A 57,671-nucleotide genomic window follows, 5' to 3' on the forward strand; every position below is an offset into this window, starting at 1 on the left:
TTCACCGGGCTGTTCGGTTATCTGGGCGGCGCCGTGGCAGCCAACGCCATGCTGGGCTACACGGTTGACCACTTCGGTTGGGATGGTGGCTTCATGGTGCTGACCGCGTCTTGCGTGCTCTCCATCATCTTGCTGGCCATGACCCTCAAGCACGAGAACATTGCCGTCGCGGCCAAGAAAGCGGCTGCCGATAGGGCATAAAACGTGATCCTGCCCTTATCGATCCGAAAAGGGATCAGGTAAACTGCAAAAGGCCCCGCATCTGCCGGGGCCTTTTTTCGTCCCATCATCGGAGTGCAAGCGTGAAGCAAACCCAACGACATCTGGAGATCCTGGACGTCCTGACGCGGCAGGGCTTTGTCTCGACCGAGGATCTGGTGACCCACTTTGACGTCAGCCCCCAGACCATTCGCCGGGATCTGAATGATCTTGCCGAACAGAACAAGATCCGGCGCCATCATGGCGGTGCCTCCCTGCATTCGAGTACCGTCAATACCGCCTACAGTGCCCGTAAAGTGATGCAGCTCAAGGAGAAAGAGCGTATCGCCCGCGAAGTGGCCGCCAACATTCCCGACGGTTCATCGCTCTTTATCGACATTGGTACTACCACAGAAGCCATCGCCCGTGCCCTGCTGGATCACCGTGAGCTGCGGGTTGTCACCAACAACCTCAACGTGGCCAGCATTCTGACGGCCAAGGATGACTTCACCGTCATCATCGCCGGTGGCGAGATCCGCAACCGGGATGGCGGCATAGTGGGGGAGGCGACCCGCGATTTCATCGGCCAGTTCCGCATGGACTACGGTGTCATCGGTATCTCGGGCATCGACAATGACGGCTCCCTGCTCGATTTCGACTATCACGAGGTGAAGATTGCCCAAGCCATCATCGCCCACTCCCGTCAGGTGTTTCTGGCCGCCGACCACACCAAGTTTGGTCGCAATGCCATGGTCAATCTGGGCAACCTCAACCAGATCCACGCCCTGTTCACTGATCAGGAGCCGCCCGAGAAGCTCATGCGGTTGATGTCCCAGCATCAGATCGCGTGTCACATCTGCTGAGTCGCCCCCGCACTGGTATCAGGCCGCCGCACCGGCGGCCGCTTCTTTTCCGCTTCCTCCTCCTCTCTGTTTGCACACCCTGCGCTTGCATTCTGGATGCCCCGCGTCTTGGATGCCCACGGGCATGAGCGCGATCTCGCGCCCCCTTTTTTGCCAGCCAGCCCCTTGCTGACACCCTGATCACCGACGGCCCGCATTTTTAGCATTGCCATAACCATCGCGATCACATTTTCTCCATAAAATGTTCGTTTATCATTTTTTCATGCTCTAATATGAGCGAAATCAAACATTGCTGTCATGGCAACACAAAATAAGAAAGAGTAGGTGAACATGAGCGAACATTATGATCTGGTCGTCGTTGGCGGCGGCATCAATGGGGTGGGCATTGCGGCTGATGCAGCGGGTCGGGGTCTGAAGGTTGCCCTGTTCGAGGCGCAAGATCTCGCCTCTGCCACCTCTTCCAATTCCAGCAAGCTGATCCACGGTGGCTTGCGTTACCTCGAACATTACGAATTCCGGCTGGTAAAAGAGGCGTTGGCGGAGCGGGAAGTGCTGCTCGGCATGGCTCCTCACATCGCCCGTCCCATGCGCTTTCGGCTGCCCCATCGCCCGCACCTGCGTCCGGCCTGGATGATCCGCGCCGGTCTGTTCCTGTATGACAACCTGGCCAAGCGCGACAAGCTCAAGGGCAGCTGTGGCCTGCGCTTCCTGCCGCAAGACGGCCTGAAGAGCGGTATCAACAAGGGCTTCGAATATTCGGATGCCTGGGTCGATGATGCTCGCCTGGTGGTGCTCAATGCCATGATGGCCCGGGACAAGGGGGCCGACGTGCAGACCCGTACCCGCTGCATCAAGGCGGTGCGTGGCTCCAAGCACTGGACCCTGACCCTGGAGCGGGAAGGGGGCGAACAGTTCACCGTCACCTGCCGTGGTCTGGTCAATGCGGCCGGTCCCTGGGTCAAGACCTTCTATGACGAGAGCCTGCACGAGAAATCTCCCCGTGGCATTCGCCTCATCAAGGGCAGCCACATCATAGTGCCGCGCATCCATGAGCGCGAAGAGGCCTATATCCTGCAAAACGAGGACAACCGTATCGTCTTCGTCATCCCCTATCAGCAGGACTACTCGCTGATTGGCACCACGGACGTGGAGCATCACGGCAGTCCGCGCGAAGCGAAGATCAGCGACGCCGAGATAAGCTACCTCTGCAAGGTGGTCAACGCCCACTTCACTCGCCAGATCGCCCCGAAAGATGTGATCTGGACCTATGCCGGGGTGCGCCCGCTGTGCGATGACGAGTCAGATTCACCGCAGGCGGTGACCCGCGACTACACCCTCGAGCTCTCCGGCGAATCCGACGGCGCGCCGCTGCTCTCGGTGTTTGGCGGCAAGCTCACCACTTATCGCAAGCTGGCCCAGGCCGCCTGTAACAAGCTCAAACCCTGGTTCAGCCAGATGGGCGAAGATTGGACCGCCAGCAGCCGTCTGCCCGGTGGTGAGTTCGACTGCTCCACCACCGAGTTGGCCCGCGCTTACATGCTCGAATTTGACTGGCTGGATGAGCGCAATGCCCGCCGTATCGCGGAAGCCTATGGCAGCCATGCTCGCCTCTGGTTGCACGAGGAGCGCGGTCAGCACTTTGGCGCCGGTTTGTACGAGTCGGAAGTGCGTTATCTGATGAGCCGCGAGTGGGCCCATTCGATGGAAGACATACTGTGGCGCCGCAGCAAGCTGGGGCTGCGCCTGTCCGATACCGAGCAGCTGCAACTGCACGTCTGGCTGGAGCAACACCAGCACGCCCTGCTCAAGGCCAGCTGATGAAGAGACGGGCGGCCCCTTGGCCGCCCGCCGTTAAACTGTAATAAACCTCTGTTATAACAATAACCTACACCCAATACACAATAACAAAGAGCACCGCGCATGAAAAAACTCTCTCTCTCCCTGATCGCCCTTGGCCTGGGGGGCGCTCTCGCATTGCCTGCCCTGGCTGCCGATGAAGGTAAAATCGTGATTGCCCACCGTGGCGCGTCCGGCTATCTGCCCGAGCATACCCTGGAGTCCAAGGCGCTGGCCTATGGCATGGGGGCCGACTATCTGGAGCAGGATCTGGTGATGACCAAGGATGACCAGCTGGTGGTGATGCACGATCACTTCCTCGATGGCATCACGGACGTGGCCGAGCGTTTCCCCGGTCGGGTCCGTCCGGACGGACGCTACTATGTGGTGGACTTCACCCTGGACGAGGTGCGCTCCTTGCGCATGACGGAGCCGTTCCAGCTGGTGGATGGCAAGCAGGTGCCCGTTTATCCGGCCCGCTTCCCGCTGTGGAAGTCCAGCTTCAAGATCCACACCTTCCAGGAAGAGATAGAGATGATCCAGGGGCTCAACAAGAGCACTGGCAAGCACATTGGCATCTACCCGGAGATCAAGGCCCCCTGGCTGTTTCGCCACGAAGGCAAAGATATCTCCAAGGCGGTGCTGAACGTACTCAAGGAGTACGGCTACACAGGGAAGGATGACAAGGTCTACCTGCAGAGCTTCGATGCCGACGAGCTCAAGCGCATCAACAGCGAGCTGATGCCGGCCATGGGCATGGACTTGAAACTGGTGCAGCTGATGGCCGAGACCGACTGGAACGAGACCATGGTCTATGACGCCAAAGGCAAGGCAACCCCTTATGACTATGACTGGATGTTCAAGCCGGGCGCCATGAAGACCATCGCCAGCTATGCCGAAGGGATAGGCCCCTGGAAGCCGATGATAGTCACAGAGCCGGGCATCCTGGGCAAACCTGTGTTTACCCATATGGTGAAAGAGGCCCATGCCGCCGGTCTCAAGGTACATCCTTATACCTTCCGTCAGGATGAAGGCCAGATCCCGGCCTATGCCAAGGACTTCAGTGATCTGCTCAACATCTTCCTCTATCAGGCCGATGTTGACGGGGTGTTCAGCGACTTCCCGGACAAGGCGGTCGAAGCCATCAAGGCACACGGCAAACCATAACTGCAGAGCAAGACGCGAACGCGAGCGGGGCCAGGTGCCCCGCTTTTTTTATAACATGGAGGCAAGCGCTGGGGTGGGATGGTGGTTGAGCAGCGCTGACAGTCGCATCGGGGTGTAACTATAAGTTTACTATTCTTGGCGGTTCAGGGACTTTTATCCGCGACTTTCTGGCTGTTTAGGTCACCGAGCTGGTTGTTTATCCACCATCCAGGCAGTTTAACCGCTAGTTTCACTTGATTGTTTGTTTTTCCTTGGTAAGGTGAGGGCGGTTGCGTAACAATGTGCTGACTTGTGTAAACAAAAATATACGATCAGTGCGATTGGCTTAAAAACGGTAGAGAGAATGAGATCATGCAAAGAGACCCCCTGAACAACATCCATATCCAGTCCGAACAAGTGATGATCACGCCTGCCCAGCTCAAGGAGAAGCTACCCATCTCCGACCAGGCGCTGGCATTCGTGCAAGGGGCCCGTACCACCATCGCCGACATCATCCACCGCCGCGATCACCGCCTGCTGGTGATCTGTGGTCCCTGCTCCATTCACGACATGGACGCCGCCAAAGAGTACGCAACCAGACTCAAAGCGCTGCATGACGCTTATCAGGACTCTCTCTACATTGTCATGCGGGTCTACTTTGAGAAGCCACGCACCACGGTCGGCTGGAAAGGCTTTATCAACGATCCGAATCTGGATGGCACCTTCGATGTGGAGCTGGGGCTACACCGGGCCCGCGAGCTGCTCTGCTGGCTGGCGGAGCTGGAATTGCCGCTGGCGACCGAGGCACTCGACCCCATCAGCCCGCAATACCTGGCGGAGCTCTTCTCCTGGTCAGCTATTGGCGCCCGTACCACCGAATCCCAGACTCACAGGGAGATGGCATCCGGCCTCTCCATGCCTGTGGGCTTCAAGAACGGCACCGACGGTAACCTGGGCACCGCCATCAATGCGCTGCAGGCGGCCTCCAGCCCCCACGCCTTCATGGGGATCAACCAGCAGGGTCAGGTCGCCTTGCTGCAGACCCAGGGCAACCCGGATGGTCACGTGATCCTGCGTGGCGGCAAGCATCCCAACTATGACTCGGTCAATGTGTCGCTGGCAGAAGAGGCGCTGGAGAACGCGGGCCTGCTGCCCGGTCTGGTGGTGGATTGCAGCCACGGCAACTCCAGCAAGGATCACCGTTTGCAGCCCAAGGTGGCCGACAACGTGATCCACCAGATCCAGGAGGGCAACCGCTCCATCATCGGGGTGATGCTCGAATCCCACCTGTTCGAGGGCAACCAGTCCAGCGAGCAGCCCAAGCAGCAGATGCGCTATGGGGTCTCTATCACCGATGCCTGCATCGACTGGGACACCACCGCGACCCTGCTGGCCCGCTGCCACAACCAGCTGGTTGAACCTCTCAAGGGCAGAACTGCACGGTAAGCCGTGGTATCTTGTCGTAACCTATTGAACAATCTGGGTATCACCGCACGTGGCATCACGCCGTGATACTTTGTTGCCTCTTGAATTTCAGGGCGCCGCAGCCCGCGGCGCCGGCAGGGACTGGATATGGCTGAAGAGTTGAATGCCCTCAGGGACAAAATCGATGTGGTGGACCGGCAGCTGATCGATCTGCTGGCCGCCCGTCTAGCCCTGGTGGGAGAAGTGGGTGAGGTAAAGAGCCGCCACGGCCTGCCCATCTATGCACCGGACAGGGAGGCAAGCATGCTGGCCCGCCGCCGCGCCGAGGCCGAACTGCTGGGAGTGCCCGGCGATCTCATCGAAGATGTGCTGCGCCGGGTGATGCGTGAATCCTACATTCTCGAGTCGGCCAGCGAAAAAGATAACCACTTCAAATGCATGAAGCCGGACCTTGGCAAGGTGGTCATCATCGGCGGCCAGGGCCAGCTGGGCCGGCTGTTCGGTCACATGTTCGGCCTCTCCGGCTACCGGGTCGAGACCCTCGAACAAGCAGATTGGCCAAGGGCTGACGCCATCCTGGCCGATGCGGGTCTGGTGATGGTGGCGGTGCCCATCGACATCACCTGTCAGATCATCGACCGACTCGGCAACTTGCCCGTCGATTGCTTGCTGGTGGATGTCACCAGCGTCAAGAGTGAGCCGCTTGCCCATATGTTGGCGGTACACCAAGGGCCCGTGCTGGGGCTGCACCCCATGTTCGGACCGGATGTGGCGAGCCTCGCCAAGCAGGTGATCGTGTGCTGTCAGGGCCGTGACGCGGCCGCCAGTCAGTGGTTGCTGGATCAGATGACCATCTGGGGCGCCCGCTTGCAGCAGGTGGAAGCCAAGGCGCACGATGAGGCCATGACTCTCATTCAGGCGCTGCGCCACTTCGCCACCTTTGCCTACGGTTGGCACCTCTCGCAAGAGAGTGCCAATCTGGATCGCCTGCTGAGCCTGAGCTCCCCCATCTACCGGCTGGAGCTGGCCATGGTGGGGCGGCTGTTCGCTCAGGACCCGGAACTCTATGCCGACATCATTTTGTCGTCACCGCAGAATCTGGCGATGATCCGCCGCTACTACCAGAACTTTGGCGAGGTGCTGGGGCTGCTGGAGCAGGGGGATAGGGCTGGCTTTATCGCTGCCTTCTCGCAGGTCTCCGGTTTCTTCGGCGAACACGCCGACCAGTTCCTGCGCGAGAGCCGCATGTTGCTGGCTCAGGCCAACGACCGCCGCCAGCACGGCTGATGCGATTGCACATAAGCATCATAGAGAAGGGGCCTATTCGGCCCCTTTTCTGTCTGTGTTATCCGCCCTGAGGTTATTCAGGCTGCGGCAGGCGCAGATCGGCGCCATCCCAACCGAGTGGCAGGGTCAGCAGCTGATCGATCAGCTCCCGGCGATCGGATTTCTCCAGATAGGCGAGGTAGAGCGGACGGCTCAGTGGCTGGCCTCCCTCCACCAGATGCAGCAGTCCCTGCTCCAGGAAGGGGCTCACCATCCGCCGTGGCAGATAGGCGGCACCGCCATTGGCCAGTACGAACTGCAGCGCCATGCTGGCGGAGCTCGAGTGCAGCACGGGTGTCTTTTGCAGGCTCTGCAAGCGGCTGGGTTGCGGCTCGAAGCTAGTGCCCCAGTCGAGGTGAATGTGGGGCATTTGCATCAGGCTGTCGGCGCTGGCGGCACCATCCCGGCTCACCAGCTCGAACACCAGCTCACCGATGGGGTGCAGGGCAATCTCGTCAATCTTGGTTGGCTCGGAGAGCAGGGCCAAGTCGAGGGAGCGCTCCAGCAACTGGCGGCACAGGTGCTCGCGCGAGGCGGTTTCGAGCCGCACGGCGAGGCCGGGAGCCAGCGCATAGACGTGATTGAGCCAGTCGTTGAAATCGAGCTCCCAGAACACGGCGGGCGCGCCTATGGCGAGTTGTTGACTGAAACCGGGGGAGAGCGCTACGTCCTGCTTGGCCCGACCCAGGGTATGCAAGATAGCATCTGCATAGGGCAGCAGACGTTCACCGGACGCGGTCAGGCGGATGTTGTTGCGATGACGGGCAAACAGACTGACCCCGAGTTGCTGCTCGAGCTGGCGGATCCGAAAGCTCACCGCCGACTGGGTCAGGTAGAGATTCTCAGCAGCCCGGCCAAAGTGCCGGGTCTTGCTGACCTCGATAAAGGTCCGAAGCAGTTCGGTATCCATTAATCGATGGACTCGTCGCTGCCGCCGCCACTGCCATTGCCACCTTCAAATCCACCGCCACCGGTTTCCTCGTTGGCGCCACCCGCGACTGTGCACAGACGATGCACGCGCTTGGGACCTATCACCTTCAGATACTTGAACCACACCTTGGCATGGGGGTTGCTGCCGGCAGAGCCAGATTTGATTTGTTCGAGAAAGGCGCTTTCTATGTCATCGCGCGGCGTCAGGCTGCCCTGATAGAGCGCCAGCATGGCGGTGCCGTATTTTTCCAGACTGTCCGCTTCGGCCACAGTGAATTCGCCACTGCGACGCAGGCCACGGGGAAAATGTTTGAAGTCGTTGAAACGCTTGTCGGATTCGAAGCTCATAGTGCTCTTTTTCTGGTTAGTTTGACCTTTGCGGGCAAGTATCATCAGGCTGTCGCAGAGTGCAAAATCAATTTTTTCACTATATGGATAAATTTCTTTAATCGAAAGTGATTTATCCATGATCCAACGGGCATGCAGGGGAAGCAGAAGCAAAAAAGTGAGAAAAAAAGCGGAGTTATGTCAGGTTCTATAAAGGTTTGGCGGGTAGGTAGACGATTTTTTGGTTAAAAATAAAGCGCCATTTGGCGCTCTATTTTGCATCATTCATGAACCAACGTAGGAAATTTGGTCTCGATAGATGCTTACTCTATCATGGCTGGCTGGGCCAGGTTGTCGGCACGCCACAGACGGTAGCGCACTTCATACTCCTGCGGGACGTAGAGCACGAACGGCAGCTTGGAGTTGTAGTTCACGAAGAAGCCCTGACCATAGATCTGGACGAAGGTCTCTTTCTTCTGGGCATCCGGGCAGGCCATCAGGGTGCTGATGGGATCGGAAACCTTATCGAGCATCAGGTAGTTGTAGCCCCAGCCCTTGACGCTGTGCTGTTCCAGATTGCCGGCGAAGCGCGGCACATTGCAATCGACCATCATTTTCTTGCCGACCTGCAACTCGACCATCATGTCGGCTTCATTCTCGACTTCTGGCAGGCGGATGACGACACGTTCCTGGTTTACTTCGGCGGCCGGGAACATGCTGATATCAAATTTTTTCGGTTCGGCGGCGAAGGCATGGCCGCCCAGCAACAAGGCGCCCAGCAGGCTAAAACGCAATACGGTTTTCATCTGTACCTCATGGGGTTGGTTCAACGCCGCTAGACTAACCGCTCTGCCCGTTTCATGCCAGCGATCTGCGGTGCAAATCATGCTGGATCCGGCACAGGATGACGTGTTTTGGTTGTTTTCTGACAGGGTGCACACTCCTTGTGCGCCTCACCGGCTAGGGGCTGGGGTAGCCGGCACCGGGCCCTGTTTTTCAGCTGCATTCCCTGCCCACCCCTGTGCAATCAGCGTATCAAGAGGATCTGTTTGGCCGAGACGCCGGGTGCCCGCTTGCCTTGGGTATTCATAGTACTCGCGGTACTCGCGCCCGGCCTGACAGGCCTTGAGCAGAGGGGGAGTCCCCTGGTCCAACAGATACTGCCCCGAGCTGCCGTGGTGGTTGCTTTGCAGCAGGTGGGGCCGATTAGCGATGAGTGCGGAGTTGTTCTCTCTTCGGCTGTGCTGGCGCAGACGCAATAAAAAGCCCGCTGAGAGAGCGGGCTGTTCATGGCGGGTTGGCTTGGCCTCAGGGGGCGCGATAGAAGCGGTTTAGCTCATTCATCACCTGGATCATGACGCCCATGTCGGGGGTGTCGTGCTTGATGGGACGGTAGCTGTCGCGCTCCAGCAACTCGAAGTCACCCTGCTTGTTGAAGTGGGTGATGGTGTTGTCCTGATAGATGGCAAAGTCGCGCTGATCTCCCGCCAGCACCCAGTTGCGCGGGCTGGTGTCGAACAGGTTGCGGCCTATGCTGTAGTCCCGCGCCGGATTGCGTACCCCCAGCATGTTTTGCATCAGGGTCGGCACCAGATCCACATGACTGCTAGCCTGGCTCAGCGGCAGGGTGTCATTGCCCGGCCAAGCCAGCACGAAGGGCACCTGCACCTGGTAAGGTGAGTAGTTGGTGCCATAGCCCCAGCTGTTGCTCTGGGTTTCGTTGAATTCCTGACCGTGGTTGGCGGTGATGACGACTATGGTCTGCTCATTGAGCCCCTGTTGTTGCAACTGGGTCAGCATCTGCTCCAGCAACTGATCGGTATAGAAGACGGTGTTCTTGTAGCGATTTTCCAGCTTTTGCAGGTTCTCGGTCTGATAGGCGGTGGCCGGATTGAACTTGGTCAGCTCGGGCTGGAAGGGTCCCTTGATGTTGGCTGGCAGTTGGTAATCACCCGGGCTTGACAGATAGACCAGCGAGAACCAGGGCCTGTCCGGTGAACGCTTGGCAAGCCACTGCTGCCAGTCGTCGATCAGCTGTCTGTCATCGGTCTGCTCTGAGACAAATACCTGCTTGCGCAGGCCCGAGAGTATGCTCTGGCGATACTTCTGGGCATCGTCCAGCGCGCCGAACAGACCAAATTGGTAGTCCTGGCGCAACATCTCGTCGAACAGTACCGGTGGCGTCTTGTCGTTGCGAATGTCGTCGTAATAGTGGCCGGGCAGGCCATAGAAGAGGCTGAACATCCCCATCACATCATTGTTGCCGCCACTCATGTGGTTGGCAAAGTGGAGGTGCTGATCCGCATAGCGCTGCAGATTGGGCATGTTGATGTTGTTGAGCATGTCGGCCCGCAGCGAGTCTACCACCACGATCAACAGATTCTTGTGCTCGACGGGAGCATTGACGCTGAGCGGACGCAGCGGGTAGCGCAAGCGGCTCGCGCGGTCGCCATCCTGGGATTCGGCTTGCTTCTCGTACTGATCCAGATCCAGCCAGCCGTGTTTGGCCAGGAAACTCTTGGCGGTCATGGGGTAGGAGAGGGGGAAGTTGGCACGTTGCATCGTGATGGGCTGATACAGGGTGGCATCAGCCCAGCTGTTGACCACGTGGGTCAGAATGAAGCAGACCAGCAGGGCCAGCCCCACCTGATTGCCATACTGGCGGCGTTTGCGTTTGTTGATCTTGCGCCACACATAGGCCGACAGCAGCAGTTGCAGCAGAAAGATGGTCGGCACTGCCACGAAGATGATGCTCCAGATCGAGCCCTCCTCGGTTTGGGCCTGATCCAGCAGCAGCTGCCATACCTGACCGTTCAAGTGGAACTTGAACAGCTGGAACACCTGGGTGTCGATGAGCAGCAGCACCTGCGCCAGGGTGGCAATGATGGCCGAAATGAAGCGCAGCGCCTTCTCGTTGGGCAGCACGAAGGTCAGCGGGAACACTGTCAACAGGTAGGTGACAAAGCTCAGAAACGAGAAGTGGCCTATCCAGCTGATGATGAGATAGGTCACGCCGAGCGTGCTCGACGGCCAGCTGATAGCCCCCAGATAGCGGGTGGCAATCAGCATGGCCAGTATGATGTTGAAGAAGGAGAACCAATGCCCCCAGGTGATCAGGCGAGAGACATTATCACGATAGGGGTTGCCGGTTTCGACCATAGTGATCCATCTGCGTTGAGAAACGTCAAAAAAAAGCGGCGATTCAGTGTGCGTCGTGGCGATTGTCGACCGAGGAAGTCAGTGCCTGGACAAATTTTTCAGTGATCGCCTGGCGTTGTGCCGGGGCCATGCCGTTGATGATATTGGTGGTCACGTTACCCAGCACCATCAGGCTGAGGTCGACTGGCGCTTTGTGCTTTTCCAGTACTGTGATCAGGTCATTCATCAGGTCATCAAATTGCTGGTTTGTGTACTTTGATACGATGGACATAATCTTGAGTTCATCTCGGTTCAAAGCGCCTTATAATACTTCACCCTTTCGGCTAACACTATGGCTTTGTGACATGAGTCTCGATATCGACAAGATCATTCTTCACTCCCTGCGCCAGGGCGGCGATGGTCAACCTCACGCCGACACCCGCAGCCAGACCCTGCCTGCCGATGAGGCGGTACAGGGGCTGATGGCGGAGCTGCATCGCATTTACAACGGCAAGGGTGGCAAGGGTTTTGGCTTCTTTGCCGACCCAGAAACTGCCGTGGCTGAGCTGGCGGAGGGCGAAACGGCCCCCAAGCAGCCTTCTCCCGCCTTTCGCATCGCCCTCGAGCAACTGCTCGGCGAGCAGAGCGAATTCGTTCCCTTTTCGGTCAACATGACCCATCTGTTGGTGAAAAACCTGGTGGAGCACGCCCTCGACGAGCAGGGGGTGCTGCTGTTTGCCAAATACAACTATGTCGGGGTCGATTATCTGATGCTTGCCCTGCTGGAAGGCAAGGAGAGCGTCACTGTCAGCGAGGCGCTGGACTTGCGCCATATTCATTATCTGGATATCGGCAAACTCAATCTGGTGGCTCGCATCGATCTGACCGAATGGAAAACCCAGCCAGACTCTCGCCGTTATATCACCTTCAGCAAGGGGCGGGTCGGCCGCAAACTGGGCGACTTCTTCATGGATCTGCTGGGTGCCCGCGAGGGGATGGATGCCAAGGTGCAAAATAAGGGGTTACTGCAGGCGGTGGACGATTATTGCGACAGCCGCCAGCTGGAGCCGGCCGAGCGCAATGACTACAAGAAGCAGGTCTTCAAATATTGCACCGAGCAGGCCAGCGCCGGAGAGGAGATCGAAATCAAGGATCTCTCTGCAGAATTGCCGGGCGATGGCGACCTCGATTTTTACAGCTTCATCGGTCAGGAGTATGAGCTGGAAGATCGCTTCCCCGCTGATCGTTCCACTCTGCGCGGCCTGACCAAGTTCGTTGGGTCCGGTGGTGGTCTGACCCTGAGCTTCGAGCAGAAGTTGCTGAACAGCCGGGTGTTTTACGATGCCCAGACAGATACCCTGACCATTCGTGGTGTGCCGCCAAACCTCAAGGATCAGCTGCTGCGCCAGTCGTAATGTGATCCGCTTACCATTTTTGGCAAAAAGACACCGCACTTTGCTGCGGTGTCTTTTTATTTAAAGGGGTAAGGCTTGCCGAAACCAACTCGGTGCTTTGTTAACAAATTAAACAGAATAATCACCATGAAAGGGTTTTCAATGAGGTGAAAACCCTTTCAATTGTGTTTTTTTATTTCTGTTTGGTAATTTAATTTCCATTTTTGGCGAGGAATATGCCAATAAATGGCGATAACCCCCTGAAATAAGAAAATGTTTTCAGAACTTGTTGGAGGAAAACACGTAATTGCATTTCAAAAATGCGAGTTGCGTCATGTGAGGGGGTGACGGCTTGGGATAATATTCATCCCGCACACAATGCTCTTACAGCGCGGAACTAATACAAGGAAAGGCTCATGAAAAAGAAATTGCTGTCATCCCTGATCGGTCTGGCTACTCTGGGCGTAGCCTGCTCTGCCACCGCCGCCATTGACGAGGGTCAACTGACCATCTGGATTAACGGTGACAAGGGATACAATGGTCTGGCCGAAGTTGGCAAGAGGTTTGAAGCCGAAACCGGCATCAAGGTGAGGGTTGCTCACCCTGATCAGGTGGAAGTGAAATTCCAGCAAGCTGCTGCCACCGGCAACGGCCCGGACATCTTCTTCTGGGCTCACGACCGTTACGGTGAGTGGGTCAAAGCCGGTCTGCTGGTTCCGGTGACGCCGAGCGCTGAGACCAAAGGCAAATTTGAACAGCTGGCATGGGATGCCATGACGGTGGATGGCAAAACCTATGGCTATCCGGTTGCCATGGAAGCGGTCAGCCTGATCTATAACAAGGATCTGCTGCCTGAGCCGCCGAAAACCTTCGAAGAGATCGCCAAGATTGACGAGACCCTGAAGAAGAGCGGCAAGCGCGCCATCATGTGGGCCTATGACACCCCCTATTTCAGCTACCCGCTGCTGGCTGCCAACGGTGGTTACGCCTTCAAGAAAACCGCTACCGGTTATGACGTGAAAGATACCGGCGTGAACAACGCGGGCGCCAAGCTGGGCGTGGGCTACATCTCCGAGATGATCAAGTCCGGTCATCTGGAAAAAGGCATCGACTACGGTGTGATGGACGCCAAGTTCAACAAGGGCGAAGTGGCCATGATGATCAACGGTCCCTGGGCCTGGAGCAACCTGGACAAGAGCGGCATCAATTACGGCGTCGCGCCGCTGCCGACCCTGAACGGCAAGCCGGCTAAAGCCTTCGTTGGCGTACTGGGTGCCACCATCAACGCCGCCAGCCCGAACAAGGATCTGGCCATCGAGTTCCTGGAAAACTACCTGCTGACCGATGCCGGTCTGGCACCGGTTAACGCCGACAAGCCGCTGGGCGCCGTGGCACTGAAATCCTTCCAGAAAACCCTGGAATCCGATGCGAACATCAAGGCCACCATGCAAAACGCCCAGGCCGGCGAGCCGATGCCATCTGTTCCCGAGATGAGCCGTTTCTGGTCTTCCCTGGAAACCGCCCTCAAGAACGTGACCTCCGGTCGTCAGGGTGTTGACGAGGCACTGGATACCGCTGCCAAGCGTATCGTTCAGTAAGCACGCACGACCCGGGAGGCCGCAATGGCCTCCCACTCTCTCAAATATCTCTTGGCGTTATAAAGGTTAATTGGCATGGAAGTAGTACCTTCTGTTGAGTCCTATGCCGGTCCGAAGGATAAGCACACTTGGCTTAAGTGGACCATCGCTGCTCTGGTTGCCATCCTCAACGGCTACGCAGCCGTATTGATGTACGCCAGTGGCGAGTGGGTATTCGCGCTGCTGTCTCTGGTGGTGGTTTCCGTCGGTTTGTATGTCTTCATGAACAAGAAGACCTATGCCCACCGCTATATCTTCCCCGGTGTGGCTGGCATGGTTGTGTTTATCATCTTCCCTCTTGTCTACACGATCGGCATTGCCTTCACCAACTATTCTGGAACCAACTTGCTCTCCCTCGAGCAGGCGCGGGATTACCATCTGAAAAAAAGCTACAAGGTGGCGGGCGGTGAGTTCGATTTCACCCTGCTGGGTGGCGACAATGGCCAGTTCCAGCTGCTGCTGACACAGGATGATCACTCCTTTATCAGCCAACCTGTTTCCCTGATGACCAACAAGGCCCGTGCGCTGGCGTCCCGTGAGGGCAGAGTGCAGAGCTCCCAACAAGTGGTTGAGTTGCAGCCCTTCACTGGCGAAGCCGCCAGCCAGGCCGCGCCGATCCGCACCATCGTTGAGCATCGTTCTCACCTGAGTGACCTGGATCTGGTTCTGCCGGACGGTGGTACCCACCTGACCCTGAGCAGCCTGCGCAAGTTTGCCGCCCAGAAGCAGCAGTACACGCGTCTGATGGATGGCGCCGTACTCAGTTCCGGTGTGGTCATCAATGATCGCAACCTGTTGCGTAACACCCAGACCGGCGAGCTGATGCTGCCCAACGGTGACACCGGCTTCTATCAATACATCGACGAGCGGGGAGAGTTTGTCGGCAAGGGCATGGCGCCGGGGTTTGTGGTGAGTGTGGGGTGGAAAAACTTCGTGCGCATCATGACAGACCCGGGTATCCAGGGTCCCTTCATGCAGATCTTCATCTGGACCGTGATCTTCTCCACCTGCTCGGTTGTTTTCACCCTGGCCATCGGCATGGTGCTGGCCTGTCTGGTGCAGTGGGAGTCCCTCAAGGGGCGCGGTTTCTATCGGGTCATGCTGATCCTGCCCTACGCGATTCCGGCGTTTATCTCCATCCTGGTGTTCAAGGGGTTGTTCAACCAGAACTTCGGTGAGATCAACATGTTCCTGGAAGCGGTGTTTGGCATCAAGCCGGACTGGTTTACCAACCCCTTCCTGGCCAAGGTGATGATCCTTATCGTCAATACCTGGCTCGGTTACCCCTACATGATGATCCTCTGCATGGGCCTGCTCAAAGCCATTCCGGAAGATCTCTATGAAGCGTCCGCCATGGACGGGGCGGGTCCGGTGCAGAACTTCTTCAAGATCACGGTTCCGCTGTTGATGAAGCCGCTTACACCGCTGCTGATTGCATCCTTTGCCTTCAACTTCAACAACTTCGTACTTATCCAGTTGTTGACCAACGGAGCTCCGGACATCATAGGCGCCAGTACCCCTGCCGGGACCACGGATCTGTTGGTGAACTACACCTACCGGATCGCGTTCCAGGGCTCGGGTGGTCAGGACTACGGTCTGGCCAGTGCCATTGCCACCGCCATCTTCCTCATTGTCGGCGCGCTTGCACTGCTCAACCTGAAATTGTCCAAAGCCGACAAGCAACACTAAGGAGGCTTCTCAATGGCTATCGTACAACCCAAATCAGTCAAATACCGGGTGTGGGCAACCCACCTGGTCATGTGGGGCTTTCTGGCGCTGATCATCTTCCCGGTGATCATGGTCATCGCCATCTCGTTTCGTACCGGTAACTTCTCGGTCGGGGAGATCATCCCCTCCAATCCGACCCTGGATCACTGGAGGCTGGCGCTGGGTATGTCCATCACCAACGCCGATGGCAGCATCACGCCGCCGCCGTTCCCCGTGCTGACCTGGCTGTGGAACTCCATCAAGATCGCCGGTATCACGGCCCTGATGATAGTGACGCTGTCGACCACCTGTGCCTATGCGTTTGCCCGCCTGCGTTTTCGTGGCAAGTCCACCATCCTGCAGGGCATGCTGATTTTCCAGATGTTCCCGGCCGTGCTGGCGCTGGTGGCTATATATGCGCTGTTCAACAAGATTGGTGACTATGTGCCCTGGCTGGGTCTCAACACCCACGGTGGCCTGATCCTGGCCTACATGGGCGGCATAGCGCTTCACGTGTGGACCATCAAGGGCTACTTCGAGACCATCGACTCCTCGCTGGAGGAGGCGGCGGCCATCGATGGGGCGACCCCCTGGCAGGCATTTCGCCTGATCCTGTTGCCCCTGTCGGTGCCTATCCTGGCGGTGGTGTTCATTCTGGCTTTCATCGGCACCATCACAGAGGTGCCTGTGGCCTCCATCCTGCTGCAGGATGTGAACAACCTGACCCTGTCGGTCGGTGCCCAGCAATACCTCTATCCGCAGAACTATCTGTGGGGTGACTTTGCCGCCGCCGCTGTGCTGTCGGGCCTGCCCATTACTGTGGTGTTCCTGATGGCTCAGCGTTGGCTGGTCGGCGGCCTCACCGCCGGTGGCGTGAAAGGTTAAGTGGCGCCACACAGCCAGCACCCAGGTGTTCCTGCTGGTCTATCGCAGGGTTGGCTGGTCGGCGGCCTCACCGCCGGTGGCGTGAAAGGTTAAGTGGCGCCACGCAGCCAGCACCCAGGTGTTCCTGCTGGTCTATCGCAGGGTTTGCTGGTCGGTGGCCTCACCGCCGGCGGCGTGAAAGGTTAAAGGTTTATGGCCGGGGGAGCTGACTCCCCCCGCTATCACGATTTGCACAGATTTCAGAGCGGAGCTCGTCATGGCTGAAGTAGTACTCAACAACGTTCGCAAGAACTACGATCCGGCGGTCCACAAGGACACGCTGCGCAACATCAACCTGGCCATCAAGGAAGGGGAGTTCATCGTCTTCGTCGGCCCGTCCGGCTGCGGCAAGTCCACCTTGCTGCGAATGATCGCGGGCCTGGAGGACATCACCAGCGGTGAGCTGACCATCGACGGTCGCTACATGAACGACGTGCCGCCGGTGGAGCGCAACGTGGGCATGGTGTTCCAGTCCTACGCCCTCTACCCGCACATGAACATCTACGAGAACATGGCCTTTGGCCTCAAGCTCAAGAAGATGAGCAAGGAGAACATCCACAAGCGGGTGATGCGCGCCGCCGAGATCCTGGGGCTTGAGCCGCTGCTTGACCGCAAGCCCAAGGCTCTTTCCGGCGGTCAGCGCCAGCGGGTGGCCATCGGTCGCTCCATCGTACAGCAGCCCCAGGTGTTCCTGTTCGATGAACCTCTGTCGAACCTGGATGCGGCCCTGCGGGTCAAGATGCGCATCGAGATCGCCAAGCTGCACAAGGAGCTCAACTCCACCATCATCTACGTGACCCACGATCAGGTGGAAGCCATGACACTGGCCAACCGCATCGTGGTGCTGAGCCCGCTCAAGGGCGATGCCGAGACCAACCTGGAACAGTTCGGCACCCCGCTCGATCTCTACCACAACCCGGATAACAAGTTTGTGGCGGGTTTCATCGGCTCACCCAAGATGAACTTCCTGACGGGTGAGTTGCAGGAAATTGGCGAGCAGGAGTGCCTGGTCAAGCTCACCTCCGGCGATACGGTGCGGGCGCGGGTGGATGCCCGTCGTGGCGCTGTCGGTGACAAGGTGGAGCTGGGCATTCGTCCCGAGCATCTGTTCCCGCTCACGCACCCCCATGCACACAGCAAGGTGAGCGGTGTGGTGCAGGTGGCCGAACATCTGGGCGCCGAGTCGTTCGTCTATATGGATGTGGATGGTCATGACTTCACCGTCAAGACCACCTCGGATGTGGATGTGGCGACCGGTCAGACCTACAGCGTGGGTATCCCGGCTGAAGCCTGTTATCTGTTTGACGCTAAAGAGCAGGCATTCCCTCGCACCGCCAAGTACATTCGCACCTGATTTTTTTGCGCTGGTATTCCTTAGTATGCAATGCCTTTTTGCCGGTCGTCAGACCGGCTTTTTATTGCCTGCGGTTCGGGTTCCCGCCTGCTTGACAGACTCCTGTCGCTTGATCGGCTCCGCCTGCAAGTTGGGGGGGGGGACTCAGAGAGGCGCGGGCGTTGCTTGTCCTTTTCCTTGGGTATGGAACTCTCCTTTTGAGCCCTTTCTGTGCGTCACCCCAGCTTGCACCAGGGGGGCGCGACTACCGAGGGCTGCGTGTTACACTGCCGCCCCGTCAGTTGGCAACAGGAGAAAACATGAAGCCATTTATGGAGATAGCGGGCCGCCAAATGGCCTATCTGGACGAGGGGCAGGGACAGGTTCTGTTGTTTGGTCACAGTTACCTGTGGGACAGCGCCATGTGGGCGCCGCAAGTCGCCGCGCTCAAGGGCCAGTATCGCTGCATCGTGCCCGAGCTGTGGGGGCACGGTGATTCTGACCGGTTGCCGGACGGTCCTTGCACCCTGACGACCCTGGCACGGGATCACCTGGCCCTGCTCGATGCTCTCGGGATCGACGAGTGCGTGCTGGTGGGCCTCTCCATCGGCGGCATGTGGGGGGTAGAGTTGGCCAACATGGCGCCGGCCCGTATCAAGGGTCTGGTGCTGATGGACAGCTTCGTTGGCCTCGAGCCCCAGATCACCTGCGAACGTTACCTCGGCATGCTCGCGATGATCGAGCAGCTTGGCACTATTCCGGCGCCCATCGTCGAACAGGTTGCCCCTCTCTTCTTTGCCAATCAGCCCGATGCGGCTTTGTTGGCCCATTTCACGGCGCGGTTGGCGGCCTGGCCTGCCGACAAGATTGCTGCCATGGTGGCGGTCGGTCGCAGCTTCGTGACCCGGGAGGATCGCATTGACTGGCTGGAAGAGATCACGGTGCCGGCGCTGGTGATGACCGGCTGCCAGGATAAGGCGCGCCCAGTGCTGGAGGGCTATCTGATGGCCGAGGTGCTGGGTTGCCCCTTCAAGGAGATCCCGGCTGCGGGTCATATCTCGTCGTTGGAAAATCCCGCCTTTGTCAATCAGGCCCTGGCCGCATTTCTGGCCGACCGCTGAGACCGATACGCCAGCTTTGCCTGACCAAGAAGGGAGCCATTGGCTCCCTTCTTGCTTGTGAGGACGTGGCGACTGACCAGATATACCCGATCCCGCATCTGGCGTAGTGCCCCCCTGCTGCGTTGGCACTGTGAGGCTGGATACTCGCGCACTTTATCAGGGGGCCGACAGCGCCAGATAGGCCATGGTCAAGATGACACAGGGCCTCTTCGAAAAGATGCCCTGTGGGGATGAACCGGGAGTGCGAGAAGCGGCCTCGTCAGGCGTCAGGCTGGAGGGCGTCATCGCGCTTGGGCCAGGCATTGATCACTGCCTTGACCAGGGTGGCGAGAGGGATGGCGAAGAAGACCCCCCAGAACCCCCACAGGCCGCCAAACACCAGCACGGCAATGATGATGGCTATCGGATGCAGATTGACCGCCTCGGAGAAGAGCAGGGGCGCCAAGAGATTACCATCCAGGGCCTGGATCACCAGATAGGCCACCATCACCCAGACGAACTCAGAAGAGAATCCCCATTGAAACAGCGCCACCATGGCCACGGGGACAGTCATTACCGCTGCGCCTATATAGGGAATGAGCACAGAGAAACCCACGGCTACCGCCAGCAGAGCGGAGTAGCGCAGGCCCATCATGGCAAACGTAATGTAGGAGGTCACCCCGACGATCAGGATCTCGATCACCTTGCCCCGCACATAGTTGATGATCTGGCCGTTCATCTCGGTCCCGACCTGCTTGACCAGGGCCCGATTGCGCGGCATGAAACGGGCGAGCCCCGAGAGCAGCAGCTGCTTGTCCTTGAGCATGAAGAACACCATCAGCGGCACCAGAATGAGGTAAATGAGCAGGACCACCACGTTGACCAGCGAACTCAGTGATGCTGTCACCAGATGCTCGCCGCCACTGAGGATGCGCTGACGGATGCTGTCAATCAGAGTCTCGACCAGGGTGACGTCGATAAACTCGGGATAGAGCTCTGGCAGGGTGCGGACATACTCTTGGGCATGGGCCAGCATGGAGGGCGCCTCCTTGATCAGATTGATGCCCTGGCTCACCAGGGTCGGGATCAGACCCAGCAGTGACATCACAGTCACCGCGATAAAGAGCAGCAGCACCAGCGTGGTGGCGAGCGTGCGGGAGAGGCCGCTCCGTTGCAGCCTGAGTACCGGCCACTCCAGCAGATAGGCCATGACGATGGCCACGAGTATGGGGGTCAGCAGGCTGCCAAACAGCCAAAGCATGGCAAAGCTGAACACCAGCAACAGGAAGAGAGCGACCGCATCCGGGTCGGAAAAACGGGTCTGATACCAGCGCTTTAGTACTTCTAACATGACAGCATCCTTTCGTGACGGGGGCTCATGATGGCTGCTTGGCCCCGACAACCAACTGTAAAAAGATCGTATTGTCCGGCGCCTGTCGCAGCCTGACGACGTGTCCCAGGCGTTGCAAGTAGGCCGGAATATCCTGCCGGGAGCCAGCATCGGCCAGCTGAATGGTCACTGTTTGGCCACTTTTGGCTTCCCTTAGCCAGAGCTTGAGCCGGATCAGTGGCTCGGGGCAGCGCCAGGGGGTCAGATCGAGGTGTTCCATGAGGGCTCCAGCAGGCGTTAGGCGACTATTATGGCCGTGATGAGAGCACGAAACAACGCTTGTAGCCCTAGAGGGGCAAGGGTATTCTGCCGAGGTCCCTACTGATGGAGATAGAGATAACGTGGCACGCTTTTCCCCTTTGATGGCATCGCTTCCCCTGCTGGCTTCCCTGATGGGTGCCACTTTCCATGCCCAGGCGAGCAACCAGCTTCCTGATATCGGCACCGCCGGGGTGGCGGCCCTGCCCATCGAGCAGGAGATGCGCTATGGCAACGCCTTCATGCGTTTCGCCCGGGCTGGCCTGCCGATCATCGATGATCCTGTGCTGAACCAGTACATCGATGATCTTGGCCAGCGGCTGCTCTCCAACGCCGATGGGGTACGCTTCCCGTTTACCTTTTTCCTCATCAATGATCCCAGCATCAACGCGGCGGCCTTCCTCGGCGGACGGGTCAAGGTGCACACAGGCCTGTTCCTCTACGCCGACAGCGAGAGCGAGCTGGCCTCGGTACTGGCGCACGAAATCACCCACGTGACCCAGCGCCACATAGCCCGCTATATGGAGGCGCAGGCGAGCACCTCCGCCATGACCCTGGCCGGGCTGGTGGGCTCCATCGCGCTGGCGGTGATCAACCCCACCGCCGGTATCGCCGCCCTGCAGACCACGCTGGGCCTCTCCATGCAGTCGGCCATCAACTACACCCGCGAGAACGAGTACGAAGCGGACCGGATCGGCATGAAGACCCTGTATGACGCGGGCTTTGATCCCATGGGCATGGCCAACTTCTTCCAGAAACTGGCGGCCGAGTATCGCTACGCCAGCAAGCCACCCGAGATGCTGCTGACTCACCCGCTGCCCGAGACCCGGATCTCCGAGGCCCGTGGCCGCGCCTCCAGCTATGCTCGCCGCGACTTGCCCCCCAGCCTCGACTTCTGGCTGGCCAAGGTGCGCATCCAGGTGCGCTATGGCACCGAGAGCCCGCAGGCGCTGCTCAGCTATTTCGACCACCGCCTGCAGAAGGGGGATTACCCGCTCAAGGATGCGGCCATCTACGGCAAGGCGCTGGCGCTGTTGCAACTCAAACGCACCGACGAGGCCGATGCCCTGATGCAGGAGCTGGCGAGCCGTCACCCGGAAGATCTGTTCGTGGTGGATGCCCTCACCGACATCGATCTTGCCAAGGGGCGCAGCGCCCAGGCTATCGCCCGGCTGGAGAAGTTCCGCACCCGCATGCCGGACAACGAAGTGGTGGTGGTCAACCTCGGTAACGCCTACCTCGAGAGCGGCAACTACAAGAAATCCATCGCCATTCTTGACCCCTATGCCCGCGAGCACCCGGAGAACAATCTGGCCTGGAACCTGCTGACCGATGCCTATCGCAAGGCGGGGCGGATGACGGATCTGCACATGGCGCGGGCCGAGATACTCTCCCTGCGCGGGGATTATCAGGCGGCCATCGACGAGCTGATCGTGGCCCGTGGCACCACCAGCGACAAGCTGACGCTGGCCCGGCTGGAGGCGCGCATCACCGAGCTGGAGCGGGCGAAGAAAGATCTCGACAGCCTGAAAGGGTGATGAGTCAGAGGTGCGGTGAAGCGGGGTGTGCCAGCAATGGGACACCCCGTTTCTTTACCCATCGGTGCCAGGGCATCGTTCAGACCAATCCTGTCGTTATGTGTGGGCAAAGGGCAGGATGGGGCCGGGCTAGCGAGATGCCGCAGCCTGCTCCTTGAGGGTGGCAATCTGCCGCGCATCGAGCTCGCCGACGATTGTCTGTTGCAGCTTGCCCTTTGCATCGAGCAGATAGCTGGTGGGCAGTCCGGTTGGGCGGGGGAAGGGCAGGCTTGCCGTGTCATTGGCGATCAGCAGTGGCAAGGTGACCCGGTAGCGGCTCGCCAGTGATGCCAGCTCGGCCGGGATGGCCGGATCATAGTGAATGGCCACTACGGTGAGGGAGCCCTCCTGCGCCAGCGCCTCCAGCAGTGGCAACTCGCGCAGGCAGGGGGCGCACCAGGGGGCGAAGTAGTTGATCAGCAGCGGCTTGCCAGTAAACTGGGCCAGTGTCACCGGCTGGCCCTGGCCGTTCGTGAACTCGGGCGCCGGGGAGCAGGCGTTCAGCAGACCGGCCACAATCAGCCAACAAATTCGTTTCAATTCCTTTCCACTGCCGCTTACCCTGACCATCAGTTTCCCCTACAATAGCGCCGTTTCTTGTCCCATCTTGCGATCAATCAGGGAGTTACCATGAGCGAGACCCAAATTTACCACAATCCGCGCTGCTCAAAGAGCCGTGAAACCCTGGCCCTGCTGGAACAGCACGGGATCGCCCCTGATGTGGTGCTCTATCTGGAGCAGGCACCGAGCGAGGCGCAAATCCGCACCCTGCTGAGCCAGCTCGGTTTCGCCGATCCGCGCCAGCTGATGCGCACCAAGGAAGCGCTCTACCAGGAGTTGGGGTTGGGCGAGGTGAACGGTGATGCCCTGATCCGCGCCATGCAGCAGCACCCCAAGCTGATCGAGCGCCCCATTGTCATCAACAATGGTCAGGCCCGTATTGGTCGTCCGCCCGAGCGGGTGCTGGAGATCATCAAGTGAGTACCCGCTTCGCTCATCTGCTGACCCTGGTCGGCTTCTTTGGCTTGCTGGCCTGGGTCATCATCTGGCACCTGTTTCTCTCGCCCCACCCTGATCTCAACCCCTGGCTGCTGCCGGTGATCTGGACGGTGCCGCTGCTCTTCCCCCTCAAGGGCATAGTGCAGGGCAACCCCTACACCCATGCCTGGGGCAACTTCGTGTTGATGCCCTATTTCGTCCACGCCCTGACCCTGATCACCACGGATGAGGGAGAGCGCTGGTTGGCGGTGGTGGAGCTGGTATTCGCCACACTCGCCTTCGTCGGCACCATCTATTACGCCCGCCTGCGTGGCCGTGAGCTGGGGCTCAGCATTCGCAAGAAGAAGGGTGAGCCTTCACAGCAAGAGAAATAAAGAGCTGAGCCAGCGGGCTTTTATCTACAAACCGGACCCAGGGTCCGGTTTTTTTATGGCTGAAGGCCAGCGCGGCCGCCCCTCTTGCGATAGTGGGTGAGCTGTTGCTCGCTAAAGCCCATCAACTGGGGATAGAAGCGCAGAAATCCCTGCTCGCTATTGTGCCAGCTGGCGTCGTCCAGGGTGGCGAGGGCATCGCCCAGCAAGATGGGTCGGCGCAGTCGGTGTCCTATGCCGTTGAGGGCACGGCCCAGCCCCTCCCTGTGGCGATAGGAGGCGATCCAGTTCTGCTCCGCCATCCGTTTGAGCGCAACGGGCAAGCCATCCGGCAGGTGCTGATGATCCGCCAGCAGCTGCCCATAACTGTGCTGTAGAAAACGGGGCAGAGGCGCTTCGCCAAATTGCGGCCAGTGCAGGCTGAGCCAGTGGTCGTAGAGCATGTCCACCAGAATGCCGCCAAAGCGGCGCCAGGGCGCCTCGAAGCAGGCCACTGCCGCCCTGTGCTCGGGGTGGGCATCGGTAAAGGCATCTATCTTGCGATGCAGCCAGATCCCCTCATCGAAGTGAGCAGCAAGACCCGTTGGCAGCGGCCCCTTGACGAAATCCCCCAGCAGGTTGCCGGTGAGGGAGCTTTGGGTATGGGCAGCCAGATGCAGGTGAGCCAGATAGTTCATGACGGTGGATGTCGGCCAGCAAAATGGAAATGCTGGTGAGCCTAGCGGATCCGGCCGCACTTGCCTATGGCTGACTGGCCGCGGGCGCACCATGGCACAAAAAGCCCGATACGCGGGTCGGGCCGGACAGGGTTGGCGGCGCTAGATTGCCAGAAAGCCGAGGATCAGGATGGGGCCGAGCAGGCTGAGGATAAATCCCGAGACAATCGCCACCGGCACCACCTGAATGCCGCCGGACTTCTGGATGACCGGCAGGGTGAAGTCCAGCGCGGTGGCGCCGCCGTAGCCGATGGCGGCGGAGGGGTGGCGACGCATCAGCATGGGAATGATGAGGATGGCGATAAGCTCGCGGCCCAGATCGTTGATAAAGGCGGCCGAGCCCAGCACGGGCCCCAGCTTGTCGGCAACCAGAATACCCGACAGCGAATACCAGCCGAAGCTGGAGCTGAGCGCCAGAGCGTGGCTCAATGGCATACCCAGCAGCTGGGCCGCCAGCACGCTGCCCAACCAGCTGCTGATGATGACGGTGAAGGCGATCTTCATGCCCCAGGGGTTCAGCAGTATCTGGCGCAGCTGCATGCCGGAGTTGCGCATCTGTACCCCGATGAGCAACAGCAACAGCATCAGCGCCCACTCGCTCCATGTGTCGATGGGCAGGGCCCGCAGATCCATCAGCAGCCCCAGCAGTACGCCCCCCAGCACCACCAAGCAGAGCTGCAACGACTCCCACAGCAGGTGCAGCTTGCTCGGCATCTTGGCATCGCTGGCCTCATGGGTTGGCGGGCTGCGCCTGTCCAGCCACCAGAGCGCCAGCAGGTTGCAGACGGTGATGGCGGCCAGCATCACCCCAGCCACCTTGAAGATCACCGCCAGATTGCTGCCGAGGTTGTCCACATAGGCCAGCCCCAGCCCCATCAGAAACAGGATGAGGTAGACCATCTTACCAAGGGACTGATTGACCAGCTTGATGAGCCGGGCGGAGGAGAGAGGGATCAGATAGCCGACGCCTAACGGCAGCAGGATCAGCAATACATTGAGCAACATCGGGGCCTCGAACACGAAAACTGGTAAAAATAACACCTTATCACTACTTATTGGCTCTGTGTCACATTTCTGTGAGTTTGGGTGGCTCATCCGGGGCTTTTTGTCCGGTTGTTATGTTTTTGGTGCAAGCCGCTGCACGCATTTGGTTCAAAGGCCCACCCTGGTGCGGCAAGGGGGGAGCAATGAAATCAAGGCCATCGCCCAGTTTTCAACAAGATGCAAACAGTGACCGGATGAATAAAGTCGCCTGCTCCGTGTTCCTGTCATGATATCGAAATGTGCTTGCCACCCTTGTGATCAGGGTATAAAAAGGCGGTGGCACTCGATTGGCCTGAACCGGGTTTTATGCAGACAAAGTGCTGAAAAATACCATCGAGACCAATCAAAATACAGACAAAACACCAAAGACCTCTGTTCTGTATTGTTTTTTAACTATTCGAGTGATATTTTCGCTGAAGGTTGCCATCGGTTAACTTTTTGTTAAATTCATGGTGGTGTGAGTCACGCCGTAGCGGCGTCTAGGGACAGACAAGGTTGTAATGGATGAGTGACGTTGCCGCACTGGAAGTTCGTGAACTGCACAAGTATTTCGGCACCCACGAAGTGCTCAAGGGCATCGATATGACCGCCCACAAGGGGGATGTCATCTCCCTGATAGGCTCCTCCGGCTCGGGGAAGTCGACCTTTCTTCGTTGTATCAATCTGCTGGAAACCCCCTCTTCCGGCACAGTTTCACTCCATGGCGAGCTTATTCGCATGAAATCCAACCGGGCCGGTGAGCGGCAGCCGGAGGACATGCGTCAGGTGGAGCGCATTCGCAGCCGGCTGGCCATGGTGTTTCAAAGTTTCAATCTCTGGTCGCACATGACCATCATGCAGAACATCATAGAGGTACCCATTCAGGTGCTAAAGATGCCCCGCGCCGAGGCCATCGCCAAGGCAGAACACCTGCTCAACCGGGTGGGGCTGTGGGAGCGGCGCGATTACTATCCCGGTCACCTCTCCGGTGGCCAGCAGCAGCGGGCGGCCATCGCCCGGGCGCTGGCGGTGGAGCCCGACGTGATGCTGTTTGATGAACCCACCTCGGCGCTGGATCCCGAGCTGGTGGGGGAGGTGCTCGGCCTGATGCGCGAGCTGGCCGAGGAGGGGCGCACCATGCTGGTGGTGACCCACGAGATGTCGTTTGCCCGTGATGTGTCGAACAAGGTAATGTTTCTGCATCAGGGGCGGGTGGAAGAGGAGGGCAATCCCCAGGAGATCTTCGCCCATCCCAAGTCTGAACGGTTCAAGCAATTCATCTCCTCCATCTATTGATGGGCGGGATGGTTTATCAGCAAGCCGCAACTTCAACAGTCGACGTTTTTATCAAGGAGAGATACATGAACAAGCTGATGCTGGCGACTGCCATAGTCACTGCCCTGTCTTCCGGCAGCCTGATGGCCAAGGAGTGGAAAGAGGTACGGATCGGGGTCGAAGGTGCTTATCCTCCCTTCTCCTGGACCGAGCCCAGTGGTGAGGTGAAAGGTTTCGACATCGACATCGCCAAGGCCTTGTGCGAAGAGATGCAGGTGAAGTGTACCCTGGTCAAGCAGGACTGGGACGGCATCATTCCGGCGCTGCTGTCGCGCAAATATGACGCCATCATTGCCACCATGGATATCACTGAGGAGCGCAAGAAGAAGGTGGACTTCACCCAGAAGTACCAGCACATTCCGGCCCGCTTCGCCGCCAAGAAGGGCACCGAGGTCAAGCTCGACAAGGCCTTCATGGATGGTAAAACCGTGGCGGTGCAACGCGCCACCTCCATGGATACCTTTATTACCGACAACTTCCCCAACGCCACCATCAAGCGTTACGGCACCGCAGATGAAGCCTATCTCGATCTGAAATCTGGTCGGGTTGACTATGTGATGGCCGATTCTGCTGCCATCACCGACGGTCTGCTGAAGAAAGAAGGGGGCGATGCCTACGAGTTCGTTGGCCCGAAACTGACCGACCCCAAGTGGTTTGGCGAGGGTGCCGGCATCGCGGTACGCAAGGCTGACAAGGATCTGAAAGAGAAATTCAACGCCGCCATCCTGGCGCTGCGCGCCAGCGGCAAGTACAAGGAAATCAACGACAAGTACTTCGACTTCGACGTCTACGGCGAGTAAGTCCAAAGCCCTCGACAGCGAATAACGACAGGTTGATCCCGTCAGTCGTCATCGGGCCCGTTGCCTTCCTGCTGGGAGCGACGGGCCCGCTTAGTTGCAATGGAGCTGCATGTGTTTGGTGTGAAAGGATATTGGGACGGGCTGGCCCGCTCAATGCGTTGCAATGGAGCCGCATATGTTTGATTTGAAAGGATACGAAGCCTCCCTGCTGGAGGGCGCATGGGTCACGCTGGAGGTGGCGCTGGCCTCACTGCTGCTGGCGCTGCTGCTGGGCATGCTGGGGGCGCTCGCCAAGCTCTCCCCCTACAAGTGGGCACGCGGCATCGCGACCACCTACACCACCGTCATTCGCGGCATTCCCGATCTGGTGTTGATGATGCTGCTGTTCTTCGGCGGCCAGGTGCTGATCAACAGCCTCTGCAGCTGGGTCAACGAGACCTACAACAGCTGGTTGCTGGAGAGCAATCCCAATCAGGAGTGGGTCTCCCTGCTGCCTGACTACATCGACATCAGCCCGTTTGCGGCCGGGGTGGCCACCATCGGCTTCATCTTCGGCGCCTACATGACAGAGACCTTCCGCGGCGCCATTCTGGCGGTGGACAAGGGGGAGCTGGAGGCAGCCCGCGCCTTTGGCATGCGAGCGACCCAGGTGTTTGTGCGGATCCTCTTCCCCCAGATGATGCGCCATGCCCTGCCGGGCTTTGGCAACAACTGGCTGGTGCTGCTGAAAACCACGGCGCTGGTTTCCATCATCGGGCTCGATGACATGGTGCGCAAAGCCTCCCTGGCGGCGGGGTCGACTCAACAGCCCTTCACCTTCTACATGGCGGTGGCCCTGATCTTCCTGATCTTCACTGCGGTCTCCACCTCGGCACTGAAATGGGCCGAACGTCACTATGCGATAAAGACGAGGTAAGCCATGGATTTCTCAATCATTCTCAAAGAGTGGCCCACCTACTGGGAGGGGCTCTACACCACAGTGCTGCTGGTGGCGGCGTCCCTGGTGCTCGGCCTGGCCCTGGCGGTGCCCATGGGGATACTGCGCAACAGCCGCAACTGGCTGATCAAGGGGCCGATCTGGGCCTATATCTACTTCTTTCGTGGCACCCCCTTGCTGGTGCAGCTCTTTATCATCTACTACGGCGCCGCCCAGTGGGAGTGGCTGAAAAACAGCGCCGCCTGGGATCTGTTCGCCCAGGCCTGGTTCTGCGCCCTGCTGGCGTTCACCCTCAACACAGGTGCCTATACCGCCGAGATAGTGCGCGGCGCCGTGCTCAACATGCCCAAGGGGCAGATTGAAGCGGCCAGCGCCTTTGGCATGACCCGCTGGCAGACCCTCACCCGTATCATATTGCCCAACTCGTTTCGCCGTGCGCTGCCAGCCTACAGCAACGAGGTGATCTTCATGCTGCAGGGCTCGGCGGTGGCCGGCATCATCACCATCGTCGATTTGACCGGCGCGGCGCGGATCATCAACTCCCGCTACTACAGCCCGTTCGAGGCGTTTTTGACCGCAGGCCTGCTCTACATGCTGCTGACCTTCGTCATCGTCTGGCTGTTCAAGAAGTGGGAAGCCCGCTGGCACGCCCACCTGCGCCCCCGCATCGTGTAATCCCATAAAAAAAGCCCGCAGCGCGGGCTTTTTTGTCTCTCTGTGTTGCTTACAAGGTGGCGATGGGGGTCAACAGCTCTTCAGCCAGGAGGCCCAAGGCACTCAGAGCACTGAGGGCGCCGATGATACTGGTCGGCGCCCGCTTGCCCTGTTTGACGGGCAGGGTCTGCTCGCTGTGCTGATGGATCTTCTGCACCACGGCCATGGCGCTCAGTTCCAGATGGCGGTAGAAGCTGGCATTGAGCTGGGTCAGATGGAGCAGGGACTGGCGCATGCGCTCGAAGGTGTCGCTGCACACCGGGCTCTGCTTGTGCCAGAAGGTTGCAAGGCTGCCACGGGTGGTGAGGCCTGCCAGATCATACAGGGCCCGCCCCATGCAAAAGGTCGGCACATCGTGCAGCAAGGCGGAGAGACCAACCGTGCTGTTGATGGTGATGACGCCCTTGAGCAGCGGATAAAGGGTCGGCAGCGGCAAGTCGTAACCATAAAACACCCGCCCTTCCAGCCCGAGCAGCGTCACCAGCCGGTTTATCTGGGACTGGTAGCTGACATAACCCCGGTCCATGGGGTGGTGCTTGAACAGCAACACATCCTCGCGGTGGGCATGCTCGGCAAAGGAGTTCATCACCTGGGCGACCATCTCTTCCACGCAGCTCAAGTCAGAGTGTTCCCTTATCTGAAAATCCTCGGTGACCTGCAAGGGCACGAAGAAGATATGGCCCTTGTGCTGGGGCAGCGCCTTGAGCAGCGAGCGATCAGACCATCTGTACCACCACTTGACCAGTCCGCCCGCCACCCAGCCTCTGGCTTCCTGATACAGGCTCCAGGGTCTGTGGTTGACGAAATGCGGATAACGCCAGCGAAACAGCATCTTGTTGATGTGGTAGCGGCTGGCATACCCGGCGCGGCGGGCAAAGGTCTTGCCTACCTGCAGCTGCGCTTCATAGGGGGCAGGCCAGGCCATCTTGGCCAGCTGGTCACGTTTGGCAAAGAGCGGGCTGAAGGCATTGACACCCCCCTGCTCCAGGGTCACATAGTCGGGGCGCAGATACCCCTCTTCCATGGCCCAGACGGCGATCTTCTTCAGCTTGCAGATGCGAATGGCCTGCAGGTGGTAATAGCGGCAATCGCCGTAGCAGATCAGGCTGTCGATACCATGTCGCTTGATAAAGCGGCGAAAAAAGGTATTCCAGGTTTCCGGCTTGCCGGTGAAGCGTTCGTTATGGCCTGTGCAGGGCCAGCACTCGTCGCCGCCATTGAAATGGATCTTGTAAACCTCGTGGCCCGCCTCGCTCAGGGTCTGGCTCAAGGTTTGAAAGAAGGGGCCGAGCGGTCCTTGCAACAACAAAATCTTCATGTGCGGCTTATCTCATGAACCGGGGGAGGGCGGGGCGCTGCAACAGCGTCTGTGTCAGGTAACTCAGTTTGATCTGCCAGCGTTGGCAGCGGCTCGACTTGTGGGCCGATGAGTGCCCTTGCTCTGCCAGCTGGCGGATCAACTGCTCCGGGCTTATCCAGAGCCCGGTCTGCCAATCGATGTAGAGCGGATAGGCGACCAGCGTCAGGTAAACCAGCGCTGCCAGGGGCAGGTTGCGCTGGCGCCGGGCCGGGGGATGAGCATCTGTCGTCAGTCCCCAGCCGCTGTAGAAGGGCTGGCCCCAGGTCGTGACCTTCACCCCCTGCACCAGCGCCTCGAATCCGCTCAGCGAGGTCATGGTATGCAGCTCGTCCACGTGGGGGTAGAGACTGGTTAGCCCTATGTCCAGCACCTGGCTGTCGACACACTCTGCCAGGCAGGCGGCAGAGATGGCGCCTGCCCGATTGCCCGCCACCACATCCGGGTGTGGCTTGAACAGAATATGCGCCTCTGGCTTGGCGGCGCGCACGGCCCACAGCAACTGTTCATTGCTGCGAATGGTCGGGCTGCCGGTCAGGATGGAGGCATCCCCGTCTACCTGCCCCACCACCAGCACCAGCGGGCGCCCATCGGCAGGCGGTGTGTAGTGCTGTGGCGTGCCCACGTTGTACTTGCTGACCCTGTGCTGCAGGAGCAGTTCAATCAGGGCGGCCCCCCGATTGACGTCGACCTGTGTCAGTTGCTGATAGTTGAGCAACTGCTCGAGCCCGCTTGGCATGCGGCTGTCGAAATAGATCCCGACCAGATCGATGGAGAGGGAAGAGGGGCGGCAGAGGTTGGAACCGAGCCCCCGGGATCGGATAAAGCCATCTTCAACCCGAATGGCCGAGGTCAGATCCGGGTAGCGGCTGCCCCAGATCAGCACCTGCTCATCGCCGGTCAGCCGCTTGGGCGGCGTGCGCACAAAGCGCAGCTCATCGGCCAGGTGGTGGCAAAATGCCTGCATAAAGGCGCGTTTCCACAGGGAGAAACCAACCAGATAGAGCCTGCGCCAGCGCGGCGCTGGCCTCTGCTGGCGCGCTATGATGGCCAGCACCTCCTCCACCTCACAGCGCTGACCGAGCACCGGATCCAGATAGCGCGGATAGAGGATAAGCGCCGCCGCTGCCAGTTGGGGCAGCGATACCTGAACCTTGCGGCGCTCGCACTGCTTGCTATCAACGGTCAGCCCCCAGCCGGCGTAGAACGGCATGCCGAAGCAATACACCGGCTTGCCGAGCAGCAGCGCCTCAAATCCGAGTTGGGAAGAGACGGTATAGACGGCCTCCACCCGGCTGAGCAGGGCATGGGGATGGCAGTGATCGGCAACCACCTCCACATCATCCAGTTGCAGTCGGGCCAGCACGCCGCTCTTCTTGCCAAAACGGGTGTCGGGATGCGTGCGCAGCAGCAGGCGGGCATGGGGGTGATTGCGACGCGCCGCTTCGACCATGGCCATAAAATCGGCCTCACTGGCCAATGCCCCCGGAATGGAGAGATCGCCCGCCACCTGATCCACCAACAGCACCCTGGGTCTGCCATCTTGCAGCAGGCGCTGGGCCAGCGCCGCGGGCAAACCACCCGGCTCACCTCGCGCAGAGAGCCCGGCAGAAGCATCGCCAGCGGGATGGGCAGGGCGAGTGGCATAGCAGTTGTACTTGGTCACACCGAGGCGCACCAGGTCAGCCATCAGTCGCTGCGCCCGCTCAAGCAGGGCGTCATCCACCGGGGTGGCAATCAGCTGTTCAAGCTGGCTGGGCTGGCGCGCATCGTAATAGATGCCGACGGGGTCTGCGATAAGCGAGACCGCCTTGCCGCCCCTGGCGGGATGACCGATATAACCGATAAAGCCATCTTCCAACTGCCAATAAGGCAAGCCCAATGCCTGCGTCTGCTGTTTAATCTGACGGGTATTGGCTTTCTGGCCCCATCCCACCAGGGCATCACCGGGCTGGGGAGTGGCATCAGGGGTGAGACGTGCCAATGGCTGGCCCAGACAGGCGTTGATCTGCGCGCTGCGGGCCAGTATGCCGCCAGATTGTGTCCATAGAGTCATGCAAGTTGCTCGGATAAAAATGAAGCTTAGAGAGATGTGGGTTTGAACATGTCTCTGAAAAAAGCGCGTGGATTGAGATAAAGCTTGCGTAGCTTGCGCCACAAAGGGCGCTTGGGCGTGATGCCATCTTGCCAGCGCAATAGCCCCGGATACTCGTTGACGGGATACCCCGCCTCTTCCTGCAAACGGATCATCCACTCCCGAAAGTCCGGCAGCTCACCATTAAGGTTATGGCAGGGCACCACTGGCCCTTTCAAGGGGCATCGCTCTGCCTCGGAGCGAGACAGCATCTGTTCCAGCAGCTGGTCATTACCCGCCCGGCGCTTGTGATAAGGGTGAGTCAGGGGGCGCGGGTGCCACTGATGCACCAGAAACCGACCGGCAAACAGATGGGGCAGGGCATAGTAACTGAAATAACGGCGAAACCCCTGATAATCCCCCGGGTGCTGCGCCTTGATATTCAAGCCATAATCATCGGGCCTTGGCCCGATGGGATAATGGCGCGTCAGCCGGTCAATCAGTTCCAGATCCTCGCCACCGTGGCCGACAAACTGTTCGTCAAAGCCCCCCAGTTGCAAAAACCACTCGCGATTGAGTAGCAAACAACTGCTGGCAAGGGCAATCCCTTCCACCCGGTGATTCTCACCGCGCAAAAAGGATTCCAGGCAGCCTTGAAAATCCCCGTCAAACCGCTCTGTCTCTTCTTTAGTGAGATAGAGGCAGGGGTACATTTCAAAGGCATTTTTACCAATTTTTTGTACTTTATTTCTCTGTTCTAATATTTCTTTGGAAAGACGTGGGTTTATAACTAAGTCTGAGTCGTTTAAGAAAATATAATCATGTGTAACATCCAGGATGATACTATTTCTAATCACCCCGGGTGAAAATATACCTTTAATGTCTCGTTTTTTACAAACTACATTTTTTTTGCCAACAGTTAAATCTGACTTATTTGTCATTATGGTCAGTGAAGTATCACTTTCTGTAAATGAGTCAATACAGCGATTTAGGCGTATTTTCGCATCAGTTAAACTACCGCGCTCATGACCTAGATGAAAGAAAGGGATAACTACGGTTATATTGATAGGCATATTTCCAACATCTAATTGGTAGGTTTTAACATCTCAGACTGTAGGAGCACTTTTGGCATGCCGCATGGTGTTGACATGCGGCATGCCATTTTTTGTGATGTTAAGAAATAATCTTTCTGACTTTGTTTATAAATTCCAAATAGTATTCATCGATGTAATGAAATGGTGACAAGCCCCATTTGTGGCCACTGCTGGCTAGACTAATTTCCTTGTCTATTGAAATTTTCTTTACATTGGATATTCTGTTCATTAAAAAACTCACGTAACAATCTAGTCTTGAGTTCATGACCTTGTTCTTATGGCATCGAATCTCATCGAACCGTTTTATTTTTCCTTTATCCATATAATAGTCACTGTATTTTGCATCATGAATAATGACAGTGGTATTCGGGAAATCAGAGTTTATTCTTTCACAGAATGAAGCCGACTTTTCATAGAATAACTTGACAACATCATCACTTTCTCTACCTACCACATGACTATATTCTTCCTTTTTTGCAAAAGGATTTATTTTAATAAAATCATCGGAAAGAGTAAGGTAGCTATCCCCTACCTTTATTATATCGTGCCGCTCTTCTATCAGATCTATTAAAATATAGTCTGGATTTTTATTTTTTATTTGAGATATGGATGTTTTATTGTAGTCATTTAATATGACCCATTTAAGCCACTGATTTTCAGAAGATAGAATAGTATGATCTATAGGGATTGGGGCACTCATCATACTAATAATTGATATTCTTGGAAAATAAGATCCAGAAATATCAAGGATACTATTGTCAAACTCAAAAGCATCTCTTGTTACACACGAACCAATTATTGCTGCTTTTTTCAATGCAAACTCCTTAAATGCAATAAAGCTCTTTTGCGAGGCCATTGCAAATAAACTTTGCATTCTTTATAAAATCTTGGTCGTCGATCTTCCAAGTGTGATTATTTATATTTTTACTTCTTATGGTGATGTAGTTGTAAATATCTGATGAGTATATTGCAATCTTTTTATCATTGCAGTCTTTCAAGAACTGAGAGTCTTCACCACGATTTTTATTGTGGAACGTAACTTTTTCAAAAACCGTTCTTCTAATGACAAGGCTAGCGCCTATTATAAACTCACTAAATCTACAGTCTTTGTCTTCTCGAATTAAGAAAGTCTTATCCATAGACTCAACGTATGCGAGGTGAGAATCTTTTCCTACAACATCAGCACCAGAATAATCGAGAGCTAAAATGGCATCAGATATATAACTTTTTCCATAAATGTCATCATCATCTAACTTGGCTACAATGTCACCTTTAGATAACTCTACCGCTTTATTTAGACATTCCCCCAGTGTTAACGCTGCACTCAATTGTGCTAGTTTAACATTTTGAATCTTTGATAGTTTATCTTTTACATGAGAGAGGTCGTTATCATCAGTGTTGATAACAACGATCAATTCTTTGTTTTCATAATCTTGTTGCAAATAATTGTTGATCATCAAGTCAATATTGTGGGGTCTATTTGTACACATAACAATAGAGACCAAGGATGTATTGTTATTTAAAGGAACTTCTTTATTAACGTGATTGAAAATGTACTCTAATCTATTTTTATATGTATGATGCTGTAACGTATGTCTTGATGCCAAATGACCTACACGTCTGCGACTTTGTTCATCATTTAGAAGCTGATCAATTTTTAGCTTTGCATTATTTTTGTCAGCAACAATACTAACATGCTCACCTAACATTGCCTTCATCCCATCCGAATGAGTCGAAACTACCGGTGTACCACAGGCCAGAATTTCAAAAACCCGGCGAGAGAACATGGTTGGTGAATCTTGCACCGTATTGATGTTCAGGAACAATTTGTACTGGCGATAGGCTGTGACCATCTGGTCATAGTTCAATGAGCCGACAATAAAGGGCTGGTATTTCGCCGGGAATATGCGGGACTCCCGATGCTTGGTGGCGTGCAACATGCGGTCGTAGACATGCAGTTCCCGGTGCATGGCGCCATCAAGCACGATTTCGGTCTGTACCCGGCGGGTATCATGGCCATTGTTATACCAGCTACCAGCAAAACAGATTTCGTAAGTCGGCAACTTCTTGCGTTTGTCACGGATTGGATTATGAATGGCTGGCTGGGCGGCGAAAGCCAGCGGGTAGACGCGGTCATGGCCAACACGACTCTTGTATTTATCGAGAATATTGCCATCGGTCGTGAAGATATAATCACAATCGGCGGCGACATCGATAAAGACATCGTAGTTGGTCGGATCTTCCTTGTTCCAGAACACAACGGGAATATTCTTCGACTTGCAATACTTGATGGCATCGCGCAGCGGATCACCCAGGTGCTTCTTGTAGCTGGCCATGGTATAGGTCCATTCGCCATCATTGCCATTCCAGGCGGACTCGACAAAGAAGAGAACCGGGTTGGCCGCATCAATTTCCTCTTTCCAGTTTTTCTTGGTTAGCGGAATGAAGTTCGCCTCATAGCGGAAACACTCGTACGTGAATTTGTCACTGATAGACACAATGTTTATGTGCTGGTTGCGCAGTCTGGCTCTTGGCTCAAACCCGGGCCAGGTGACTTCTTCATTGGGACGAGCCTCATTGAAGATACCAACCTGTTCCAGCAAACTCTGCCTGATGATGTTATCCATCGGAGGCTGTTCAAATTTCCCTTTACGTTTCGCAGCTCGGATTTTAATCAATTTTTGTGGCAGTGACAGTAGCCCAGCCAGTTTGTTTTGCTTGGCTTCTGCCAGCGTTTTGCCAAGACGATAGTAGAGTGATTTCTCCATCTGCTGCTTTTCATAGAGAGCCACAGCAAGCTTGTCTTTCAAGGCCTCCAGATTGGTTTTTTGTACCAGAGGGGAGTCAGGCAAAGCGTGAATGCGCTTCTCGAACGCAGTAGTTAATGCCTTGGCCTTGAGCTCGAAAATACGGGCGATCTCTTCTTCACTCTCACAGCTTTCCAGTTTGATGGCATTTACCGGAAGCATCTCTTCTGCGATGATTCTGAGTGGCTTTATATTAAGAGTACCTTGCCCCTTGAGGCGCAAAGCGATACTGAAATAACGGGCATCAGGTGCTGTTTCGAATTCTATCTTATTCAGACCGTTATATATCTGCTGAAATTTGTGGGCAATGCGCTTCTCTTCATCGTATTGGATGAAGAACATGGCGCAATCGGGGCGTTGCTCACCAAATTGGGCATCAAGGTGAGCGCGATATTTATGACTGCCGTTGATACGCCAAGCCTCTTTGTTCAGAGGTAGACCATTGATATCCATACTGCCAGTCTGCAGATAGAAGGAGTCCCCATCAACCAGACCAAGCTCCAGTGAGAGAATACCTGCAGCATCTACGGCTATCGTTTTGTTACGGTCATTATCCGCAGGCAGCATCCAGGCATCAGCAGTTTCTATATTGCTGATGTTGCCAAAAGAGAGCAGGGGGTAAGACTGTTCTACCCATTCAATCTTGTCGGTCTTTCTGGCCAGCTGTCGGTATAGGTGATCGAGGTGCTCGTCATAGATTGAGAAAACAGTATTGAGATGATTCTCTTGCTGACGTGGCGGCTGATTTTTTCGGGCGTTTTTTTTAGCGAGTCGGGTCGACATATCAGAGTTCTTTTTTTCACACAGTGGCCGGGTTAATCCCGGCCACCATTTTCGAGTGGATTATTGAGCGGCGTTGACGAAATCAAGCAATTGGTTATTGGCAGCATCGCTGCGATTCAGACCAAGGAATTGCTTGTGCTTGACCAGAATAACAATCACATCTGCCTGCTGCAGAGCATCTGACAGGGAAGCAAGCTTGACGTTATTGCGATTTTCCAACGCAGATGGCAGAGCGTCAATATTGGGTTCCACCGCCAGGATCTGATAAGCCGGGTTGTTGGCCAGGGTCTTGGTGATATCCAGCGCCGGGCTTTCGCGCAGGTCATCGATGTCTGGCTTGAATGCCAACCCCAGACAGGCGATCTTCGGGTTGTTGATACCGGCGGCCGCGCTTTCTACCTGCTCCACCACATAGTGAGGTTTGTAGTCATTGACCAGACGTGCCTGGTGGATCATGCGGGCCGTGTCCGGGTTCTGGTTGACGATAAACCAGGGGTCGACGGCGATGCAGTGACCACCCACGCCGCAGCCAGGCTGCAAAATATTGACGCGGGGGTGACGGTTGGCCAGGGAAATCAGCTCCCACACATTGATACCCTGCTTGTCACAGATGAGGGACAGCTCGTTGGCAAAGGCGATATTGACGTCACGGAAGGCGTTTTCGGTCAGCTTGCTCATCTCGGCAGTGCGCGCTTCGGTCGCGATGCACTCGCCCTTTTTGACAAACATCTTGTAGACCTGGGTAGCAGCAGCGGTACTGGCTGCATCCATGCCACCGATAATGCGATCATTTTCGACCAGCTCGCGGATCACCTGACCGGGCAGTACGCGCTCCGGGCAGTGCGCCACAAAGATATCAGGGGTCTGGCCTTCAGCAACGGTATGCGGGAAGGTCAGATCGCTGCGCTCTTCGGCCAACCACTTGGCCATCTGCTCGGTCGCGCCGACCGGTGACGTGGATTCCAGCACCACCAGGTTGCCCTTTTCCAGCATGGGGGCCAGTGCGCGGGAGGCGCTCTCGATATATCTCAGGTCCGGCTCATGATCTTCACCCTTGAACGGGGTCGGTACGGCGATCAGGAAGGCATCGGCTTTCTGCGGGCTGCTGTGGGCACTCAGATGGCCATCCTGCACGGCTTGTTTGACCAGGTCTTCCAGACCCGGCTCGACAATGTGGATCTTGCCCTGGTTGATGGTGTCTACCGCATGCTGGTTGACATCCACACCTACCACACGAATGCCATTGCTGGCGATGACTGCTGCAGTTGGCAAACCGATATAACCCAGACCAACAACGGAGATGGTTTCAAATTTCATTATTGTGTGCTCTCGATAGTAAAACAGGGGGCATCAAGCATGCCCCCAAAGACAGGTATGTAATCTGTGAATCAGGCAACCTGCAGGCTGCTGTTAATCTGTTGACCCAGTGCGCCGCTCAGCCCTGTGACCGCTTCAACGATACGCTGGCTGGTTTTGCCATCCCCGTAGGGGTTGTTGGCATGGCTCATCACTTTGTAAGCCAGCTCGTCATCCAGCAGACGCACTGTCTCAGCCACTATGGTCTCGTCACAAGTGCCGACCAGGCGCACTGTGCCAGCCTTGACGGCGGCAGGGCGCTCAGTGGTGTCGCGCATGCAGAGCACGGGTTTGCCCAGAGTCGGGGCCTCTTCCTGGATGCCGCCCGAGTCGGTCAGGATCAGGTAGCTCTGTTTCATCAGATAGACGAAGGGCAGATAATCCTGCGGTTCTATCAGATGCACATTGTCGAGCCCCTTGAGGTTACGGTTGACCGGTTCTTGCACGTTGGGGTTGAGGTGTACCGGATAGACGATCTGGACGTCATCCCGCTGGGCCAGCACTGCCAGTGCCTTGCAGATACGCTCAAAGCCATCGCCGTGGTTCTCACGGCGATGGCCGGTCACCAGGATCAGCTTCTTGCTCTGGTCCAGGAAGGGGAAGCGGCTGGCCAGCTCGGCTTTCATGCCGACGTTTTTATCAATGCGGTGGGAAACCTCAATCAGGGCATCGATCACCGAGTTACCGGTCACGAAGATGGTCTCGGGGGCGATGTTTTCCATGATGAGGTTTTTCAGCGAACTGATGGTCGGGGTGTAGTGTTGATCGGCAATGCCCCCTGTCAGACGACGCATACCCTCTTCCGGCCAGGGGGAGTAGATATTGCCAGTGCGAAGGCCCGCTTCAACGTGACCGACCGCAATGCGGTGATAGTAGGCCGCCAGGGTGGCAGCAAAAGAGGTGGCCGTATCGCCATGAACCAGAATGCGATCCGGTTTAAACTCGGCAAAGACGGGTCTGAGCCCTTGCAAGATGGCGGTGGTGACATCAGTCAAGTCCTGGCCCGGTTTCATGATATTGAGATCATACTCCGGCTCGATCTCGAACAGGTTGAGCACCTGATCCAGCATCTCCCTGTGTTGTCCTGTCACACAGACTCTGACGTCAATCTTGCGATTGGCCTGGAAGGCCTTGACGATCGGCGCCATCTTGATCGCTTCCGGTCTGGTACCAAACACAATCAAAACCCGCTGCGCTTTTATAGGCATAATAATCACTCCCGTGTGAGTTAATTGTTTTATGTATTTCCAGACACTACTTAAAAAAGGCTGAGCTCACTGTTTAACTGCGTCAGCCGGTGATGCCAGGTGTGTTGAGCCAGCACAATTTCTCTTGCCTGCTTGCCCAATTCGTTTCTTTGTCGAATATCTTGTTGTAATTGCACACACCATTCTCGCGCTGCTGTCCCATCTGACACAGCGACGATACTCTTGCCAAATATGTTATCCATCGCTATCGAAGGGGTGCTGATAATGGGGCAGCCCGCTGCCGCCAATTCAAAGACCCGGCGAGACAACATAGTTGAAGATTGACTTATGGTATTGAAATTCAAATAAATCTGATATTGGCGATACGCCTTGGCGACAGAAATTGGCGAAATGGCAGGCTTGCAGTAAGGCAGAAGCGTGTCCGGGTAACTGCAATCGTTATTTTTCTGCCAGAAGCGATCGAAAATAATCAAGCCCCTGTCCCGCAGTGCATACAGCACGTCTTCTTGGGTCCTGCTGCGCTCGGCCAGCTCATTGCCATAATAGCCACCCAGAAAGGCGATCCCGGGCCCCCGTTCACCGCTCACCGCGGGTTGATACCAGCTTGGCTGTGCGGCAAACATCAGAACGCCCACATGCTGAAATGCCTGATGGGGGAGGGCATGGTACCGCTCAAGCGAACCGGCATCCGTGGTATAGACCACATCGAACAGTGCTGCCGCATCGGCAAAACGCTCGAAATGAAATGGGTCCTCTTTATTCCAGAAGATGGTTGTGATTTTTCGTTTTCGACAAAAATCCAGAAGCTTTCTCAGCTCGGGTTTATTGGGTGAGTTGTGTGAATAACTGGCAATCTTGCCTTGCCAGCTATTCTTGTAGCCACGCCAAGTAGACTCAACAAATAGGAAATCAGGTTTGAAAAACCTGAGCTTCCATTGCCAGTCAAGTGGCGTGAGCTGGATAAGATCGGCATCGGGGGCCAGGCTGAACGTCGTGAACTGGTCTGCCACTAACGCAATACGTGGTCGTTTATTGTAATGCAAAGGAGTTGACTCACCGGTGAAATAGGGTGGCAACCATGGCCACCCTATTTTTGTTATTACAACAGCACCAAGGCTCTGGCCGAAATGGCGATTTGATAGAGCACCTCGGTAATATCCTTGGTGATCTGCAGCGACTTGGTATCGACCTGCGGCAGGACGAAGATCTCGTCACCCGGCTTGATGGTGATCTCTTTATTTTCCAGATCGCTCTTTTCGATCTGGCTGAAGGTGCCATCACGATGCAGCAACAAAATACGGGAGTTGCTGGCTTTCTGGGTAAAGCCGCCGGCCAGATTGATGTAATCGGCCACGGTACGTTTGTTGTCCATCAGGATGGCGTTCGGGAACATGACATCGCCGTGCACCATGATGAGGTTGGTTTGGCGCGGAATACGGATGATATCGCCCGGTTCGAGTCGCACATCTTCCATATTGGTGCCATTGGCCAACACCACCTGCCCGTTGGGTTCAATGTCTTTGGCACGCTCAACCCACTGCATCAGCAGTTGGGCTTCGCTGTTGCGCAGCTTGGCTTCCCCTTCGGAAGAGGAGCGGGCGGTCAAAATACTGGCCTCCAGCGCCTTGAGTGACGATTGCAACATCTCTTTCTGGCGCACCTTGACCGAGTCACGATAGAGCTGGATGGCGCTCAGGTCCGCATCCTGGGTCAGTTTCAGGCCGTTGAGGATGTCGCCGAGACGGGCACCGTACTTGAGCACATACTCCTGCGCACTGTCGTGTTCCCCTTCGACCCGCACCGCGATGGAGGCATAGCGCTTGTCGGCGATCACTTCCACTGTGTCGCCCGAGCTGACCATGTTTTTGGCCAGTTGGGCGTCATTGATGGGGTAGTAATCCATGCGGATATCTTCGCCCTGATTGCGGCTCACCCGAATATGAGTGGCATCGGGATCGGGGCTGGCCATCTGCATCAGTTCGGCCAGGGGGACATGGGGTTTGCTTAGCTCGAACTTGTTGGCATTCGCCACCTTGCCGCGCACCGTGGCCTGATAGCGCAGCGGCGCCACCACTATGATGTCGCCATCGCGCAGCTGGGTTGGCAGCAGGGTGCCATTGACCAGGAACTGGTAGAGGTTATAGTGGCGCAGGGTCTGGCCATTGCGCTTGAGGGCCACATCCAGATAGCTACCGCGCTCGGGGGCGATACCGCCAGCCTTGTCGAGGAAGTAGAGAATAGAGTCGCCAGACTGACCGGCAAACAGGCCCGGCTGTTTGACAAAGCCGGTCACGAAGATCTTGACCGGCTGGCTCACGTCCAGCGTGGCGTAGACGCTGACGTTCTTCTGATAGACGGTGGTGACGGCCCCGAGCAGGGTGTCGTTCAGTTGTTCGTTGCGTACCCCGGCCACCTTGATGGGGCCCACCTTGGGCAGAAAGATGTTGCCCTGTTGGTCGACCGTCAGGGGTTGATCAAACTCGACCCCCCCCCACAGCTGAACCTGCAGGCGATCGCCGATGGCGATGCGGTAATCCGGGTTGAAGCCGTTGAAGGATTCACGGGCAAACTCACCGCGAAACAGCCAGTTGCCAAACACAGGATCCCGGGTCTGGGTATCCGTGATGACCTTGCGCACCGGGGCCCCTTCCTGGGATATTTCCAGGGCATAAGCGGGTTGGAGCAGCAAGCTCAGGCTCAGTGCCAGCATGCTTGGCTTGAGATTCAATGGTCTGGTAAAGAAGGTATTCAACGACATACTCCTGTCAGTCCTGATGTTCGCGCAAGGTGGCAAGACCCATCACGACCAGGCCGTAGAAAAGGCAAAGCAGAACGCCAATGGTGGCCAGATTGTAGAGACGACGGGGATATTCGGCCTCTTCGGCCTGAGTGGGTTGGCTCACCACCAGCAAGTGCTTCAGTTTGCGATAGGCCTCGACGCGGGCCTGCTCCATGCTGACCAGACCTGTCTTGTAGACATCAGCCGCCAGCTGGGTTTGTACCTGTACCGCCTGATAGTCGGCATTGACCTCGTTGAGGGATTGCTTCTCGCTGCCGGTCAGGCGCTTCTTCTCTTGTGCCAGCTGGCGGGTGAGGGCATCGACCCTGTCTTTGACCGCGACCACGTCAGGGGCATTGGGGTTCATGTAGATTTGCAGTCGCTTGAGTTCGGCATCCTGGCGCACCAGTTCTGCTTCAAGCTCAGACACCACCCCCATCATGGCGGTACTGGTGGCCTCCGGGCTCATCAGCTGGTGCTGGTTCTGGAAGGCCAGCATCTTTTCTCGCTCGCTGAGCAGCCGCTCGTGTGAGCGGGCCACTTCGGTTTCCACGAATTTGAGTTGTTCCATCGCCACCTGACGGCTCAACCGGTTGATAAAACCTTCGCTCTCTTTGAGCATCAGGCTAACAACCTGTTTGGCATAATCAGGCTCGAAGGCTTGCAGGCTGATGGTCAATACCCCGGAGAGTTCATCCAGGCTGACGGTGAGGTGGTCCCGATAAAATGCCAGAAACTCTTCGCGGGTGGCATCTGCCGGCAGGCGCGAGAACATATCGGCACTGTCGCTTTGAAAGTGTTTTTTCAGTTGCAGTGCGTTATCCAGGGTGTTGAGCATATCCCAGGATTTGAGGTACTCCTGTATCACCAGCACATCCTGATGATTGCTGCCCCCCAGCCCCAGCATGGAGAGGGCATCCGGCAGCATCTTGAGCTGGTCGGCCTGCTTGATGATAAGGCTCGCCTGACTGACATAGCGATCGCTGGCAATGGCGCCGTAATAGAGGGTGGCCAGGCTGAAGCAGACCACGACCCAGAGAAAGCTGCCAAGCTTGATGGCCTTTTTCCAGGAGTGGTGGGCAACCTGATACCCCTTGGAATCGATAAGAAACAGCTTGGGGTCGCGCTTGAATTTACGCAGCTTGCGCTCAAGCAGGGCGGTCAAATTGGCTTTGGTCATAAATATCCGTGGAAAGACTTAAAGGAAACATCAGAGCGTTTGATAGATGGCGATGGCTTCTTCGATGTCGTCATGTAGGGTCAACTGCCCGTTTTGCAGCACTATGCCCATGTCGCACTGTTGGCGCAGGGTTTTCATGTCGTGAGAGACCATGATAAGGCTGGCGGTTTCCCGTTTTTGGGTGAAGACATCGATGCATTTCTGTCTGAATCTGGCATCCCCCACCGAGGTGATCTCGTCGGTCAAATAGATATCAAAATCAAAGGCCATGCTGACGGCAAAGGAGAATTTGGATCTCATCCCGCTCGAATACCCCTTGATGGGCAACTCATAGTGCTGGCCAATCTCCGAGAACGCTTTTACCCACTCTTCGACCTCGGCCGTGTCGTGTACCCCATGAATGCGGCAGACGAAGCGGGTATTTTCACGCCCCGTCATGCTGCCCTGAAAGCCGCCGCTCAGGGCCAGTGGCCAGGAGACCCGGCTGTGGCGGATCACCTTGCCCTGATTAGGCATGTCCATGCCGCCGAGCAGGCGCAGCAGAGTCGACTTGCCCGCGCCGTTTGCCCCCAAAATGCCAATATTGCGATCCCCCGGCAGGGTAAAGCTCACATTTCTTAACACGTAATGGCGGCCAAACTTGGTGGGGTAATATTTCGAGACGTTATCCAGAGTGATCATGTTGTCAGCTTGCTATGAGTCGTCGATGGCTGAGGCGATAGGCACTCGCAGCGAAAGTGAGCAGGATCAGGGTTGTGCTCACCAGATAAGACCAACTGCCCCCCTGTGTCTGAAAACCGCCAATCCAGCCCGAGCGGATAAGTTCAAGCGCGTGCACCACTGGGTTCCACAGCAGCAGATGCTGATAGCTCTGTGGCACTGCCGCCAGCGGGAAGAAGACTGCCGAGATCCACATCATGGGGCGCATCAGAATGGGAATCAGTTTTTTTGCCTCTTCGGAGAGGGAAGTGGCGATACAGAACAAGGTTCCCAGCGCAAAGGAGAAGAGCATCAGCAGGCCATACCCCGTCAGCACGGCCAGCGGATCTGCAGGCATGGCATCAAAGCCAAACCACATCAGCCCCAGGATCAGCACCAAGGCCACCAGCACGCCGATCAGGGTTTCCAGCAAGAAACGAGAGAACAGGGTGGCAAAGGGAGTGACCTGCCGATAGCAGAACAGCCCTTTGTTGGCACTAACTGCGGACTGCAGCTGGCTGACCATGTTTTGAAACATCATAAATGGCAGGTAGCCAGCCGCGATAAACACTGGCGCTTCGACCCCGCCAAAGCCATTGCGCTGGCGCATGCCGAAGATGAAACAGAACACAGAAATCGCGAAAAGAGGGTCGAGCACGGCCCATGTGTAGCCCATGCGGTAGTTGCCAAAACGGGTCTTGAGCTCCCGCATCAGCAAGCCGAAGGTCACATCCTTGAGCACCGCCAATGAGGCTCGACGCTGATTTGATAGAATAGGGGCGTTCAAATTTTAATCTTTATATCGGCATATGGATGAAGAAGAGGGGCGACTCTATCACAAACGTTTAGGCGACAGGCGAGCGCTCATGATGAATAGCTAGTCATCAGTGTGTGTTGAATGCTTTTGGTTTCTGGTTTGTTACCAAAATGTGGCTCAATGGTGTTTTTTAGGGATGGCTACCGCACGGCAATGACATATTCCCGGACCAAATAAAGCGAGTTGTAATGATGATTAATAAATCGAGGGTGATAACGAGGGACTGCTTGCTCAAAAAGCAAACAGAATTCAACTTACAAAGGTAAGCAACCAACCCGTGCATATAGCGCCATTATGTGACGCATATAGCGCCATTATGTGACGCTCATCATGCTTATTTTTATTTGTGGCGCATGGTACCTATCAGGTGCAATTGAGTCAACACACGATAGTTAATTACCAAAATGTCAACTGTAATATGTAAGGCGTTGTTATGTAATGACTTATGGTGTTATTGGTTAAAATATAACAGGTCTGATGAGTGTTCGTGACGATAAGCTGATTCATTCAGGTGCCGCTGGATCAAATAAGTGTCGTTATTTTATCTTGTTTTTGTGAGCTGTATTGATTGTATTTAATGCGAGATTGCGATATGTAACCCCGTTGCCTTGGTGGTCAAATAATGTTCTATTGTTATTGATTTACCTGAATTACACGCCAACACCTCATCATTGCTAGACTATTTATTCTTAAATGATGATTTTTTTAGTTTTATCCATCGCGTTGACAAGCGTCCATCCCGCTGACCTATCCTCATATGTGCCCGTTCGGACGGCACCATAGATAACAAGGATGTAGGAGGGGATATGGACGCTAATACTCTCTTGCTCTCGGGACTGCTGGCTTCGTTGGTCGCGAGTTCAGGGGCAATCGCCAATGACAATATTGTTGCACTGCAATTGGGTACACCTGCCGAGAGCGAGAAGCTCGACATCTTTACGGCTGACGTGAAACTTCATCATATGTTCTGGCGTTGGGGTGATTCAGGCTGCCAGTTTGGTCTCGGTGTGCGAGGGGGCATGCTGGAGGTGGAGGATGAGAGAACGGCTCGGCTGGGCACGGGGGCTCGCGCCGAATGCCTGTGGGGTAACTGGGTGGTCTGGCTCCCGGCCGAGGTGTTATGGCTGGCGGATCATGAATTTGGTCATCGTGGCAATGGCTTCAAGGATTACGGCGGCCCCTTCCAGTTTGCCACCGGTATTGGTCTGGGCTATGCAATCACCCGCAACTGGCTGATTGGCTATCAGTATGAGCACATGTCCAACGCCAACATGTATGAGTCCAACCCAAGTCTGGATACTCACTCACTTCATATCGACTACCGGTTTTAACGCTTGCGTCTCTTCTGGTTGCCAAGCCCCTGCTCGTCAGGGGCTTTTTGTCTGCCCATGGGGGTTGAGTCATGGACAGACAAGCATGGCGTAGGGGTCAGCGCCCCAGGTACTCCCGCTCGAAGAAGGTATTGACCCAGTGGGGGCGGTAGATGGCGAGCAGTGTCATTGTCATGCCGTTGAGCAGGGCTTCGGGGAAGAGCAGCAGTGGCCAGATGGAGAGGTAGTCTGCACTGATGGTGTGCCACGGATAGGTGCCACTCATGTCCATCAGCAGGGCGCTGGCGACCACCTTGACCGAGATACTGAGGGCGCCGCCGCCGAAGGCGACCACGAACAGGTAGACGAACAGGTGGCGGGGCAACCAGGCCCAGCTGGCCAGAAACAGCAACCAGCTGGAGGCCACGGGCAGAGCGACGCCGATCAGTGCATGCCAGCCGATGTCGGCGAGCTCGATGACATCGAAGTAGCCGAGGATCAGCAGTGTCAGGCAGGGAGCGAGCAGGGCAAGGCGCCACCCCAGCAACAGGGTCAGGCTGGTGAGGCCGAGAAAGTGCACCTCCAGCCCCTCGTGCAGGCCGGCACGCAAGACCCAGAGTGGGACCAGCGCGATGGCGCCGCCCAGGCAGAGGTGTTGATAGAGTGGCTGGGCAAGCAGGGTTCGCAGCAGGGGGCCGCGCAGGCTGAATATAAGCAGCAATAGCCAGAGCAGGAGGGCTGCGGCTTGTCCTTCACTCATGGCATGTCCTTGTCATGTGATGGCGTACTGAGCGAGCAGGGGTGAGGGATAACAATAACAAGGGCTGGCGTATTCCCTGCCAGCCCTGCTTTAACAATCAGTATTTGACGTGCTTGTGATACTTGCTGAGGATGCCCTGAACTCGGTCCATGGTCTCCTTGCTGGGGGGCTTGATCCCGTTCAGATCATAGTTCTCACCCAGTACGTCCCATTTGTGCTTGCCCAGCTCGTGGTAGGGCAGCAGCTCCACCTTCTCGACACAATCACCCAGCTCGGCGATAAACTGGCCCAGCCCTTCGGCGCTCTCGTCATCGTCTGACCAGGTCGGCACCACCACGTAGCGGATCCACATGGTCTTGCCCTTGGTGGCCAGATAGCGGGCGAACTCCAGGGTGTACTTGTTGCTGACGTGGGTGAGCGGTATGTGCTTCTCGTCATTGATCTGCTTGATGTCGAGCAGCACCAGATCCGTGTTGTCGAGCACCTTGTCGAGCTGTTCGTCGTAATGACGCACGAAGCCATTGGTATCGAGACAGGTGTGTATGCCTTTCTCTTTGCAGGCGGCGAACAGGTCGGCGATGAAGTTTTGTTGCAACATGGCTTCGCCACCCGAGGCGGTCACGCCACCGCCAGAGGCATTCATGAAGTGGCGATAGCTGGTGATGTCGCTCATCAACTCCTGCACCGTCACTTCACGGCCACCCTGGGTGTCCCAGGTGTCCCGGTTGTGGCAGTACTTGCAGCGCATCAGGCAGCCTTGCATGAACACGATAAACCGTATCCCGGGGCCATCGACAGTGCCGCAGGTTTCAACGGAATGGATCCGGCCAATGATCCCGGACTCGCTGGTTTCAGCGACCGCACCGCTGGTGTTGACAGCAGGGATCCGATTAATGACAGACATAGACAACTCCAACGATTCGAGCAGGTCGTTATTTTATTACATAAAGCCCTATAAATCCTACCTCTTTAGCCCGGCTGGGGCGAACCCAGCAGGCTTTCCAGGGCCCTGACCGTGAGTGGCTTACTGGTCAGGAAGCCTTGATAATGCTGGCATCCCAGCGCTTTGAGGATGGCGAGCTGTGCCTCATCCTCCACCCCTTCGGCGGTCACGGTAAAGCGGAAAACCTTGGCCAGATCCAGGATCGCCTTGACGATGGCCTTGTCCTGTTCGCTGTGCACCAGGGTCTGAATGAAGCTTCTGTCTAGCTTCACTTCGTCCGCCGGCAGATCCCGCAGGTAGGCGAGCGACGAGTAGCCGGTACCGAAGTCATCGATGGAGAGCAAGAGACCGAGATCCTTGAGTTGCCGCATCCTGGCGATACTCTCCAGCCGGTTCTCCAGCACCACGGATTCGGTCACCTCCAGCAGCAGACGGGAGGGGGGCACTCCTGTGTCGCGCAATATGTACTCCACCTGCTGCACAAATCCTGCCGTGTGGAACTGGCGGGCGCTGACGTTGACCGACAGGTGAGGAATGGCAAAACCGCGGTTGAGCCAGAAGCTGTACTGGGCGCAGGCGGTCTTCATCACCCAGTAGCCTATGTCCTGGATGAGGCTGGTCTCCTCGGCGATGGGGATGAAGTCTCCCGGCGGCACCATGGTGCCGTCGCTGCGCTGCCAGCGTAGCAGTGCCTCTATCCCTGACAAACTGCCGTTGTCGACCCTGTATTGCGGCTGGTAGTAAAGCTGCAGCTCATGGTTGCGCAGGGCGTCGCGCAGCTGGTTGTTGAGGGCCAGCTTGCTCTTCTCTTTCTGGGCCATGGCCTCGCTGAAGAACACATAGTTGCTCTGGCCGGAGCGCTTGGCCATGTGAGTGGCGGTATCGGCCTGCTGCATCAGCACCAGATGATCCTGATCTTCGTTGGAGAAGAGGCTGATCCCCACAGAGGCGCTGCAGTGCAGCTTGTGATCCTCGATGTCGAACGGGGTGCGAAACAGCCCCATCAGCTCGCGGGCGAAGTGCTCGGCCAAGATCTTGGCGGTGACATAGCCCTGACCCAGGGCGGTGAACAGCAGGGCGAACTCGTCTCCTGAAATGCGGGCCAGCACCAGGTTGTCCTGAGGTAGCCCCTTGAGCCGCTCCACCACGGCTTGCAGCAGCAGATCGCCGCAGGCGTGGCCGAGGGAGTCGTTGATCGATTTGAAGTTGTCCAGATCCACCAGCAACAGGGCACCCCACTGACCACTGGGTGCCTGCAGGGTGCGCTGCATGATGTCGTTGAGGCTGCGCCTGTTGTAGAGGCCGCACAGATCGTCGTAATAGGCGAGCTGCTCTATGTGGCGGGCGGCGTCTTTCTCTTTGGTGATGTCGTAAAAGCTGCAGACGTAATGGCTGAGCTCACCGTGCTCATCCTTGACGCCGCTCACCATCAGCCGCACCGGGAACAGATGACCATCCTGGTGCAGGCAACGCTCCTCGCCCATCCAGAACTCCTGCTCATCGACCGCCCGTCTGACATCCTCTTTCAGGTGATCGCCGTAATAGGTGGGCCGCAGCTTGATGATATGCTGGCCGATCATCGCATCATCGCTAAAGCCGGTGATGCGACCAAAGGAGCGGTTGACCTTGAGAATGATCCCCTGGTGATCCATCACCAGCAGGCCGTCGTGGGTGTTGAAGGCCACTTCCGCCAGGCGCAGGGCATCGTCGGCGGCGAGCCGCTGCAGCTCGATGGCGGCCCGCTCGTGCTGACTGTTGAGGGCATCGAGCAGTGGCATAGGGTCGGCCAGCGGCTCGTCGAGCAGCAGGGTGAGCTGGCCCATGGGGACGCTACCCGGCCCGTGCAGGGGGATGCCGACATAGGCCCTGGCATTGAGGGCCAGCAGCTGGGCTGCCTGGGGGTAGCGCAGGGGCAGGTCTTCCACATAGACAGCCTGACCGTGCTGGAACAGCTCCTGGTCGGGGCCCGGATCCATCTGTATGGGTTTGAGGACGGAGAAGGTCTCCCCCTCCAGCACGCAGCGCGGAATGATCCAGAGATCCTGGCCGCGCGGCTGGTACTCACCGACCCAGCCGATGCGGGCGCCACTGGCGGTCATGGCCCAGTGCAACAGGGCGCGACAATAGGCGATGCCGGTCAGCAGGGTCAGTTCAGTCGGCAGGGTCAGCACAGGGGTGAGCAGGGGCTCGGGGTCCGGCTGCCAGTGGCCGAGTAATTGGGCGCTGTGACGCACCAGTTGCTGCATCTCCTCGCTGAGCGGGGTGGCGTTGAGGTATTCGAGGCTCAGTACGCCGATGAGTTTTTCCTGCTCCAGCAGGGCGCCGTCGAGGCGCGAGCTGATCCCCGCACTGGCCAGATAGTAGTGCTGGCTCAGCATGGGCTGGTGCGCGGCTTCGGAGAAACTCAAAGACTTGCGGGTGCGCAGGGCGCGTATGTAGCGACTGTCACCCCGGATGGCCGAGAGCCCCTCGGCACCAAGGGCAAAGACAGGGGTCAGCTGCTCGCTGCCGAGCGAGCCGTTGGCCTGATAGTGCCAAAGAATGAGGCGATCGGCCCCCAGGCTCTCCTTGAGGGCCTCCAGCATGGCGGCAAACTGCTGCTGGCTGGCCATCTGGCTCAGCCGTGGCAGCTGCAACGCCAGATCGGCGATGGGCTCCTGGCGCTGGGTCTGCAGGCAGATGAGCCAGAAGGCATCCTGCTCGTGGGAGAGGGCTATGTGCCACTGCTGGCCGGCGAAGCGCAGTACCAGTTTGCCTCCCAAGCCGCTGGCAAGGGCTTGCTCTATGGGTAGACGCAGGGCATCGGGCAACTGGGCGGGCCAGGCGCTTCTCGGCTCATCCAGCCAGTAGAGCGGGGTTTGCATCACATCGGTCAGGGCGACCAGCCGTTGGCTGCGGACATCCAGACGAAAGAACAGGGGGGGCTGGCAGGCAGGGGGAAGGTGACTGAGCGCGGTAGACGACATGAACTGGTAACATCCTGTTGAGCAACTGGCGGGTGGCAAGAATACTGCAAAATCGGCCTAAACAAAATTTCATTGAAATCTAAATTAGTAGTAGCTAATTTAGTGGCAATCTATTGTTAACCGGAGTCTTTCTGATGAAACGGATCCTGATTGTAGGCGGTGTGGCAGGGGGGGCCTCTGCGGCGGCCAGAGCCCGTCGCCTGAGCGAAACAGCCGAGATAGTGATGTTCGAGCGGGGCGAGTTTGTCAGCTTCGCCAACTGTGGCTTGCCTTATCATATCGGTGGCGACATTCAGGACCGCTCGGCCTTGCTGTTGCAGACACCGCAAAGCTTCAAGCGCCGTTTCAACGTGGATGTGCGGGTCTTTCACGATGTGATCGACATCGACAAGGTTGGCAAGACCCTGCTGGTGCGCAACCTGCTCACCGGCGAAGAGCGGCGCGAATCTTATGATCAGCTGTTGCTGAGCCCGGGAGCGGCCCCCATTCGCCCGCCTTTCCCCGGCATCGACAGCCCCGGCGTGCATACCCTGCGCAACATTGCGGACATGGACCGCATACTGGCGGCCTTGCAGCGCGATGATCCGCACCACGTCACAGTCGTGGGGGGTGGCTTCATCGGGCTGGAAATGATGGAGGCACTGCACCAGCGCAAGCGGGATGTCACCCTGCTGGAGCTCTCCGATCAGGTGATGGCACCGGTGGACAGAGAGATGGCCAACATGCTCCATGCCCGCATCCGCGAAGAGGGGATTGACCTGCGGCTGCGCACCGGCCTCGCGTCTATCGAGATCCTGGACGGGCAGCCGGAGCAAACGGCCAGCCCCGGCTTGCGGCTGACCCTGAGTGACGGCACCCGGCTCGACACCGGCCTGCTGATCCTGGCCATCGGCGTCAAGCCCGAGACTCGGCTTGCAGCACAGGCGGGTCTTGAGCTGGGGCCGCGCGGCGGTATCAAGGTGGATGCCGGTATGTGCACCTCGGATCCCTTCATCTATGCGGTGGGGGATGCGGTGGAGGAGACCGACTTCGTCACCGGCGAGTCCGTGCTGATCCCGCTGGCGGGCCCCGCCAACCGGCAGGGACGCATCGCCGCCGACAACATGCTGGGCCGCAGTGAAACCTACAAGAAGACCCAGGGCACTGCCATCTGCAAGCTGTTCGATCTGGCGGTGGCCAGCACGGGTCTCAACGAGAAACGGTTGCTGCAACTGGGGCTGCCGTTCGAGAAGGCCTATGTGCATCCGGGCAGTCACGCCGGTTACTACCCGGGCGCTCACCCGGTCAGCCTCAAGCTGCTGTTTGCCCCCGATGGCAAGATCTACGGCGCTCAGGCCATCGGCAAGGACGGGGTCGACAAGCGCATCGACGTGCTGGCGGTGGCCCAGCGTGCCGGGCTGACGGTGTTTGATCTGCAGGATCTGGAGCTCACCTATGCGCCGCCATTCGGCTCGGCCAAGGATGTGATCAACATGGCGGGCTTCGTGGCGAGCAATCATCTCAAGGGAGATACCCTGCTCTGCCATACCGCCGAGGTGCAGGCCTGCCATCCCCATCAGCAGGTGCTGGATGTGCGCAATGGCCCCGAGCTCGACCAGCTGGGTCGCATTCCCGGTGCCCTGCACATCCCCCTCGATGAGCTACGGGGTCGCCTGGATGAACTGCCCAGGGAGAAAGAGCTGCTCATCAGCTGTCAGGTGGGTTTGCGTGGCCACGTGGCCTGCCGCTTGCTCAGCCAGCACGGCTTCAAGGTGAAGAACCTCTCCGGCGGTTTCAAAACCTGGCAGATGGCAGTGATGGCGTAACGGCTTCACCGACCAGCAAAACGCCGACCATCAGGTTGGCGTTTTGCTGTCTGACCGGTGGCCATTCACGCCCGATACTTTGCAATGAGTTTTGTGTCAAGCGAGTCGAATGTCTTATCCTGTTGCCTATCGCGCTGCTGTGGCAGCGATCCAATCCGGGATGGAACCCATGCGCCCCTTTGCCCCGCGTCCTGCTTCCCAGCACCTTGCTCCCATCTGGCTTGCGCCGCGCCAGCGTCGCTGGTCTGCCTTGTTATTGACCGGTCTGCTCTTGGCCGGTTGTGGTCAGGACAAGCCCACCCCGACGGTCAATGTGCCGGCCGCGCAGCAAGCAGCTGGCGCACCCACGGCCGTGGTGCAGGCCAATGCCCGCCAATATCGCGATGCCCCGGCGCTGGCGCTGGTCTTCTCCGGCCCTCTGGTGCCCAAGGCAAACTGGCAGAGCTGGCTTGCGGTCAGTGAAGTGGGCAAGCAGGTGCAGGGGGAGTGGATCCTCGCCGAAGATGGTCGCACCCTCTATTTTCCGAATGTTCAGCCCGACAAAAGCTACGAGGTGAGTCTCAAGTCGGGGTTGGGACCATCCCCCCAAAGCTGGACCCTCAAGACCCGCCCGCTGGAGGCGGGGGCCTCCTTTACCGCCAGCGGCATGGTATTGCCGCTGCGGCAGGAACTTCGCCTGCCCATCAGCGCGGTCAACGTGGATGAGGTCAATATCGATTTCTTTCGGGTCGATGCCGAGTATCTGCCCCGTTTTCTGGCGGAATATCGCCCCGGCGCCGGCATGGGTAACTGGGAGCTTGAACAGATCACCCAGCGCGCCAAGCGGGTGTTCAGCGGCCGCTACGCCCTGGAGCTCGATGCCAACCGGCGCGAGACCCGCCTTATCAATGTGAAGGAGCCGCAGCTGGCCGAGGCTGGTGTCTACTTTGCGGTGATGTCGCCCCTTGGCAACTACGACTGGCGCAAGGAGACCACCTATTTCGCGGTGAGCGACATGGGGCTCAGTGCCCGCCGTTACCGCGATCAGCTGGAGGTGTTTGTGAGCTCGCTGGCCAGCGCCGACCCGCTCAAGGATGTGCAGCTCTCCCTGCTCGACGAGAAGGGCAACCGGCTGCAGGTGCAAACCACGGATCTCCAGGGCCATCGTCGCTTCGATCAGGTGCAGGGGGCTCGCCTGCTGCTGGCCGAGCAGGGCAAACATCTGGCGGTGCTGCGCCTCGATGGCGCGGCGCTCGATCTCTCCACCTTCGATCTCGGCACCCAGCCCTGGCAGGCCCAGCAGCTTTATCTCTTTAGCGGGCGCGATCTCTATCGCCCCGGCGAGCGGTTAGACAGCGAGATCCTGCTCAAGGGCCAAGATGGCCAGCTGCTGCCGGGGATGGCGGTGGAGCTGGAGGTGAAACAGCCGGACGGCCAGCTGCTCGAACAGAAACGGCTGTTGCCGGACAATTTGGGCGCCGCCCACTACGGTCTGCGTCTGCCGGATGATGCGCCTCTCGGGCGCTGGACCATCAACCTCAAGACCGCCGCTGGCAGCCGCTTTGAGTGGCCCTTTTTGGTGGAGGAGTTTTTGCCGGAGCGCTTGAAACTGCAGCTTGGCAAGGGGCCAGATGGGGAATTGCTGACCCCGCAACAGGCGCTCACCCTGCCGCTGCAAGGGGACTATCTCTACGGTGCGCCAGCGAGTGCCACCAAGGCGACGGCGGAGGTGAAAATCAGCCGCGCTACTATGCCCTTTACCCAGTGGCAGGAGTTCACTTTGGGGGACGTGCTGCTCGCCGAGCAGGCCAAGGATCTCGAGGCGCGGAGTCTCACCCTCAATGCGCAGGGGCAGGGGACTTTCTTGCTGGCTGATGAACTCGATGGGGTACGCGCCCTCGGGCCGCTGGAGGTGGCTTATCGGGTGTCGCTCTCCGAGCCCGGTGGCCGCGCCGTCAATCGTAGCCGCACCCAGTATGGCTGGCCTGCTGGCAGCCAGTGGCCGGCGCTCAAGGCCGATTTCGTGGCTGATTGGGTGGAAGGGGGCAAGCTGCTGCCCTTCCAGATCCTCAACCTCGATGACAAGGGCCAGCCGGTGGCGGGGGCGGTGAAGGTGCGCCTTATCAACGAGTACCGCGACTACTACTGGCACTACGCCGATGGGGAGGGGTGGAAGTATGAGTTCAACAGCCAGCCCTATCTGGAGCAGGAGCAGACCCTGCTGCTGGACGGCAAGGGGCCGACCCCCCTCAGTTTGCAACTGGCGGCGGGTTGGTATCGATTGGAGGTGGAGAACAGTCAGGGCCATCAATCGAGCCTGCGGGTAGAGATCGGCAGTTACGCCTGGGGCGGCGGTGGTGAGCAGGCGCGGCCTGACAAAATCGCCATCACCCTCGACAAGCGCGCCTATCTGGTGGGCGACAAGGCAAAAGTGACGCTCGTCGCACCGCGACCCGGCAAGGGCTTGCTGATGGTGGAGGATGGCGATGGCCTGCGCTGGTGGCAGCGTATCGAGCTTAACGCAGCCGGTGGTGATGCCAAGGATGCCCGCGGCGAGTTCGAGATCCCGGTCAGCCCCGAGTGGCAGCGTCACGATCTGCATATCTCGGCCCAGATCGCCGCGCCAGACAGCGACTCCAAGCCGGTGAACCAAAAGAGTGTGCAGAGCCTGCGTTCGGTCGGTCTGGTGCCGCTCACCCTCGATCGAGAAGCGCGCCGTCTGCCGCTGACCCTGAGCGCGCCTGATAAAGCGGTGCCGCTTACCCGGCTGGAGGTGACTGCTACCTCCACCCCCAACAGTCAGGGGCGCGTGGTGCTGGCCGCGGTGGATCGGGGGGTGCTCAACATCAGCGACTACCAGCCCCTCGACCCGTTCGAGATCTTCTTTGGTCGCAAGCGCTTCGCCCAAGATTTGTTCGACAACTACGGTCAGGTGATCCCGCCGCAGGATGGCAAGCTGGCCCGCCTCAACTATGGGGGCGACCGGGCACCGCTGAAAAAGGGCGGCGCGCTGGAGAGCCGGGTCGAAGTGGCGGCGCTCTGGAGTGGCGAGGTGAGTTTTGACCAGCAGGGCAAGGCGGTGATCCCGCTCGATCTGCCCAACTTCAACGGCGAGCTGGCGCTGATGGCATTGGCCTGGAACGAACAGCAAGTCGGCGAGGCCGAGCGCGCCGTCAAGGTAGTGGCGCCGCTGGTGGCCGAGATCGGCTGGCCGCGCTTTGGCGCCAGAGGGGATGAGACCCGGGCGCTGGTGCAACTGCGCAACATGAGCGGTGAGGATCAGACTCTTTCCCTGGCCTGGACCCTCAATGGCGGGCTCAAGGCAAACGGCGAGCTGCCCAGCACGCTGTCTCTTAAAAACGGTGAGGAGCAGTGGCTGACCCTGCCGCTCACCGTGACCGGGGCGAGCGGCGTGGCAAGCCTGCAACTGGCGGCCAGTGGCAAGGATTTTGCGGTAAGCCGCGACTGGACTCTGCCGCTGCGCTCCCCCTGGCCTGCCCAGACTCGCCAGCGTTACCAGATGCTGGCTCCCGGCCAGCAGATGAGCTTTGCGCCAGCTGAGCTGGCCGGGCTGGATCCCACCAATCTGCAGGGGCTGCTCAGCCTTTCCGGTACTCCGCCCTGGGATCCGGCAGCCCAGTGGCAGGCACTGGCCGACTACCCCTACGCCTGTCTGGAGCAGACCTTGTCGCGGGCCTGGCCCTATTTACTGACCACGGCGGATGAGCGGGCAGCCTGGAGCAAATCCGCAGAGGGCAAGAAAGCGGCGAGCGAGGCGGATGTCCAGCGCGCCCTGCTGCAACGGTTGCAGCGGTTGCAACTGCCAAGCGGCGGTTTTGGCCTCTGGGATGGCCGCTCCGACGAGGAGCAGTGGCTCACCGCCTATGCCGCCGACTACCTGCTGGCGCGCAAGGAGGCGGGCGACGCCGTGCCGGAGGCGATGCTCAATCAGGCGCTAAATCGGCTGCAAAGCTATCTCACCGACAGCCAGTACGGAGAGCGCTGGAGCAGTGCCCCCGAGCACAGCCGGTTGGCCTATCAGGCCTACAGCGCCTATGTGCTGGCCCGGGTGGGCAAAGCGCCACTCGCTACCCTGCGTCTTATCTGGGAACAGCAAGCCGATCACGCCCGCGCCGGTTTGCCGCTCTTGCACCTCTCGCTGGCCCTCTCAGCCATGGGCGATGAACAGAACGCCGCCAAGGCCCTCAGCCGGGCGCTGGCAACCGAGCGCGGTGACGACTATCTCGGGGATTACGGATCGCCGCTACGCGATGAAGCCCTTGAGCTCTCCTTGCTGCGCCAGCACAAGCTGGCTTTGGATCGCTGGCCTGATCTCAGCGCCAAGGTGGC

At 57.7% G+C, this 57,671-nt stretch carries 47 protein-coding genes (2 of these 47 running past the window's edge); 22 read left to right on the forward strand and 25 right to left on the reverse strand.

Features of this window, described 5'->3' with window-relative positions; translation table 11 throughout:
• The 6 genes from glpT to tyrA all read left to right on the forward strand — a co-directional run.
• Positions 1 to 201, forward strand: the end of a protein-coding gene (gene glpT, locus WJM78_RS07170) for a glycerol-3-phosphate transporter (RefSeq protein ID WP_042034528.1). The gene continues 1,158 nt to the left of window position 1, outside the view; only the last 201 of its 1,359 coding nucleotides appear in the window; its start codon lies beyond the left edge, outside the window; it ends in the stop codon at positions 199 to 201.
• Between the two features lie 101 nt (positions 202 to 302).
• Entirely contained in the window at positions 303 to 1,061 is a 759-nt protein-coding gene (locus WJM78_RS07175) for a DeoR/GlpR family transcriptional regulator (RefSeq protein WP_042034527.1), read from the forward strand.
• A 330-nt stretch (positions 1,062 to 1,391) separates the two neighbouring features.
• On the forward strand, positions 1,392 to 2,879 hold the full coding sequence (gene glpD / locus WJM78_RS07180; RefSeq protein ID WP_339014758.1) for a glycerol-3-phosphate dehydrogenase: 1,488 nt from the start codon (positions 1,392 to 1,394) through the stop codon (positions 2,877 to 2,879).
• Between the two features lie 102 nt (positions 2,880 to 2,981).
• Complete coding sequence (glpQ, locus tag WJM78_RS07185; RefSeq protein WP_212512611.1) at positions 2,982 to 4,064, forward strand: glycerophosphodiester phosphodiesterase; 1,083 nt, start codon at positions 2,982 to 2,984, stop codon at positions 4,062 to 4,064.
• A 351-nt stretch (positions 4,065 to 4,415) separates the two neighbouring features.
• Positions 4,416 to 5,489, forward strand: coding sequence for a 3-deoxy-7-phosphoheptulonate synthase (locus tag WJM78_RS07190; RefSeq protein WP_339014763.1), 1,074 nt, complete (start codon positions 4,416 to 4,418; stop codon positions 5,487 to 5,489).
• Positions 5,490 to 5,615: 126 nt separating this feature from the next.
• Positions 5,616 to 6,755, forward strand: a complete 1,140-nt coding sequence (gene tyrA / locus WJM78_RS07195; protein WP_212512613.1) for a bifunctional chorismate mutase/prephenate dehydrogenase — start codon at positions 5,616 to 5,618, stop codon at positions 6,753 to 6,755.
• 73 nt (positions 6,756 to 6,828) lie between these two features.
• On the opposite strand, the gene hdfR is transcribed toward tyrA, so the two are convergent.
• The 5 genes from hdfR to WJM78_RS07220 form a co-directional block, all read right to left on the reverse strand.
• Entirely contained in the window at positions 6,829 to 7,704 is an 876-nt protein-coding gene (gene hdfR / locus WJM78_RS07200) for an HTH-type transcriptional regulator HdfR (protein WP_042034520.1), read from the reverse strand.
• Positions 7,704 to 8,072, reverse strand: a complete 369-nt coding sequence (locus WJM78_RS07205; RefSeq protein ID WP_339014770.1) for a DUF413 domain-containing protein — start codon at positions 8,070 to 8,072, stop codon at positions 7,704 to 7,706. Before WJM78_RS07205 ends, hdfR begins: the two co-directional genes overlap by 1 nt.
• Positions 8,073 to 8,374: 302 nt before the next feature.
• Complete coding sequence (gene eco / locus WJM78_RS07210; RefSeq protein ID WP_042034517.1) at positions 8,375 to 8,857, reverse strand: serine protease inhibitor ecotin; 483 nt, start codon at positions 8,855 to 8,857, stop codon at positions 8,375 to 8,377.
• A gap of 502 nt (positions 8,858 to 9,359) precedes the next feature.
• The gene (locus tag WJM78_RS07215) at positions 9,360 to 11,210 is read right to left on the reverse strand and encodes a DUF3413 domain-containing protein (protein ID WP_042034516.1); all 1,851 of its coding nucleotides are present in this window, start codon (positions 11,208 to 11,210) and stop codon (positions 9,360 to 9,362) included.
• Positions 11,211 to 11,253: 43 nt separating this feature from the next.
• Entirely contained in the window at positions 11,254 to 11,481 is a 228-nt protein-coding gene (locus tag WJM78_RS07220) for a YejL family protein (protein ID WP_339014776.1), read from the reverse strand.
• A 73-nt stretch (positions 11,482 to 11,554) separates the two neighbouring features.
• Here WJM78_RS07220 and yejK point away from each other — a divergent pair, with 73 nt between their 5' ends.
• From yejK to WJM78_RS07250, 6 genes are all read left to right on the forward strand, one after another.
• Complete coding sequence (yejK, locus tag WJM78_RS07225; protein ID WP_339014779.1) at positions 11,555 to 12,604, forward strand: nucleoid-associated protein YejK; 1,050 nt, start codon at positions 11,555 to 11,557, stop codon at positions 12,602 to 12,604.
• A 395-nt stretch (positions 12,605 to 12,999) separates the two neighbouring features.
• Complete coding sequence (malE, locus tag WJM78_RS07230) at positions 13,000 to 14,181, forward strand: maltose/maltodextrin ABC transporter substrate-binding protein MalE (RefSeq protein ID WP_042034512.1); 1,182 nt, start codon at positions 13,000 to 13,002, stop codon at positions 14,179 to 14,181.
• Positions 14,182 to 14,256: 75 nt separating this feature from the next.
• The gene (gene malF / locus WJM78_RS07235; protein ID WP_042034511.1) at positions 14,257 to 15,909 is read left to right on the forward strand and encodes a maltose ABC transporter permease MalF; all 1,653 of its coding nucleotides are present in this window, start codon (positions 14,257 to 14,259) and stop codon (positions 15,907 to 15,909) included.
• 12 nt (positions 15,910 to 15,921) lie between these two features.
• Entirely contained in the window at positions 15,922 to 16,812 is an 891-nt protein-coding gene (gene malG / locus WJM78_RS07240; protein WP_042034510.1) for a maltose ABC transporter permease MalG, read from the forward strand.
• 256 nt (positions 16,813 to 17,068) lie between these two features.
• Positions 17,069 to 18,205 (forward strand): ABC transporter ATP-binding protein, encoded by a 1,137-nt coding sequence (locus WJM78_RS07245; protein WP_108537544.1) that lies wholly within the window; start codon positions 17,069 to 17,071, stop codon positions 18,203 to 18,205.
• A gap of 299 nt (positions 18,206 to 18,504) precedes the next feature.
• The gene (locus WJM78_RS07250; protein WP_339014786.1) at positions 18,505 to 19,305 is read left to right on the forward strand and encodes an alpha/beta fold hydrolase; all 801 of its coding nucleotides are present in this window, start codon (positions 18,505 to 18,507) and stop codon (positions 19,303 to 19,305) included.
• A 259-nt stretch (positions 19,306 to 19,564) separates the two neighbouring features.
• Here the strand turns inward: WJM78_RS07250 and WJM78_RS07255 are convergent, their stop codons facing one another.
• Together WJM78_RS07255 and WJM78_RS07260 are read right to left on the reverse strand one after the other, a co-directional pair.
• A complete protein-coding gene (locus WJM78_RS07255) occupies positions 19,565 to 20,635 on the reverse strand; it encodes an AI-2E family transporter (protein WP_275929903.1) in 1,071 nt (356 codons plus the stop codon).
• Between the two features lie 25 nt (positions 20,636 to 20,660).
• The gene (locus WJM78_RS07260) at positions 20,661 to 20,894 is read right to left on the reverse strand and encodes a sulfurtransferase TusA family protein (protein ID WP_339014790.1); all 234 of its coding nucleotides are present in this window, start codon (positions 20,892 to 20,894) and stop codon (positions 20,661 to 20,663) included.
• Between the two features lie 121 nt (positions 20,895 to 21,015).
• Here WJM78_RS07260 and WJM78_RS07265 point away from each other — a divergent pair, with 121 nt between their 5' ends.
• A complete protein-coding gene (locus WJM78_RS07265) occupies positions 21,016 to 22,470 on the forward strand; it encodes a M48 family metalloprotease (protein ID WP_353842883.1) in 1,455 nt (484 codons plus the stop codon).
• Positions 22,471 to 22,599: 129 nt separating this feature from the next.
• On the opposite strand, the gene WJM78_RS07270 is transcribed toward WJM78_RS07265, so the two are convergent.
• Complete coding sequence (locus WJM78_RS07270) at positions 22,600 to 23,079, reverse strand: TlpA disulfide reductase family protein (protein ID WP_339014793.1); 480 nt, start codon at positions 23,077 to 23,079, stop codon at positions 22,600 to 22,602.
• A gap of 60 nt (positions 23,080 to 23,139) precedes the next feature.
• Here WJM78_RS07270 and arsC point away from each other — a divergent pair, with 60 nt between their 5' ends.
• Both arsC and WJM78_RS07280 read left to right on the forward strand, forming a co-directional pair.
• Complete coding sequence (gene arsC / locus WJM78_RS07275) at positions 23,140 to 23,490, forward strand: arsenate reductase (glutaredoxin) (RefSeq protein WP_108537548.1); 351 nt, start codon at positions 23,140 to 23,142, stop codon at positions 23,488 to 23,490.
• Entirely contained in the window at positions 23,487 to 23,882 is a 396-nt protein-coding gene (locus WJM78_RS07280; RefSeq protein ID WP_042034500.1) for a DUF2069 domain-containing protein, read from the forward strand. Before arsC ends, WJM78_RS07280 begins: the two co-directional genes overlap by 4 nt.
• 53 nt (positions 23,883 to 23,935) lie before the next feature.
• Here WJM78_RS07280 and WJM78_RS07285 read toward each other — a convergent pair whose 3' ends face one another.
• Both WJM78_RS07285 and WJM78_RS07290 read right to left on the reverse strand, forming a co-directional pair.
• The gene (locus tag WJM78_RS07285) at positions 23,936 to 24,556 is read right to left on the reverse strand and encodes an ACP phosphodiesterase (RefSeq protein WP_287146710.1); all 621 of its coding nucleotides are present in this window, start codon (positions 24,554 to 24,556) and stop codon (positions 23,936 to 23,938) included.
• A gap of 141 nt (positions 24,557 to 24,697) precedes the next feature.
• On the reverse strand, positions 24,698 to 25,600 hold the full coding sequence (locus tag WJM78_RS07290) for a lysine exporter LysO family protein (RefSeq protein ID WP_339014802.1): 903 nt from the start codon (positions 25,598 to 25,600) through the stop codon (positions 24,698 to 24,700).
• A 543-nt stretch (positions 25,601 to 26,143) separates the two neighbouring features.
• Here WJM78_RS07290 and WJM78_RS07295 point away from each other — a divergent pair.
• The 4 genes from WJM78_RS07295 to WJM78_RS07310 all read left to right on the forward strand — a co-directional run bounded on the left by WJM78_RS07295 (position 26,144) and on the right by WJM78_RS07310 (position 29,365).
• Positions 26,144 to 26,914, forward strand: a complete 771-nt coding sequence (locus WJM78_RS07295) for an ABC transporter ATP-binding protein (protein ID WP_042034497.1) — start codon at positions 26,144 to 26,146, stop codon at positions 26,912 to 26,914.
• 65 nt (positions 26,915 to 26,979) lie between these two features.
• Positions 26,980 to 27,753, forward strand: coding sequence for an ABC transporter substrate-binding protein (locus WJM78_RS07300; RefSeq protein ID WP_042034496.1), 774 nt, complete (start codon positions 26,980 to 26,982; stop codon positions 27,751 to 27,753).
• Between the two features lie 175 nt (positions 27,754 to 27,928).
• Positions 27,929 to 28,669, forward strand: coding sequence for an ABC transporter permease (locus WJM78_RS07305; protein ID WP_042034495.1), 741 nt, complete (start codon positions 27,929 to 27,931; stop codon positions 28,667 to 28,669).
• A gap of 3 nt (positions 28,670 to 28,672) precedes the next feature.
• Positions 28,673 to 29,365 (forward strand): ABC transporter permease, encoded by a 693-nt coding sequence (locus WJM78_RS07310; protein ID WP_042034494.1) that lies wholly within the window; start codon positions 28,673 to 28,675, stop codon positions 29,363 to 29,365.
• Between the two features lie 49 nt (positions 29,366 to 29,414).
• Here the strand turns inward: WJM78_RS07310 and WJM78_RS07315 are convergent, their stop codons facing one another.
• From WJM78_RS07315 to WJM78_RS07370, 12 genes are all read right to left on the reverse strand, one after another.
• Complete coding sequence (locus tag WJM78_RS07315) at positions 29,415 to 30,722, reverse strand: capsular biosynthesis protein (RefSeq protein ID WP_339014811.1); 1,308 nt, start codon at positions 30,720 to 30,722, stop codon at positions 29,415 to 29,417.
• 7 nt (positions 30,723 to 30,729) lie between these two features.
• Positions 30,730 to 32,817, reverse strand: a complete 2,088-nt coding sequence (locus WJM78_RS07320; RefSeq protein ID WP_339014813.1) for a capsular polysaccharide biosynthesis protein — start codon at positions 32,815 to 32,817, stop codon at positions 30,730 to 30,732.
• Positions 32,818 to 32,843: 26 nt separating this feature from the next.
• A complete protein-coding gene (locus tag WJM78_RS07325; protein WP_339014815.1) occupies positions 32,844 to 33,908 on the reverse strand; it encodes a galactosyltransferase-related protein in 1,065 nt (354 codons plus the stop codon).
• Between the two features lie 100 nt (positions 33,909 to 34,008).
• Entirely contained in the window at positions 34,009 to 34,803 is a 795-nt protein-coding gene (locus tag WJM78_RS07330) for a DUF6270 domain-containing protein (RefSeq protein WP_339014817.1), read from the reverse strand.
• A complete protein-coding gene (locus WJM78_RS07335) occupies positions 34,754 to 37,519 on the reverse strand; it encodes a glycosyltransferase family protein (RefSeq protein ID WP_339014819.1) in 2,766 nt (921 codons plus the stop codon). Before WJM78_RS07335 ends, WJM78_RS07330 begins: the two co-directional genes overlap by 50 nt.
• A 60-nt stretch (positions 37,520 to 37,579) precedes the next feature.
• Positions 37,580 to 38,836 carry a UDP-N-acetyl-D-mannosamine dehydrogenase gene (wecC, locus tag WJM78_RS07340; protein WP_339014822.1) on the reverse strand — a complete coding sequence of 419 codons (1,257 nt, stop codon included), beginning with the start codon at positions 38,834 to 38,836 and terminating at the stop codon, positions 37,580 to 37,582.
• Between the two features lie 71 nt (positions 38,837 to 38,907).
• The gene (gene wecB, locus WJM78_RS07345; protein WP_422388438.1) at positions 38,908 to 40,053 is read right to left on the reverse strand and encodes a non-hydrolyzing UDP-N-acetylglucosamine 2-epimerase; all 1,146 of its coding nucleotides are present in this window, start codon (positions 40,051 to 40,053) and stop codon (positions 38,908 to 38,910) included.
• Between the two features lie 80 nt (positions 40,054 to 40,133).
• Complete coding sequence (locus WJM78_RS07350; RefSeq protein ID WP_339014826.1) at positions 40,134 to 41,159, reverse strand: CgeB family protein; 1,026 nt, start codon at positions 41,157 to 41,159, stop codon at positions 40,134 to 40,136.
• A 23-nt stretch (positions 41,160 to 41,182) separates the two neighbouring features.
• Entirely contained in the window at positions 41,183 to 42,811 is a 1,629-nt protein-coding gene (locus tag WJM78_RS07355) for a polysaccharide biosynthesis/export family protein (protein WP_339015789.1), read from the reverse strand.
• Positions 42,812 to 42,848: 37 nt separating this feature from the next.
• A complete protein-coding gene (locus tag WJM78_RS07360; RefSeq protein WP_339014828.1) occupies positions 42,849 to 44,042 on the reverse strand; it encodes a sugar transporter in 1,194 nt (397 codons plus the stop codon).
• Positions 44,043 to 44,072: 30 nt separating this feature from the next.
• On the reverse strand, positions 44,073 to 44,723 hold the full coding sequence (locus WJM78_RS07365; RefSeq protein ID WP_339014830.1) for an ABC transporter ATP-binding protein: 651 nt from the start codon (positions 44,721 to 44,723) through the stop codon (positions 44,073 to 44,075).
• 4 nt (positions 44,724 to 44,727) lie between these two features.
• A complete protein-coding gene (locus WJM78_RS07370; RefSeq protein ID WP_339014832.1) occupies positions 44,728 to 45,528 on the reverse strand; it encodes an ABC transporter permease in 801 nt (266 codons plus the stop codon).
• A gap of 836 nt (positions 45,529 to 46,364) precedes the next feature.
• Between WJM78_RS07370 and WJM78_RS07375 the strand changes: the two genes are divergently transcribed.
• A complete protein-coding gene (locus WJM78_RS07375; protein ID WP_108536071.1) occupies positions 46,365 to 46,889 on the forward strand; it encodes an acyloxyacyl hydrolase in 525 nt (174 codons plus the stop codon).
• A 97-nt stretch (positions 46,890 to 46,986) separates the two neighbouring features.
• On the opposite strand, the gene WJM78_RS07380 is transcribed toward WJM78_RS07375, so the two are convergent.
• The 3 genes from WJM78_RS07380 to WJM78_RS07390 all read right to left on the reverse strand — a co-directional run bounded on the left by WJM78_RS07380 (position 46,987) and on the right by WJM78_RS07390 (position 51,537).
• Entirely contained in the window at positions 46,987 to 47,628 is a 642-nt protein-coding gene (locus WJM78_RS07380) for an energy-coupling factor ABC transporter permease (RefSeq protein WP_108536070.1), read from the reverse strand.
• A gap of 97 nt (positions 47,629 to 47,725) precedes the next feature.
• Complete coding sequence (gene pflA / locus WJM78_RS07385) at positions 47,726 to 48,532, reverse strand: pyruvate formate lyase 1-activating protein (RefSeq protein ID WP_084204556.1); 807 nt, start codon at positions 48,530 to 48,532, stop codon at positions 47,726 to 47,728.
• 65 nt (positions 48,533 to 48,597) lie between these two features.
• Positions 48,598 to 51,537, reverse strand: a complete 2,940-nt coding sequence (locus tag WJM78_RS07390; RefSeq protein WP_339014838.1) for a sensor domain-containing phosphodiesterase — start codon at positions 51,535 to 51,537, stop codon at positions 48,598 to 48,600.
• Positions 51,538 to 51,671: 134 nt separating this feature from the next.
• Here WJM78_RS07390 and WJM78_RS07395 point away from each other — a divergent pair, with 134 nt between their 5' ends.
• Both WJM78_RS07395 and WJM78_RS07400 read left to right on the forward strand, forming a co-directional pair.
• On the forward strand, positions 51,672 to 53,342 hold the full coding sequence (locus tag WJM78_RS07395; protein ID WP_339014840.1) for an FAD-dependent oxidoreductase: 1,671 nt from the start codon (positions 51,672 to 51,674) through the stop codon (positions 53,340 to 53,342).
• Positions 53,343 to 53,433: 91 nt separating this feature from the next.
• A protein-coding gene (locus WJM78_RS07400; RefSeq protein ID WP_422388439.1) for an alpha-2-macroglobulin family protein crosses the window boundary here: on the forward strand, positions 53,434 to 57,671 show its 5' portion. The gene runs 715 nt beyond the window's last position; 4,238 of the gene's 4,953 nt are visible here — the first part of the coding sequence; it begins with the start codon at positions 53,434 to 53,436; the stop codon falls past the right edge of the window.

Origin of the sequence: Aeromonas popoffii, assembly GCF_037818705.1 — a bacterium.
In the GTDB taxonomy this organism is placed as follows: Bacteria; Pseudomonadota; Gammaproteobacteria; order Enterobacterales; family Aeromonadaceae; genus Aeromonas; species Aeromonas popoffii.

Coding starts and splice junctions, on each gene's coding strand:
- malG (WP_042034510.1), top strand. CDS start 15,922: ATGGCTATCGTACAACCCAAATCAGTCAAATACCGGGTGTGGGCAACC.
- WJM78_RS07390 (WP_339014838.1), bottom strand. CDS start 51,537: ATGTCGTCTACCGCGCTCAGTCACCTTCCCCCTGCCTGCCAGCCCCCC.
- WJM78_RS07365 (WP_339014830.1), bottom strand. CDS start 44,723: ATGATCACTCTGGATAACGTCTCGAAATATTACCCCACCAAGTTTGGC.
- yejK (WP_339014779.1), top strand. CDS start 11,555: ATGAGTCTCGATATCGACAAGATCATTCTTCACTCCCTGCGCCAGGGC.
- glpQ (WP_212512611.1), top strand. CDS start 2,982: ATGAAAAAACTCTCTCTCTCCCTGATCGCCCTTGGCCTGGGGGGCGCT.
- WJM78_RS07290 (WP_339014802.1), bottom strand. CDS start 25,600: ATGTTGCTCAATGTATTGCTGATCCTGCTGCCGTTAGGCGTCGGCTAT.
- eco (WP_042034517.1), bottom strand. CDS start 8,857: ATGAAAACCGTATTGCGTTTTAGCCTGCTGGGCGCCTTGTTGCTGGGC.
- WJM78_RS07360 (WP_339014828.1), bottom strand. CDS start 44,042: ATGACCAAAGCCAATTTGACCGCCCTGCTTGAGCGCAAGCTGCGTAAA.
- WJM78_RS07380 (WP_108536070.1), bottom strand. CDS start 47,628: ATGAGTGAAGGACAAGCCGCAGCCCTCCTGCTCTGGCTATTGCTGCTT.
- pflA (WP_084204556.1), bottom strand. CDS start 48,532: ATGTCTGTCATTAATCGGATCCCTGCTGTCAACACCAGCGGTGCGGTC.
- WJM78_RS07315 (WP_339014811.1), bottom strand. CDS start 30,722: ATGAAGATTTTGTTGTTGCAAGGACCGCTCGGCCCCTTCTTTCAAACC.
- WJM78_RS07335 (WP_339014819.1), bottom strand. CDS start 37,519: ATGTCGACCCGACTCGCTAAAAAAAACGCCCGAAAAAATCAGCCGCCA.
- WJM78_RS07325 (WP_339014815.1), bottom strand. CDS start 33,908: ATGCCTATCAATATAACCGTAGTTATCCCTTTCTTTCATCTAGGTCAT.
- WJM78_RS07250 (WP_339014786.1), top strand. CDS start 18,505: ATGAAGCCATTTATGGAGATAGCGGGCCGCCAAATGGCCTATCTGGAC.
- WJM78_RS07305 (WP_042034495.1), top strand. CDS start 27,929: ATGTTTGATTTGAAAGGATACGAAGCCTCCCTGCTGGAGGGCGCATGG.
- WJM78_RS07330 (WP_339014817.1), bottom strand. CDS start 34,803: ATGCAAAGTTTATTTGCAATGGCCTCGCAAAAGAGCTTTATTGCATTT.
- tyrA (WP_212512613.1), top strand. CDS start 5,616: ATGGCTGAAGAGTTGAATGCCCTCAGGGACAAAATCGATGTGGTGGAC.
- WJM78_RS07320 (WP_339014813.1), bottom strand. CDS start 32,817: ATGACTCTATGGACACAATCTGGCGGCATACTGGCCCGCAGCGCGCAG.
- WJM78_RS07295 (WP_042034497.1), top strand. CDS start 26,144: ATGAGTGACGTTGCCGCACTGGAAGTTCGTGAACTGCACAAGTATTTC.
- malF (WP_042034511.1), top strand. CDS start 14,257: ATGGAAGTAGTACCTTCTGTTGAGTCCTATGCCGGTCCGAAGGATAAG.
- malE (WP_042034512.1), top strand. CDS start 13,000: ATGAAAAAGAAATTGCTGTCATCCCTGATCGGTCTGGCTACTCTGGGC.
- WJM78_RS07395 (WP_339014840.1), top strand. CDS start 51,672: ATGAAACGGATCCTGATTGTAGGCGGTGTGGCAGGGGGGGCCTCTGCG.
- WJM78_RS07300 (WP_042034496.1), top strand. CDS start 26,980: ATGAACAAGCTGATGCTGGCGACTGCCATAGTCACTGCCCTGTCTTCC.
- WJM78_RS07270 (WP_339014793.1), bottom strand. CDS start 23,079: ATGGTCAGGGTAAGCGGCAGTGGAAAGGAATTGAAACGAATTTGTTGG.
- WJM78_RS07375 (WP_108536071.1), top strand. CDS start 46,365: ATGGACGCTAATACTCTCTTGCTCTCGGGACTGCTGGCTTCGTTGGTC.
- WJM78_RS07205 (WP_339014770.1), bottom strand. CDS start 8,072: ATGAGCTTCGAATCCGACAAGCGTTTCAACGACTTCAAACATTTTCCC.
- WJM78_RS07255 (WP_275929903.1), bottom strand. CDS start 20,635: ATGTTAGAAGTACTAAAGCGCTGGTATCAGACCCGTTTTTCCGACCCG.
- wecC (WP_339014822.1), bottom strand. CDS start 38,836: ATGAAATTTGAAACCATCTCCGTTGTTGGTCTGGGTTATATCGGTTTG.
- glpD (WP_339014758.1), top strand. CDS start 1,392: ATGAGCGAACATTATGATCTGGTCGTCGTTGGCGGCGGCATCAATGGG.
- WJM78_RS07285 (WP_287146710.1), bottom strand. CDS start 24,556: ATGAACTATCTGGCTCACCTGCATCTGGCTGCCCATACCCAAAGCTCC.
- WJM78_RS07260 (WP_339014790.1), bottom strand. CDS start 20,894: ATGGAACACCTCGATCTGACCCCCTGGCGCTGCCCCGAGCCACTGATC.
- WJM78_RS07215 (WP_042034516.1), bottom strand. CDS start 11,210: ATGGTCGAAACCGGCAACCCCTATCGTGATAATGTCTCTCGCCTGATC.
- WJM78_RS07310 (WP_042034494.1), top strand. CDS start 28,673: ATGGATTTCTCAATCATTCTCAAAGAGTGGCCCACCTACTGGGAGGGG.
- WJM78_RS07220 (WP_339014776.1), bottom strand. CDS start 11,481: ATGTCCATCGTATCAAAGTACACAAACCAGCAATTTGATGACCTGATG.
- WJM78_RS07245 (WP_108537544.1), top strand. CDS start 17,069: ATGGCTGAAGTAGTACTCAACAACGTTCGCAAGAACTACGATCCGGCG.
- arsC (WP_108537548.1), top strand. CDS start 23,140: ATGAGCGAGACCCAAATTTACCACAATCCGCGCTGCTCAAAGAGCCGT.
- WJM78_RS07190 (WP_339014763.1), top strand. CDS start 4,416: ATGCAAAGAGACCCCCTGAACAACATCCATATCCAGTCCGAACAAGTG.
- hdfR (WP_042034520.1), bottom strand. CDS start 7,704: ATGGATACCGAACTGCTTCGGACCTTTATCGAGGTCAGCAAGACCCGG.